Source organism: Microvirga sp. jy35 (assembly GCF_056148915.1).
The window spans coordinates 1-48,097 of sequence record NZ_JBWBEW010000040.1 but is presented as its reverse complement, the minus strand read 5'-3'; the positions used below and the strand labels follow the sequence as shown (position 1 = coordinate 48,097).

General features: G+C 59.2%; 46 protein-coding genes and 3 pseudogenes. 23 read left to right on the top strand and 26 right to left on the bottom strand.

Annotation, left to right across the window (positions count from 1 at the left end):
• Positions 1-354 precede the first annotated feature (354 nt).
• Entirely contained in the window at positions 355-759 is a 405-nt protein-coding gene (locus AC0QTX_RS22260) for a cupin domain-containing protein (RefSeq protein WP_474606008.1), read from the top strand.
• Between the two features lie 125 nt (positions 760-884).
• A complete protein-coding gene (locus AC0QTX_RS22255) occupies positions 885-2,654 on the top strand; it encodes an adenylate/guanylate cyclase domain-containing protein (RefSeq protein ID WP_474606007.1) in 1,770 nt (589 codons plus the stop codon).
• Between the two features lie 124 nt (positions 2,655-2,778).
• On the opposite strand, the gene AC0QTX_RS22250 is transcribed toward AC0QTX_RS22255, so the two are convergent.
• Positions 2,779-3,186, bottom strand: coding sequence for an OsmC family protein (locus AC0QTX_RS22250; protein ID WP_474606006.1), 408 nt, complete (start codon positions 3,184-3,186; stop codon positions 2,779-2,781).
• A gap of 197 nt (positions 3,187-3,383) precedes the next feature.
• Between AC0QTX_RS22250 and AC0QTX_RS22245 the strand changes: the two genes are divergently transcribed.
• The 3 genes and pseudogenes from AC0QTX_RS22245 (at position 3,384) to AC0QTX_RS22235 (ending at position 5,581) form a co-directional block, all read left to right on the top strand.
• Positions 3,384-4,178 (top strand): Crp/Fnr family transcriptional regulator, encoded by a 795-nt coding sequence (locus AC0QTX_RS22245; protein WP_474606005.1) that lies wholly within the window; start codon positions 3,384-3,386, stop codon positions 4,176-4,178.
• 67 nt (positions 4,179-4,245) lie between these two features.
• Positions 4,246-4,719 (top strand): N-acetyltransferase family protein, encoded by a 474-nt coding sequence (locus tag AC0QTX_RS22240; RefSeq protein WP_474606004.1) that lies wholly within the window; start codon positions 4,246-4,248, stop codon positions 4,717-4,719.
• A gap of 160 nt (positions 4,720-4,879) precedes the next feature.
• A pseudogene (locus AC0QTX_RS22235) lies at positions 4,880-5,581 on the top strand (IS6 family transposase).
• 75 nt (positions 5,582-5,656) lie between these two features.
• On the opposite strand, the gene AC0QTX_RS22230 reads toward AC0QTX_RS22235, so the two are convergent.
• Both AC0QTX_RS22230 and AC0QTX_RS22225 read right to left on the bottom strand, forming a co-directional pair.
• A complete protein-coding gene (locus AC0QTX_RS22230; RefSeq protein ID WP_474606003.1) occupies positions 5,657-6,118 on the bottom strand; it encodes a RidA family protein in 462 nt (153 codons plus the stop codon).
• Between the two features lie 47 nt (positions 6,119-6,165).
• The gene (locus AC0QTX_RS22225) at positions 6,166-6,549 is read right to left on the bottom strand and encodes a substrate-binding domain-containing protein (protein ID WP_474606002.1); all 384 of its coding nucleotides are present in this window, start codon (positions 6,547-6,549) and stop codon (positions 6,166-6,168) included.
• On the opposite strand from AC0QTX_RS22225, the pseudogene AC0QTX_RS22220 reads away from it, so the two are divergent.
• From AC0QTX_RS22220 to AC0QTX_RS22205, 4 genes and pseudogenes are all read left to right on the top strand, one after another.
• A pseudogene (locus tag AC0QTX_RS22220) lies at positions 6,494-7,209 on the top strand (IS6 family transposase). The gene AC0QTX_RS22225 and the pseudogene AC0QTX_RS22220 overlap by 56 nt on opposite strands.
• Positions 7,210-7,306: 97 nt before the next feature.
• Positions 7,307-8,374, top strand: a complete 1,068-nt coding sequence (locus AC0QTX_RS22215; protein ID WP_474606001.1) for a spore photoproduct lyase family protein — start codon at positions 7,307-7,309, stop codon at positions 8,372-8,374.
• 251 nt (positions 8,375-8,625) lie between these two features.
• Positions 8,626-8,988: a hypothetical protein gene (locus AC0QTX_RS22210; protein ID WP_474606000.1), complete on the top strand. Its 363-nt coding sequence runs from the start codon at positions 8,626-8,628 to the stop codon at positions 8,986-8,988.
• Between the two features lie 248 nt (positions 8,989-9,236).
• A complete protein-coding gene (locus AC0QTX_RS22205) occupies positions 9,237-9,731 on the top strand; it encodes a catalase family protein (RefSeq protein WP_474605999.1) in 495 nt (164 codons plus the stop codon).
• An 817-nt stretch (positions 9,732-10,548) separates the two neighbouring features.
• On the opposite strand, the gene AC0QTX_RS22200 is transcribed toward AC0QTX_RS22205, so the two are convergent.
• From AC0QTX_RS22200 to AC0QTX_RS22165, 8 genes are all read right to left on the bottom strand, one after another.
• Entirely contained in the window at positions 10,549-11,334 is a 786-nt protein-coding gene (locus AC0QTX_RS22200) for an SDR family oxidoreductase (RefSeq protein ID WP_474605998.1), read from the bottom strand.
• On the bottom strand, positions 11,334-12,260 hold the full coding sequence (locus AC0QTX_RS22195) for a dihydrodipicolinate synthase family protein (RefSeq protein ID WP_474605997.1): 927 nt from the start codon (positions 12,258-12,260) through the stop codon (positions 11,334-11,336). Before AC0QTX_RS22195 ends, AC0QTX_RS22200 begins: the two co-directional genes overlap by 1 nt.
• Before the next feature lie 13 nt (positions 12,261-12,273).
• On the bottom strand, positions 12,274-13,698 hold the full coding sequence (locus tag AC0QTX_RS22190; protein ID WP_474605996.1) for an FAD-binding oxidoreductase: 1,425 nt from the start codon (positions 13,696-13,698) through the stop codon (positions 12,274-12,276).
• Positions 13,695-14,384 (bottom strand): aspartate/glutamate racemase family protein, encoded by a 690-nt coding sequence (locus AC0QTX_RS22185; protein WP_474605995.1) that lies wholly within the window; start codon positions 14,382-14,384, stop codon positions 13,695-13,697. Before AC0QTX_RS22185 ends, AC0QTX_RS22190 begins: the two co-directional genes overlap by 4 nt.
• The gene (locus AC0QTX_RS22180) at positions 14,381-15,052 is read right to left on the bottom strand and encodes a flavin reductase family protein (RefSeq protein WP_474605994.1); all 672 of its coding nucleotides are present in this window, start codon (positions 15,050-15,052) and stop codon (positions 14,381-14,383) included. The genes AC0QTX_RS22185 and AC0QTX_RS22180 overlap by 4 nt, the downstream gene beginning before the upstream one ends.
• Positions 15,053-15,056: 4 nt before the next feature.
• The gene (locus AC0QTX_RS22175) at positions 15,057-16,295 is read right to left on the bottom strand and encodes a hydantoinase/carbamoylase family amidase (RefSeq protein ID WP_474605993.1); all 1,239 of its coding nucleotides are present in this window, start codon (positions 16,293-16,295) and stop codon (positions 15,057-15,059) included.
• 5 nt (positions 16,296-16,300) lie between these two features.
• Positions 16,301-17,650, bottom strand: a complete 1,350-nt coding sequence (locus AC0QTX_RS22170; protein ID WP_474605992.1) for a dihydroorotase — start codon at positions 17,648-17,650, stop codon at positions 16,301-16,303.
• Between the two features lie 112 nt (positions 17,651-17,762).
• The gene (locus AC0QTX_RS22165) at positions 17,763-18,884 is read right to left on the bottom strand and encodes a DUF917 domain-containing protein (protein WP_474605991.1); all 1,122 of its coding nucleotides are present in this window, start codon (positions 18,882-18,884) and stop codon (positions 17,763-17,765) included.
• 119 nt (positions 18,885-19,003) lie between these two features.
• Here AC0QTX_RS22165 and AC0QTX_RS22160 point away from each other — a divergent pair, with 119 nt between their 5' ends.
• The 6 genes from AC0QTX_RS22160 to hydA all read left to right on the top strand — a co-directional run bounded on the left by AC0QTX_RS22160 (position 19,004) and on the right by hydA (position 24,558).
• The gene (locus AC0QTX_RS22160) at positions 19,004-19,930 is read left to right on the top strand and encodes a LysR family transcriptional regulator (protein WP_474605990.1); all 927 of its coding nucleotides are present in this window, start codon (positions 19,004-19,006) and stop codon (positions 19,928-19,930) included.
• Positions 19,931-20,056: 126 nt separating this feature from the next.
• The gene (locus AC0QTX_RS22155) at positions 20,057-20,917 is read left to right on the top strand and encodes a substrate-binding periplasmic protein (RefSeq protein ID WP_474605989.1); all 861 of its coding nucleotides are present in this window, start codon (positions 20,057-20,059) and stop codon (positions 20,915-20,917) included.
• Positions 20,917-21,684 carry an amino acid ABC transporter ATP-binding protein gene (locus tag AC0QTX_RS22150; protein ID WP_474606009.1) on the top strand — a complete coding sequence of 256 codons (768 nt, stop codon included), beginning with the start codon at positions 20,917-20,919 and terminating at the stop codon, positions 21,682-21,684. The genes AC0QTX_RS22155 and AC0QTX_RS22150 overlap by 1 nt, the downstream gene beginning before the upstream one ends.
• Before the next feature lie 9 nt (positions 21,685-21,693).
• On the top strand, positions 21,694-22,368 hold the full coding sequence (locus tag AC0QTX_RS22145; RefSeq protein WP_474605988.1) for an amino acid ABC transporter permease: 675 nt from the start codon (positions 21,694-21,696) through the stop codon (positions 22,366-22,368).
• Positions 22,368-23,042, top strand: a complete 675-nt coding sequence (locus AC0QTX_RS22140; RefSeq protein WP_474605987.1) for an amino acid ABC transporter permease — start codon at positions 22,368-22,370, stop codon at positions 23,040-23,042. The genes AC0QTX_RS22145 and AC0QTX_RS22140 overlap by 1 nt, the downstream gene beginning before the upstream one ends.
• Positions 23,043-23,070: 28 nt before the next feature.
• Entirely contained in the window at positions 23,071-24,558 is a 1,488-nt protein-coding gene (gene hydA, locus AC0QTX_RS22135) for a dihydropyrimidinase (protein WP_474605986.1), read from the top strand.
• Between the two features lie 192 nt (positions 24,559-24,750).
• On the opposite strand, the pseudogene groEL reads toward hydA, so the two are convergent.
• From groEL to AC0QTX_RS22090, 9 genes and pseudogenes are all read right to left on the bottom strand, one after another.
• Positions 24,751-24,918, bottom strand: a pseudogene (groEL, locus tag AC0QTX_RS22130) (chaperonin GroEL); the annotation flags it as partial.
• Between the two features lie 535 nt (positions 24,919-25,453).
• Positions 25,454-27,004 carry an amidase gene (locus AC0QTX_RS22125; protein ID WP_474605985.1) on the bottom strand — a complete coding sequence of 517 codons (1,551 nt, stop codon included), beginning with the start codon at positions 27,002-27,004 and terminating at the stop codon, positions 25,454-25,456.
• A gap of 25 nt (positions 27,005-27,029) precedes the next feature.
• Positions 27,030-27,728 carry an RraA family protein gene (locus tag AC0QTX_RS22120; RefSeq protein ID WP_474605984.1) on the bottom strand — a complete coding sequence of 233 codons (699 nt, stop codon included), beginning with the start codon at positions 27,726-27,728 and terminating at the stop codon, positions 27,030-27,032.
• A gap of 92 nt (positions 27,729-27,820) precedes the next feature.
• The gene (locus tag AC0QTX_RS22115) at positions 27,821-28,654 is read right to left on the bottom strand and encodes an aspartate dehydrogenase (protein WP_474605983.1); all 834 of its coding nucleotides are present in this window, start codon (positions 28,652-28,654) and stop codon (positions 27,821-27,823) included.
• A 12-nt stretch (positions 28,655-28,666) separates the two neighbouring features.
• On the bottom strand, positions 28,667-29,557 hold the full coding sequence (locus AC0QTX_RS22110; RefSeq protein ID WP_474605982.1) for a polysaccharide deacetylase family protein: 891 nt from the start codon (positions 29,555-29,557) through the stop codon (positions 28,667-28,669).
• A gap of 17 nt (positions 29,558-29,574) precedes the next feature.
• Positions 29,575-30,543 carry a TMAO reductase system protein TorT gene (locus AC0QTX_RS22105; RefSeq protein ID WP_474605981.1) on the bottom strand — a complete coding sequence of 323 codons (969 nt, stop codon included), beginning with the start codon at positions 30,541-30,543 and terminating at the stop codon, positions 29,575-29,577.
• Positions 30,540-31,511 (bottom strand): ABC transporter permease, encoded by a 972-nt coding sequence (locus tag AC0QTX_RS22100; protein WP_474605980.1) that lies wholly within the window; start codon positions 31,509-31,511, stop codon positions 30,540-30,542. Before AC0QTX_RS22100 ends, AC0QTX_RS22105 begins: the two co-directional genes overlap by 4 nt.
• On the bottom strand, positions 31,508-32,473 hold the full coding sequence (locus tag AC0QTX_RS22095) for an ABC transporter permease (protein WP_474605979.1): 966 nt from the start codon (positions 32,471-32,473) through the stop codon (positions 31,508-31,510). Before AC0QTX_RS22095 ends, AC0QTX_RS22100 begins: the two co-directional genes overlap by 4 nt.
• 29 nt (positions 32,474-32,502) lie before the next feature.
• Complete coding sequence (locus AC0QTX_RS22090; protein WP_474605978.1) at positions 32,503-34,011, bottom strand: sugar ABC transporter ATP-binding protein; 1,509 nt, start codon at positions 34,009-34,011, stop codon at positions 32,503-32,505.
• Positions 34,012-34,239: 228 nt separating this feature from the next.
• Here AC0QTX_RS22090 and AC0QTX_RS22085 point away from each other — a divergent pair, with 228 nt between their 5' ends.
• Positions 34,240-35,208: a LysR substrate-binding domain-containing protein gene (locus AC0QTX_RS22085; RefSeq protein WP_474605977.1), complete on the top strand. Its 969-nt coding sequence runs from the start codon at positions 34,240-34,242 to the stop codon at positions 35,206-35,208.
• 319 nt (positions 35,209-35,527) lie between these two features.
• Here AC0QTX_RS22085 and AC0QTX_RS22080 read toward each other — a convergent pair whose 3' ends face one another.
• From AC0QTX_RS22080 to AC0QTX_RS22055, 6 genes are all read right to left on the bottom strand, one after another.
• On the bottom strand, positions 35,528-36,139 hold the full coding sequence (locus AC0QTX_RS22080) for an alpha/beta fold hydrolase (protein ID WP_474605976.1): 612 nt from the start codon (positions 36,137-36,139) through the stop codon (positions 35,528-35,530).
• 320 nt (positions 36,140-36,459) lie between these two features.
• Positions 36,460-37,677, bottom strand: a complete 1,218-nt coding sequence (locus AC0QTX_RS22075) for an MFS transporter (protein WP_474605975.1) — start codon at positions 37,675-37,677, stop codon at positions 36,460-36,462.
• 38 nt (positions 37,678-37,715) lie between these two features.
• Positions 37,716-39,026 (bottom strand): D-serine ammonia-lyase, encoded by a 1,311-nt coding sequence (locus AC0QTX_RS22070; RefSeq protein WP_474605974.1) that lies wholly within the window; start codon positions 39,024-39,026, stop codon positions 37,716-37,718.
• A gap of 87 nt (positions 39,027-39,113) precedes the next feature.
• Positions 39,114-39,782, bottom strand: a complete 669-nt coding sequence (locus AC0QTX_RS22065) for an L-2-amino-thiazoline-4-carboxylic acid hydrolase (protein WP_474605973.1) — start codon at positions 39,780-39,782, stop codon at positions 39,114-39,116.
• Complete coding sequence (locus tag AC0QTX_RS22060) at positions 39,775-40,833, bottom strand: D-cysteine desulfhydrase family protein (RefSeq protein ID WP_474605972.1); 1,059 nt, start codon at positions 40,831-40,833, stop codon at positions 39,775-39,777. Before AC0QTX_RS22060 ends, AC0QTX_RS22065 begins: the two co-directional genes overlap by 8 nt.
• Positions 40,830-41,555 (bottom strand): GntR family transcriptional regulator, encoded by a 726-nt coding sequence (locus AC0QTX_RS22055; RefSeq protein WP_474605971.1) that lies wholly within the window; start codon positions 41,553-41,555, stop codon positions 40,830-40,832. The genes AC0QTX_RS22060 and AC0QTX_RS22055 overlap by 4 nt, the downstream gene beginning before the upstream one ends.
• Positions 41,556-41,624: 69 nt before the next feature.
• On the opposite strand from AC0QTX_RS22055, the gene AC0QTX_RS22050 reads away from it, so the two are divergent.
• From AC0QTX_RS22050 to AC0QTX_RS22020, 7 genes are all read left to right on the top strand, one after another.
• On the top strand, positions 41,625-43,133 hold the full coding sequence (locus AC0QTX_RS22050; protein WP_474605970.1) for a M81 family metallopeptidase: 1,509 nt from the start codon (positions 41,625-41,627) through the stop codon (positions 43,131-43,133).
• A gap of 61 nt (positions 43,134-43,194) precedes the next feature.
• The gene (locus tag AC0QTX_RS22045) at positions 43,195-44,256 is read left to right on the top strand and encodes an ABC transporter substrate-binding protein (RefSeq protein ID WP_474605969.1); all 1,062 of its coding nucleotides are present in this window, start codon (positions 43,195-43,197) and stop codon (positions 44,254-44,256) included.
• A 5-nt stretch (positions 44,257-44,261) separates the two neighbouring features.
• Positions 44,262-45,083, top strand: coding sequence for an ABC transporter ATP-binding protein (locus AC0QTX_RS22040; RefSeq protein ID WP_474605968.1), 822 nt, complete (start codon positions 44,262-44,264; stop codon positions 45,081-45,083).
• A complete protein-coding gene (locus AC0QTX_RS22035) occupies positions 45,077-45,883 on the top strand; it encodes an ABC transporter permease (protein ID WP_474605967.1) in 807 nt (268 codons plus the stop codon). Before AC0QTX_RS22040 ends, AC0QTX_RS22035 begins: the two co-directional genes overlap by 7 nt.
• Positions 45,880-46,617, top strand: a complete 738-nt coding sequence (locus AC0QTX_RS22030) for an ABC transporter permease (RefSeq protein WP_474605966.1) — start codon at positions 45,880-45,882, stop codon at positions 46,615-46,617. Before AC0QTX_RS22035 ends, AC0QTX_RS22030 begins: the two co-directional genes overlap by 4 nt.
• A 466-nt stretch (positions 46,618-47,083) precedes the next feature.
• Positions 47,084-47,506, top strand: coding sequence for an HNH endonuclease (locus AC0QTX_RS22025; RefSeq protein ID WP_474605965.1), 423 nt, complete (start codon positions 47,084-47,086; stop codon positions 47,504-47,506).
• A 160-nt stretch (positions 47,507-47,666) separates the two neighbouring features.
• A complete protein-coding gene (locus tag AC0QTX_RS22020; protein ID WP_474605964.1) occupies positions 47,667-48,038 on the top strand; it encodes a hypothetical protein in 372 nt (123 codons plus the stop codon).
• Positions 48,039-48,097 lie beyond the last annotated feature (59 nt).

The following is a 48,097-nucleotide window of genomic DNA, read 5'->3' as shown; positions in this document are numbered from 1 at the left end:
CCTGCCGTTAATGGAGCCGAAGAGCTTTGTAACGAGGACCTCATCAGCTAACGCCAGCTCAATGACCTGGCCGCTGCGCTTCGTCTACATAGAGACAACCAGCCGCCCTCCCCGGATCTCCCGCCATTGATGCGGAAGCTCACAGTTGTACGGGGTGGGAAGACTGTGCCCCTCTGACATCCAGCCTGCTTGCTGTCCCCGAGATCGACCTCCATCCGAGCCAGATACCCTGAAAGCCTTTGGGAACTCCCAAGATTGTCAAAGATCTTAGCGGTCTAGCTGGCTTCGAACTCCAAGCTCAACGAGAACTGGATTGATGCTATAATGCTCATCCCTCACAGGGAGGAGCACGATATGAAGAGCATCGTTCTCGGAATCGCCTGTGCGTGCGTTGCCTTATCTGCCCAGGCGCAACAGAAATCACCACCGCCCTCACCTTTCATTCTCAAGGAGGTCACCACCAATTTCCCGAAAGCTGACCAACTTGAGGCGCGGGTCGAGACTGCAACCCTTGAACCGGGCAAGATCGGGGGATGGCACACCCATCCGACCCCTGTGGTCGTTTACGTGATCGAAGGCACGTTAACGGTCGAGATTAGGGGGAAGGACCCAATTGTTACCAAGGCTGGCGAAGCATACTTGGAGCCGATCAACACGGTCATGCGCGCGACCAATAAGGGCCAGACACCCCTGAAGTTTGTTGCATTTCAGGTGAGCCCACCCGAGGTTCCTGACTCGCAGCCAGCACCTGAGAACTGAGGCTCGCGAGCTTTGAAGACCCGTTCCGGCGGGTCTTCTCCTGATTGTCTCGGCGAAACTCGGAATAGGCTGGACAGGCCATCCTCCCCGCCTCAGAATCTGCCCAGAACTGCACCGGGGGTCTAATGGGTCCGCAGGAGCACAAGGTCGAACGACGGCTGGTAGCCATCTTTGCGGCTGACGTGGCAGGCTATTCACGCCTCATGGAGCAGGACGAGGTCCAGACCCTCAGAACCCTGACTGCCTATCGCGAGATCATGGACCGTCTCATTGCCGAGCACGCCGGCCGCATTGCCAACACCGCAGGTGATAGCGTGCTGGCTGAGTTCCCGAGTGCCGTTGATGCAGTCCGATGTGCTGTCGAGATTCAGAACACGCTTGCGTCCGTCAATGCGAGCAAGCCCGAGTTAGAGGGCCTTCAGTTTAGGATCGGCGTGCATGTCGGTGACGTGATGGTACGCGCAGGCGACCTGCTCGGGGACGGTGTGAACATAGCAGCCCGGCTGGAAAGCATTGCTGAGCCGGGTGGCATTTGCCTATCCGAGACTGCTCATGGGTATGTGCGAAAGGCCCTGCCGTTTGCATTCACAGATCGAGGACCACAGCAGGTCAAGAATATCGAGGAGGCCGTCCGAGCATATACGCTCAATGACACTTCATCTGCTTCAGCCGGAACAGAGCGCTCTAAACCACTTCCACTCCCCGACAAACCCTCCATTGCTGTCCTTCCCTTTATCAACATGAGCGGCGATCCAGCGCATGAGGTCTTCGCGGACGGCATGACCGAAGATCTTATCACAGGTCTCTCGCGTTTGAAGTGGCTGTTCGTGATCGCTCGCAATTCCACATTCACCTACAAAGGTAAGGCGGTGGATCTTCGTCAGGTTGGTCAGGACCTGGGCGTTCGGTATGTGCTCGAAGGCAGCGTGAGGGTGGCAGGCAACCGCATTCGTATCTCCGGCCAGTTGATCGAGGCGGCGAGTGGCAGGCACATCTGGGCCGAACGCTACGACAGGCAGCTTGACGATGTTTTTGCGGTTCAAGACGAGATCACAGCAAGTGTCGTCGCTGCTATCGAGCCACACTTGTATGCCGAGGAAGGTGCTCGGATCGCCAGCCAGTCACCTGAGAACATCAGCACATGGGGTCTCGTTGTCCGCTCAATCGGGTTAATCAGCAAGCTGGGACGCAAGGAAAATGAAGAGGCGCGATCTCTTCTTGAACGGGCCATTGCGATAGAGCCTACCTATGCGAAGGCCCATGCAATATTAAGCTGGGCTGTGTGGTGGGCATACTACAACTTCTGGCTTCCTGATGGCGAAGAAGGGATTGCCGAGGCCCAACGCCATGCGGAACAGGCGCTTGCTCTCGACCCTAGCGAGCCGTGGGCTCGCATGATGTTGGGTCTGTGTGTCAGCGCCGATGGTCAGCACGAACGCGCTTTGCCGGAACTCGAAGCTGCCCTGCGGGTCAACCCGAGTTTTGCGTTGGCCCACACGATCTACGGATGGGCATTGGCTCGGGCCGGAAGGTTCGATGATGCTGTCGCGGAGACGCAGACGGCTCTTCGCCTCAGCCCGGCGGACACATTCCTAAGCTTCTATGAATGGTTCCACGGCTTTACGCTCATGGTCAGTGGTCGTTTTGAGGATGCGCTTCCCTATCTTCGCAGAGGCATTGTCGCATTTCCAAATGTCCCTACTCATTACGCTGCGCTGATTAGCTGCTATGGCAATCTGGGAATCTTAGACCAGACGGAAACGCTTTTAGCACAGCGGAAATCCCTCGCTGCACCGCCGCTCACAGTCAGCTTGGTTCGGAACATGCTGCGGAAATATCCGTATGGCCCGCTTGTTGCGGAAGGACTGAGCAAGGCAGGTATACCTGAGAGTTGATTGGCTCAGGTTCTCTCGTCTGTCTCCTTAACCACTGCCGCCGTTCATAGCCTCAAGGGTCACGTCAGGTACCGTGACCCTAAGAAGAACCTATAGCAAGATGCGAAGTGGCGAGCTCTTTTCGCTACTTGACTGAGACACTGACGGGAACTCCACGAGAGATTGAATTGCTTACGATAGATGTTTGCCTCGCACGCTGAACAAGAGCGTCCAAATCTGAGTCCGCGTCCGCAGCCTCAATGGCAACCTGCATCTCCGCCGAGGTCGCAAGGAGCGGATTGCCGTTAAATGTCACCGTCACATCAACCGCGACCGATGACAGCCGGATGCCCATCTCATGAGCGACATAGTAAAGGTCATTGCAAAAGCACCTGCCGATAGCAAGTCCAAGCAATTGCCCACCATTAAACCCAAGCCCTTGACCACCTGCCCGTCCCTCTGGACGGTCCACGATCACAGAGTGAGCGCCTGCCCAACCAACTGACGCTTCCGTTTCAGGAATGCCACGCAACTTGACGGTCATTGTCGTCATACGGCCCCTCCCCGCTTGGCGTTTCTAATCTTACCGCATAAACTCTAGTCTTCAACTTTGCCAAGGCCGAAGATGCCCTTTCTCTACCACCCGTTGAATAACCCTACAGCATCACCAGTTCTCACCTGTTCGTGATAAGCTTAAGCGTACGGTTCTGCGTTACGCTCATAGACCCATAGGAGCGATGTAGCCGCATCTTGGCAAAGATTCCGCAACGAGATCATCGAGCTAATCGTCTCCTGGCGGTCCTGGAGCCTAACGACTTTGCCGCGCTGGAACCGCACCTTGAGATCGTCGACCTACCAAGGGGCATAGTGCTCTACGAGGCTGGCGAAACCATTCAACACACCTACTTCCCGCATGATGCCGTCGTTTCCCTTGTCGATGTCATGGAGGACGGGCGTGTAGCCGAAGTGGCGCTATTCGGGCGGGAGGGGCTGATTGGCCTCCTGAGTGCCATGATTAGCGGAGAAGCCCTCGGGCGCTATGTGGTGCTGGTCGCAGGCACCGCCTCGCGGATTCCGATCAAGCAAATGCGCGGGGTTCTCGTGTTGCGCTCCCGGCTGCGACGGCTGGTAGCCGCTTTCAACGAGGCGCTCCTCGCCCAAGCGTTTCACACCGTGGCCTGTAATACCCTCCACTCGGTCGAGGCCCGGTGCTGCCGCTGGCTTCTCACCACTCATGACCGGCTGGATCAGGACACCCTGCCCCTGACCCATGAAACACTGGCCGAGATGCTTAGGGTCCAGCGCTCCACGGTCAGCACCGTCCTGCGTGCCCTTCAAACCTCCGGCCTTATCGAGCAGCGCCGAGGCGGCATCGTCGTGACTGACCGCGCGGCTCTCGAACAGGCCACCTGTGAGTGTTACCGCAAAATCCGCATCCGTGTTGAGAAGGTTCTCCCCGGCACCTATGCTCACACAGATCGCGGCGGGCAGACTTCACTCACGGAGACGGTGCTGGCTATTCCTTCAAGCAAGCCCCGCCGCTGAGGTTGCATCAAAACGGCTGGTGCAATTTGGTATCCCGGTGCCAAAGCGATCATGGGATGATGTCGTCATGAGCACATCACATCCACCAGGACTGGACGCCTTCGGTCATCGCCTCATTATTGCGGATCAAACGGACGCGCCTGCCATCCTCAGCTTGGCACGGGCCTTCCATGCAGAAGATGGCCATCCCCTCAGCGACCAGGGCGAGCGTGCCCTCGGGCACCTTCTGGATGACCAGACCTATGGCCTTGTGTTCAAGATCGAAGGTTCTTCCGGCCTGATCGGCTACGCTGTCCTGTGCTTTGGCTATTCGGTCGAGCTAGGTGGGCGCGACGTGTTCCTGGACGACTTCTATATCATCCCCTCTGAACGAGGCCAGGGTCTGGGGCACTTCGTCATGGATGCGCTGATCGGCTTTGCACGGGAGGTGGGCTGTGCTGCCCTTCATCTTGAAGTCGTTGCCGGAAACCGCGCTGAGGGCTTCTACCGACGCCTTGGCTTTCAGGACCGAGGCAGCGCCTTTCTTACACTGCGGTTGTAGCAGCGCCGGTCCAGTTCACATGCGGCATGATCCAGAGTGCAGAACCCATTTATGGACCTTAAGATGACCAGCCGCCCTCCCCGGACTTTTCGCCCGTGATGCGGAAGCTGGCGTTGTCACGTTAACTCAGGTTTAACTACGACCGTGTAGACGGGCCGGCATGAGCAGGTCTGTCAGCTACAAACGTCACCGCTTCCCACCTCAGATCATCGCCCACGCTGTCTGGTTGTACTTTCGCTTTCCTCTAAGCTTGCGGCTGGTTGAGGAGATGCTGCTCGAGCGGGGCGTCCTCGTCTCCTATGAGACAGTCCGCCGGTCGGCGCTGAAGTTCGGCCCAGACTATGCTCGCCGCCTCCGTCGCAAGACGCCGAGCCGCCATGATGTCTGGCATCTCGACGAGGTCGTGGTCACCATCGCCGGTCAGAAGCACTGGTTGTGGAGGGCTGTCGACCAGGATGGCTACGTGCTCGACTAGATCGTGCAGACCCGCCGCAAGACCAAGGCGGCCAAGCGCTTGCTGAGGCGTCTGTTGAAGAAGCAGGGCGTGGCACCCAAGCGCATCATCACCGATAGGCTCCCCTCCTACGGAGCCGCCAAGCGGGAGGTTATGTCACGGGTCGACCACTGGTCGCATAAGGGCGTGAACAACAGGGCTGAGAACTCGCATGTTCCGTTTCGAAAACGAGAGCGGATGATGCAGGGTTTTCGGTCCGCAGGCGGCCTGCAGCGGTTCACCTCGGTCTTTTCTGCCGTCAGAAACTTGTTCGTTCCACCCCATTCCAGCCGCTCTGCCCTCGCCACCCACCTTCACCGCCTCAACGCAATGGTGCAATGGAAAGCCGCGGCGGGCGTGCTCGCCTGAAATCGGCAAAGCAGGGCTTGTTGTGGTCTCCCCAGGTTAACGTGACATCACCAATGGCCAGGCCTTCCCAAAAGCTCAAGGTCTGACCAGAAGGATTGCCTCAATCTCTACTGCCATTCGATTGGGCAGCGACCCCATACCGACGGCGGAACGTGCATGGCGACCAGCATCTCCGAGAACATCGACTAAAAGGTCTGAGCATCCGTTAATCACCTTCGGATGATCAGAGAAGTCTGCTTCGGCGTTTACCATGCCAAGCAACTTGACAACAGCCTCGATCCGATTGAGCTCACCGAGCGCCGATTTTGCAACAGCCAAGAGATTGAGGCCTGTGAGGCGAGCCTCTTCATAGGCCTCTTCGATTGAGATATCTCTTCCAAGGCGCCCTGGACGATATGTCCCGTCAAAACGCTTAGGCCCCTGCCCTGATAGGAATAGCAGATTACCCGCCCAACGATACGGTACGTAGTTGGCAACCGGACTTGGCGCTTCAGGCAGCGTCAGACCAAGGGCAGTTAGCTTCTCTTCAGGTGTCATTGCAAGTTCCTCGCCAAATTCGATGAGAGAATTGTCGGCGCACGACTTTATGTGCTCCCGCGTTTAACGAGCTCTAACGTGACAGTCTCGCTAGACACGTCTGTTGTTTCGCCGCTCAAGCGCGCAAGCAGCATCTCGCCAGCGCGGCAGCCGATCTGACGACAGTCCATTTTAATGATCGTCAAGCCGGGCGGGATTTCGGCCGCCAAGTCGCTGTCCCCAAATCCTGCGATCGCAATATCGCTCGGGACACGGAGACGACGCCTAGAGGCCTCAAGAAGAGCGCCCGTCGCCAGGAGATCATTGGCGCAAAAAACGGTTCTGTTGCAGCTTTGAAGCTTCCCACCACCCAGGCTGGGTTGAGAGGGTCTCAAGGTGACGGCAGGTAAGAAGAACCCGTTCAAGGGTCGGCAGTTCACGGCGGAGATCATCCTATGGGCGGTGCGCTGGTATCTGCAGTTCCCCATCAGCTATCGTGATCTCGAGCGGATGTTTGCGGACCGCGGCGTTAAGGTGGACCACACGACCCTCTTTCGCTGGATTCAGGTTTACGCTCCCGAACTGGACAAGCGCGTCCGTCCGCACCTGCGCATGACCAATGGCTCCTGGCGCGTGGACGAGACATATATTCGTGTAAAGGGCGCGTGGGTTTATCTCTACCGTGCAGTCGATGCGGCCGGACAGACGATTGACTTTCTCCTTTCGGTTAAGCGTGATGCGGCTGCTGCCAAGCGCTTCTTCGGAAAGCCTTGAAGCAGGCACATACAGTCAATCCGCGGACCATCACGGTCGACAAAAATGCAGCCTATCCTTTAGCGACGAAGGCTATGAAACGTGCCGGAGAGCTCTGGCAGTTCGCCAAACTCCGACAGGTGAAGTTCCTGAACAACATCGTCGAGCAGGATCACCGGCGGATCAAGCGGCTGGTCAGGCCTGGGCTGGGGTTCAAGAGCTTCGTGTCTGCCTCACAGACGATTGCCGGCTATGAGGCGATGGCGATGATCCGCAAGGGACAGGTCGTCGGCGTACCACCCAATGACATGGGCGCTCAGCGTGACTTCATTACTACCCTGTTCGGCGCAGCCGCGTAACCAGCGCCCTTGTCCAGCCTTCGCTTGACCTGTGTCAGGAGTTGCAACAGAACCCCTATGCCCTACGCATCGGGAGAGCGGACCGTTGGATCCTTGTATGGCCCTCCCGAAGCAGTTGATCGACATTGAGCGGATCTACCTTGAGCCAGTGGTGGAAACCTACACGCGTGGCCAGGAGATCCTGGCCAAGTACCCGGATGCCGAGCGGCACTACGTCGACTCGCACTGGAAGATCCCGTCCCTGCACGGCAACGAGGGCAATGCCGAGGATTGGCTCAGGATCAAGCGCAGCAGCTTGGTGCTTGGCGTCAAGAAGGGACTTACCATGCGTCCGAACGGCCGCAGCGCCCACTTCATCGCCCCCTCGACGTCGAACGGCTGTGCCATGGCCTGCGCATACTGCTATGTTCCGCGTCGCAAAGGCTATGCCAACCCGATCTCCATCTTCGTCAACATCGAGGAAGCGTGCGCTGCCATCGAGCGGCATGCGGGGCGGCAGGGCATCCTGCCTGCGCCCGACCAGATCGATCCGCAGCACTGGGTCTATGACATCGGCGAGAATGGCGATCTCTCGGTCGATGCCTCCATCTGCGACAATGTTCGTGATCTTGTCGGCCTATTCCGGCGCCTGCCGAACGCCAAGGGCTCGTTTGCGACCAAGTTCGTGAACCGGGATCTGCTATCTTACGATCCCCAGGGCAAGACCCGCATTCGCTTCTCGCTCATGCCGGAGAAGATTGCCAAGGTTGTTGATGTGCGAACCTCACCCATCGCCGAACGCATCGCAGCTGTGAATGACTTCGTGCGCGCCGGCTATGAGGTACACCTGAACTTCTCGCCTGTCGTTGTCCACGAGGGTTGGGAGCAGGATTACCAGCCGCTGTTCGAGCAGATCGATGACGTGCTCTCGCCCCAAGCCAAGGAGCAGCTGCGGGCTGAGATCATCTTTCTCACGCACAATGAACAGCTGCACGAGGTGAACCTGCGCTGGCATCCAAAGGCCGAGGAGTACCTGTGGCGTCCTGACCTGCAGCAGGTCAAGCGCTCCGAGGGCGGCATGTTGAACCTGCGCTACAAGGTGGCCTGGAAGCAGCAATGGCTTACGCGCTTTCAGGATCTGTTGGCGGACAAGCTCCCCTATTGCGGAGTTCGTTACGCATTCTAGCGCATACTGCATCTACATCCGCGTCGGCGGGCGGATGGAAACCCAAGAGCCTGGGCCGACATAGCCGCTGAAGATCAAACGATTGATCCTCTTTATCTGCTCCTTCGGGCTAACCGCCGGCTACAGGGTGCGGCTTCTGGGATTTGGGAACGATGATTATCGGAACCCTCCCATAGCAGATGGGTTGTCGGACATCACTGGCGCGTGGGAGCCTACCGCCCTGCTCCTCCCCACCCTGTCGGGAGCAATCCATGTCAAAATCTGATATCCCTCCGACACACACGATCAATCCCGTTGATCAGCCGCCGGACTCCGACAGCCCCACCGCCGCCATGCTCAAGGCTGACATAGACAGCGGTGCGAGCGGCGACAAAACAGAGGTGTTCGATCCAGGCATGGCCATGCTGGGCACCTGTGAGGAGGCTTCCGGTACTCCCCTGACGCCTTCACAGCTTGCCTGGGCCCGGCGTCAGGAATCCTTCCATCGCTGGAGGAACGGCCTTAAGGCCGGGATCGCCCACAACAAGCGGGATGGCTTTCCCACCATCTTTGTCGGCTTCATTGTCCTTGTGGGTGTCATTCTCATTAGCGGGATCTCCATGATCCGTGTCTGACATCTTAAGGCTACGCATTTCCATCGACACCGCACCCAATCAGGCCCAATAATGTTACCGCCCGGAACTCCCTGCACTATCTACCCTACGACGACGCTGTAGAGACGATTCCACCTGACGAGGACCACACCGTACAGGAGATCATTGCCTCGCTTGCCCGGGTGAGCCAAACCCTCGCCAAGCGATACGAACATGCGGTTCGCCCCTCGCATGGCAAAAGCCATGGCCTGCTGAAGGGGACACTTACGGTGCTTCGCAGACTGCCCGAGCCCTTGGCCCAAGGCCTCTTTGCCGTACCCAATACCTATCCCTTAGTCGCTCGTCTCTCCACCGAGCCCGGAGAGCTTCTGACTGACACCATTCACACACCACGAGGAATTGCCCTCAAGGTGATTGGCGTACCGGGCCCGATGCTCGGCGGGCATGAAGGGGAAATCACACAGGACTTTCTGCTCAGCTCCGGCCGGCGCTTCGCGGTGGCAGACCTGAAGGGCTTCCTCAGAGTGCAGCGTTTCCTTGAAGGGATCTCGGACCTGCCTGAGGGAGCAAAGCTAGCCGGCACGGCGCTCGGGTTTGCTGCAAACAAGGCGCTGCATCTCGTCGGGTCCGACAGCGTGTTGCTGGACTTCTTCGGGCATCCTCACATTCATCCCTTGGGCGAGAGCTATTTCAGCCAAGCGCCCCTGCGGTATGGCCGCTATGTGGCAAAGCTTGGCTTGTTTCCGGTGTCGGAGGAACTGTAGAAGTTCGTTGGCACGACCTTGGATCCGTCCAGTGGCACTGGGGCCCGTGTTTACGAGATCTGCCAGCTCCGCGTTGAAGATATTCTTCAGATCGAAGGCCATTGGTGCATGTGTATGGCGGCAGAAGCTGGCTCTCTCAAGAACATCGGTTCGGAGCGCGTGGTACCACTGCACCCCGCCCTATTCGAATCTGACTTCCTCCGATTTGTGCAATCGGTTGGCTCACGACCTCTATTCAAAAGCCTGACACCAGATCGCTTTGGCAGCCGCGGCGGAAACGGTACGAAAGTTCTCAGTCGTTGGATTCGTGGACTTGGCCTGACTGACCCGCGCCTGTCACCAAACCACAGCTGGCAGCATCGTCTGAAAACCCTTGCACGGAGACATGGGCTCGACACTAGCATCATTGATGCTGTGACGGGACACCGTCGGCGCACGGTTTCGGATACCTACGGCGAATTTCCGGTAGAAGCTCTTGCGCGAGAACTCCATAGAATACCCACGCTTGACCTCATACAACCTGAACAAGGCGCTAAGGGCCGCTAACGGAAAGGCGCCCAGGAGAGGATTGTGCCACAAGTGGCTTAACCCTAGCAAAATCAATAACTTATGTCCGACCCGATCTGCTCGTGTGTACCACCATTGTGTACTCATGTCGAGCCGTTGAACGGTACTGTAGGGATCTGCTGTGGGCCGCTGAAGGCGATTGCTTTGCCTGGCTGTTCGTCAGGGCTGCACACAGGCGTGCCCCTCGCCCGGGCCTTCCACAATTCAGGGAGAGGTCGAGGGCGAAGAGGCGTAAGGCTGGAGCGGCCGATCAGATCGAACGCGTGGCACCGCCGTCGATGCGGATTTTCGAGCCCGTCACGTAAGAAGCGCGCTCACTGGCAAGAAAAGCTACCACATCGGCGAATTCTTGCGAGCGGCCGTAGCGGCCGACCGGAATGCTTGCCATTGAGGCCTTCGCCACAGCCTCGACGGACGAGTTGCTGCGGTCGGCGGCAGCCTTGTCGAGTTGATCGACGCGCTCGGTGTGAATGCGGCCCGGCAGCACCACGTTGACGGTGATTCCCTGTGCCGCCACTTCGGACGCAAGGGTCTTCGACCATCCGATCACTGCGGACCTGATTCCGTTGGACAGCGCCAGGCGCGGGATTGGCTGTTCGACGCCGGAGGAGGCAATGGTGATGATCCGTCCCCAGCCGCGTTGAGCCATGGGCGGCAGCAGGCACTGCGTCAGGTGAAAGAGGTTCGCAGCCATAGCCTCGAAATGGACGAGCCAGTCCTCGCGTTTGGCCTCGCGCGCTTCCGCTGGTGGCGGACCACCGGAGTTCCCGACGAAGATGTCGACCCCACCCGTCTCAAGCAGCCGGCCGCATAGGACATCGACGGATGCGACGTCCGAGAGATCGAGCTGCGCGGCCCTCACGCGACCGCGGATGTCCGCCGGGAGTTCGCCAATCCAACCATCGATCGCCTCCACACGGCGGGCTGCGGCTATGACGGTCGCTCCTTCCGCCGCAAGAGTCTTTGCTATTGCTGCGCCGAGACCGCGGCTCGCGCCGATCACAAGCGCTCGTTTTTCATTCAGTCCTAGGTCCATTAGCCAATCTCCGCAAGGCGACGTGTCTGGCGATCGATCAAACGCTCGATATCGGCAATATCGGAGCTGGAGAGCTTGGGGCCAGGCTTGCGCAGGGCTCCCGAAGCAATGGCTCCGCGCTTGGCCAGCGTATATTTCCGGATCGTCAGGCCAAGGCCCGGCTGCTGCTCGTAGCGGGCAAGCGACAGATAGGCGTCGAAGAGGTCATGAGCACGCTCCACGTCGCCCGCCGCGTAAGCTTTCCCGACATCTACCATCATCTCAGGATAGGCAAATCCCGTCATGGCCCCGTCGGCACCACGTCCCAGCTCCTCCGGAAGGAACATGCCGCCGTTTCCGACCAGGATCGAGATGCGCCTCTCGCCCTTCTCGCTCGCTGCGCGCAGAGCGGAAATCTTGGAAAGACCTGGCCAATCCTCATGCTTCAGCATCACACAGGTCGGCAGAGCCTTCACGATGCGCAGGATCGTCGCCGGCGAGATCTGCACGTTTGTCACCAAGGGAAAATCCTGGAGCACGAAGGGTGTATTTCCGAGAGTTTCGGCGACTGCCTCATAATAATTGTAAATCTGATCGTCGGTCCTGAGGTTGCCGGGCGGCGCCACCATGACGCCGGCAGCGCCTTCGGCCATCACGCTCTCGGACAACTCGCGCATGGGTGCAAAGCCGGGAGCCGACACGCCCACAACCACCGGAACGCGGCCACCGACCCGAGCCAGGACGCGCTTCACAAAGGTGTTCGACTCGGCGCCGGTCAGCTTGGGGGCCTCGCCCATCATGCCCAGCACAGTCAGACCGGTGGCGCCCTTCCCGAGGTAGAAGTCGACCATCCGATCGGTGCTCTCCAAATCGAGAGCACCGTCATCGGCGAAGGGAGTGACAGCAATGACGTAAACGCCCTTGGCGCTTTCATCGAGCAATGCCATGAAATCTCGTTCCTTAATGTTTTTCTGAGAGAGGCAGAAGTTTGCCCGGGTTGAGGAGCTCGGCGGGATCGAACAGTCCCTTCAATGCCGCCATAAGTTCCAGTTCGATGGGAGCCTTGTAGCGCGGCATGTCGCCGACGCGCAGCTGTCCGATTCCGTGTTCGGCACTAATGGAGCCCCGACAGGCCTTGGCCTCGTCATGTACGACCCGAGTGAGCCTCGGCGCTAAAATGGTGAAATCGGCCTCGCTCATGTCGGTGGTCCGCAACAGGTTATAATGCAGGTTGCCGTCGCCGAGATGGCCGAACACCACATGCCGGACGCCGGGAGAGATGGCCGCGACGGCTCTGTCCGCAGCCGCGATGAATTGTGCCATGCGAGCGACGGGAACCGAGATGTCGTGCTTGGCGGATTTTCCCTCGCGCACCAAGGCCTCGGATATCCCCTCACGCAGGCGCCAGAAGACTCTCGCCTGGGCGATGTCCTGGGCGATTGTCGCGTCGAGAGCAAGCTCTGCTTCGGACGCTGCGACGAGCGCATCCTCAAGCCGGGCATTCAGGGCTGCGTCATCATCCGTGTCCGACAGCCCCACCAGCACCAGTGCGGGAGGGACGGCCCCAAAGGGGATGCGAGCATCCGCGACGTGGCGAAGCACGAGGTTTATGCAAGCATCGGTCATGAATTCGAAGGCCGTCAGGCGATCGCCGCACTTGTCGCGCACGACGGCCAGCAACGAGAGTGCCGTTTCGGCATCCCGCACTGCGACGAGAGCAGTCGCCCGAGCCTTGGGTTCCGGGAACAGCTTCAGCACCGCGCCGGTGATGATTCCGAGCGTGCCTTCAGAGCCGATGAAGAGATCGCGCAGGGCATAACCGGTGTTATCCTTGCGCAGGGCTGTGAGACCATCCCAGATGCGACCGTCCGGCAGGGCCACTTCGAGGCCGAGGGTCAGTTCTCGCATCGTGCCGTAGCGCAGCACGGCAACCCCGCCCGCATTCGTCGCGAGATTACCCCCGATCGTGCAGCTTCCTTCGGCCCCGAGGCTCAAGGGGAAGTGGCGACCGACCTCTTTTGCGGCCGAATGAACGTGGGACAGCACGACGCCGGCATCGACGGTGATCGTGTTTCCAATGGGATCAATCTCGCGGATCCGGTTCATCCGCGTCAACGACAGGACGACTGCGCTCCCCGATGCATCGGGAGTTGCGCCGCCCGACATGCTCGTGTTGCCACCCTGCGGAACGATCGGAGTTCCCGTCTCGCGGCAAGCGGCGAGAACGGCCGCCACCTCCGCTGCAGAGCCGGGCCGGACCACCGCTTGGGCCGAGCCGTGGTACTTTCCGAGCCAATCATTGACGTACGGTGTCATCGATGCACCGTCGGTGAGAACGTTCCTCTCGCCGATAATGGCTGCAAGCCTGCTGAGGAGCTCGGTCATCGGGCTGACCCGACGGATGAACGGCCGCCCCAGCCCAGACGCACCTGGCCAACCGCCATGGTGACGGCCGCCTGCGTCGGCTCCACGACAGGGATCCCGAGCTCCCGCTCCAGCGTCTCACGGAAACGGGCCATGCCGGCGCATCCCATGACCAGAACGTCGGCTCCATGCGTGTCCCGGAGTGTCCGACCGACGTCGATCATGCGTCCGAGCGTACGCTGCCCGTCCGACAGTTCAGAGACGCCCAGGCCGATGGAGAGATCGGCGGCGAATCGATCGAGCACGCCCATCGCACCGAAATAACGAAGATGGCGCGGGATAGAGGTTGGCAGGATCGCAACGACGCCGAACCGCTGGCCGAGCGTCAGGGCCGTCAGGACGCCGCACTCGGCAATACCCATGACAGGCCGCGCACTCTGCTCGCGCAGGGCATGCATGCCCGGATCGGAGAAGCAGGCCACGACGAAGGCCTCTGCCTCGCTCTCGAGCGATGCCGCTTGCTTCAGGAGCGGTCCGACGATGCCGTCCACATCGCGCTGGGACTGGATACCCGGAGGGCCTTCATGCAGGGTCACGCAGGCGATGGCGGGACCATCGGCGGAACGGAGCGGCTCAACAGCAGCGTCGATGCCCGCCGTTACGCTTTCGTTGGAATTGGGATTGATGACGTAGATCGTTCCGCTCATAGTTCACCTTCATCCTTGTCAGCTCGCACCCTCTGTTGTTGCGCGCGCCATGCGTCGTAGCTCTGCCGCGGGACCTGAAAACGGTCCCGCGTCGTGACATACCAGTCTGCGCCGTGCAGGCGGCCGACGAGATCCAGCGCGTCGATATCGACATGAAAATTGCCGTCCACGAGGCCATCGCGGACGTGTAGATGGACGATCTCGCCCACGACGAGATTGCGGTGGCGGGTGCCGAATGACAGGGAGACTGTCTCGCGGCACTCAAGCTGCACCGGAGACGCGGCGATCCGCGGCGCGGCGACCTGTCGGCTCGGGGCCGAGGTCAAGCCCGCAGCGGCAAGCTCGTCGATCCCGGACGGCAGATCGATGGCGCAGATCGTCATGGCTTCCACGAGCGCGCGGTCCACCAGATTGACGACGAAGCTCCCCGTCGTACGGATGTTGCGCATCGTATCCTTCAGCGGCGCCTCTACTGGCTCACGGCCCTCGATGCCCAGGACCACGAGCGGCGGAGCATGGCTGAAAATATTGAAGAAGCTGAACGGCGCGGCGTTTACGTTTCCGTTCCCGTCGACGGTGGTTACGAGCGCGATTGGCCGCGGGAGGACAGTGTTCACCAGAAGCTTGTACAGGTTGCGGTCGGTGAGGTCGCTTGCGGCCCAATCCATGGCATCACCCGAGGGTTGCGTCGAGCCGACGCACAGTCTCGAAGAGGACGCGGGCGCCGTCGGCAGCCTGATGCGGTTCGATCGACTCCTCTGGCGCGTGGCTGCGGCCGTCGAGGCAAGGCACGAAGATCATACCAATCGGCCCGGTCAGCGCGACAAAGACGCCGTCGTGCCCTGCGCCGCTCGGCAGGTCCCGGGATGACAATCCAAGAGACGATGCAGCGGCCCTGATTGCATCCCGCACGACAGGAGCGCAGGGGGTCGGCGAAGCATGGCTCACAGGCTCTGCCTGAACTTCAAGCCTCAGTGCCTCCAGCGAAGGGCGAACCTCCTCGATCAATGTCTTGCCGAAGGTGCGGGTCGCGGCTTCGTCGCCGCACCGCACTTCAAGAACCATTTCGACTTCGCCCGGCACCGCGTTGGCCGCGTTCGGAAGAACATCCAGCTTTCCGATGGTAGCGACGAGGGGCTTGTTGCTGTCCGCCAGCGCGCGGGCATATACTGTCCCTACGATGTGAGCGGCACCGACCAATGCATCTGCCCGCAGAGGCATCGGCGTTGCGCCCGCATGATCGGCACGCCCCTTGACCGTGATGCGCTCCCGGTGAATGCCGACGATATCCGTGACGATTCCGATGGCGGTGCCCTCCTGCTCGAGCACACGCCCCTGTTCGATATGCACTTCCACATAGGCGGCCGTGCCGTCGGGAGAACGCTTGACGGAAGCGAGGCTTTCGGGATCTCCGCCGACATAGGCCAAGCCCTCTCTCAATGACATGCCGTCAGGCCGCCTGAGGTCCAGCATGCTGGCAGACAGCATCCCGGCCAAAGCCCTGCTGCCGATGCAAGACAGACCGAACTCGCTCGGCTCCTCGGCCAGGAAATCGTAGATCTCCAGCGGATGGCGCAGACGCTCGCCACATTCGACGAGGCTCTGTGCGACTTCGAGTCCGGCGAGCACGCCGAGGATGCCGTCGTAACGGCCGCCCGAGGGCACCGTGTCGGAGTGGGAACCGATGACGATCGGCTTCAGGTGCGGATCGGATCCGTCGAGCCGGCCGACGAGGTTTCCAGCGGCATCGACCGTCGTCTCGAGCCCGCCAGCGTGGAACTCGCTGACGAGCCATTCCCGCCCCTTTAGGAAGAGTGGCGAGAAGGAGCGGCGCGTCCACGGGCGGTCGGGATCGGTGATCCGCGACAGGGCCTCGATGCGTTCCCAGAGGCGATTGGCGTCGATGGCCACAGCCGTCACGCCGCCGGACGGAGGAAGCGGCCGTCCCCGGCGTTGTTGCGGATCGCCGATCCGTCCCAGGCGAGTGCGCCACGTACATAAGTCGCCGCTACGCGGACGGTGAACTCACGGCCTTCGAATGAGCTCCACTTGACGGCGGAGAGGCTCTTCGACGGATCGAACGGGAAGCGGCCGGGCTCAAGCACGACGATATCCGCATCGGCTCCGGCTTCGAGGCGCCCCTTATCGGCTAGGAGGAAAGCCTTCGCCGGTCCCTCGCAGAGTTGCTTGACCACCATGGTCGGCGAGACGCCGTGTTCCTCACAGCCCGTCCAGAAGGCCGGCAGCAGGGTTTCGATGCCTGGGCCGCCTGAGGTGTTCTTGAAGATGTTCGGATCGCTCTTCTTCTCCAGTCCCCATGAGACGTGGTCGGAGGAGACGAAGTCGCAATGTCCCGCAGCGATATGACTCCAGAGGAGCTCCGTTTCGGCCTTCGGGCGGATCGGCGGGTAGTGCTTTACCTTTGCGCCAAAGCGCCGGACATGCTCCTCTTCGTTCAGCATCAGATATTGCACGCAGCTCTCGATAGAAGCCTTGTAGCCGGCGCGCTTGTACATGTTGGCGATCTCGAAGCCACGCGAGGTCGAAACATGGACTGCGTGGGCGCGCGCGCCTGTCTCCGCGCCGATTTCGTAGATGCGGGCGGTGGCGAGGTTCTCGATCAGCGGCGTGTGCGCGCGGCCAAAGGCATCGGGCCCCGTGTCGCCGGCCTCGACGAGCCGGGCGATGTTGCGCCTCGTCATCTCCTGATCCTGGTTATGGACACCGCAGAGCAGGCCCGTCGGGGCAAGGCGCCTGAAGGCCTCGTGGATCGTGTCGTCGCCAATTCGCGGGAAACGGGTCGGATTAGCCTCGAATGTCGAGAACTTGAACGCGCATGCGCCCGCATCAACCAGACCCGGGATCGCATCAAGGCCATTCTCAACTGTAATCGTGGCATAGAGCGCCACATCGACGTGGGCGTCACGTTGGACCGTGGCGACCTTTTCGTTGAACAGGGTTGAGCTCGTAACCGGCTCCGGCTCGTCGTAGGGCATGTCGACCATGACCGTCACACCGCCTGCTGCCGCGGCGCGCGAGCACATGCCAATGCCTTCGTGGTTGGCTTGGCTGCCGGAATGAACCTGCCCGTCGATAACGCCGGGAATGATCCATTGACCACGGAAATCCTGAGACTCGCGAGCCGAGGGCGGCGTGCCTGTGCCGACGGCTGCCACTTTTCCACCGGAAACGGCGACATAGCCGTCCTCGATGATCCGGTCTGACAGAACTACGTTGCCGCGAAGGACGAGATCAAAATCGCTCATGAGAACCTGCTTGTTCGAGAGTGGCGGACAAAGCCGACGTTTCATGCGGCCAGCATATCGACAGCCGTTCAAAACCGATCATGCTTATTCTGGCATGCTTCATAACAGCGTGTTATTCCTTGCCGTGGGACAACTCGGTGCGGTTCCGGCCCAGAGCATAGCTCGTCAAGTCGAGACCCAAAGCCTCCTCGACGACGGGGTACACGCTGGGATCCGACACGCTGGCGCTGAGCGGGATGTGACTTTTCGCGATGCGCAGGATGGCGAGTTCCATGCCTTCCCGTACATGGCCGACGCTGATCGGCGTGCCGTCGTGGTTGAGCGTGGTGATGACGTCCGGATAGGTTGCGACACGCTGCCCTTCGAGGTCGGTCACAGCCATATATTCATTCATCACGTGCAGAATACGGGCACTCTTCCCCTCACCGATCTGAATGGTACCGACATCGAAGGCCTGCCGGGTATATTCGATGGATTTCCGGATGACTTTGCCTTGGCCGACCACCACGCCCGACGTCTGGTCGCAGATGGCATCGATGACGGCGCGGCCGCCGTTCGGCCTTGCAGCCAAGATACGTTCGCCCAGTGCCAATGCCATCGAGATACCACCCAGGGCCGCGTGCTGTCGCACGTAGGAGGCAGGAACGGGGTTGCGGCAGGAAGCAATGAAGCCTCCAGACATGTCGGAGGCTGTGCGCAGGATCGGCGAGACCTTCGCAGTCGTGCCGCGGACCACAAGCTCGATGTAAGCGTTCTGGGACCGGTTCCCGCCCGCCGCCGTCTGGATCGTCGCTTCAGGGCTGCTGGCGAGTCCGATCGATCCCATGTCGCCCGTAGGATGCGCCCGAATATCGCCCACTGCATCGATGACCTTTGTGCCTAGAACCGCACCGGGCAGCCAAGCATTCAGCGTGCTCGACATACCGTTCTGACCGATCATCAGCCCGTAGACCGCCTTGCCGAGAGCGTCCTGCAGCAGCTCGACGGCACGCACGTAGTCGATCCCGAGCATCTGCCAATCGGTTGTTCCTGCCGGGGCCCCAATGGCAGCCGCTGTTGCGATGATGGCGTCGTCGGGAACTTCGTCCAGGGTGACGAGCTCAGGCTGGCCTGTCATGACCGCGGCCTGGCCCAGCATGCGGCCATGATCCGGCCAGCCGCCTCCGCCCGCCGCAAAGATCGATCCCCCGGCGATCGCCGCCTCAACATCGCCCATGGTCAGAATCCGTCTCATGTCCCCTCCCTCGCCGACGCGGCCTGCAGCGACGTACCGGTCCATAAGAGACCATAGTGGGTGTTATCCCATCAGGAACATGCTATTTCTGCGTCAGGTCATAACCGGATGTTATCTCTATGCGCTTCAATCTACGTCAGATCGAGGTGTTCCGCGCTGTTATGGTGACAGGCTCGATTAGCGGTGCGGCTCGCCTGTTGGCGGTATCGCAACCCGCGATCAGCCGGTTGCTCGCATATACGGAAGATCGTCTCGGCCTGAAGCTCTTTGAGCGCGTAAAAGGCCGCGTCCAGCCAACCCCCGAGGCCAAGCGCCTTTTTGCGGAAGTGGATCAAGTCCACCAGGGCGTGCTGCGGGTCAACAACCTTGCGCAGGAGTTGCGCGAGCGTGGTACGGGCGGCATGCATGTTGTCGCGAGCCCAAGCGTCGGCCAGGCTTTCGTGCCTGAGGCTATCTGCCTCTTCCGGCACCACTTTCCTGATGTGCGGGTCGAGTTCGAGATTCTAACCCTGCCGGAGCTTGTAGCCCGTGTCAGCGCAAACCGGGTGGATTTAGCCCTTTCAGTCCTACCGGTCGATGAGCCAACCATTGTGGATACAACCATCCTTGAGGGAAGCCTCAGGGTCATCGTCCCGCGTGGCCATGAGCTTGCTCAGATGTCCGTGATTACCCCTGCTGATCTAGCGCCTTATTCTCTAATCGGCTATGGCCCGCAAACTCCCTATGGCCTCCATGTCGAGAACGCCCTTGCGGCAAGTGGCGCATCGCTTCGGTTTGACACTGTCGTGCGGTTCACGCCCGTGGCCTGCTCCCTGGTCCAGGCTGGAGCCGGTGTCGGTATCGTTGATGAATTCGTGATCCGCGGTGGTACGTGGCCCAAGATCGAGACGCGACCGTTCCTGCCGCACACACGGATGCACATTCACCTTCTCAAATCGCGCTTGGAACCTCTGTCGCGCGTAGCTCAGGCATTCGCGAAAATCTTGTACGACCTTGCAGGCGAACGTGCATCGAAATCCAATAGTGACTTAAACATTGTTACTTAACATAACGTTATGCCTTGGCCATAAGATAGCATGGGCAAGGAATGGGTCACTGCTGATACGCTGATCTATGGATGGGCTTTTTCCATCAAAAATTATAAGGGAACAGAGGATATGTGGATTTCGTCGATGAAGGGAATGCGCGCTGCAGCCCAAGGCCTAGCTCTCGCCGCTCTGCTCACAACTCCCGCCCTGGCACAGGATGCCGATCACCCGCAGAACGAAAAGCTGAAGATCGCGTGTGACCTCGGTTTCGCTCCGTTCTGCTTCAAGAAGGCCTCAGGCGAGATCACCGGCTTCACCTATGATTTCGCGGATGCCATCGCGAAGAAGCTCGGTCGTCCAGGCATCGATGTAACCGATAGCAACTTTTCGGCAATCTTTGCAGGCCTGTTCTCCAAGCGTTACGAGATGATCCCGGCGCCGACAAACATCACCGCCGAACGTGCGGCCCAGATGTTGTTCAGCGAACCCTACATGCCGACCGGGATGGGCTTCCTGACCAAGAAAGGCGCCAAGATCGCCAACCTTGAAGATTTGAAGGGTAAGGAACTCACTGTCAATAACGGCAGCGTCTCGGACAAGTGGCTCACGGACAATGAGGCAAAATACGGCTATTCAATCCAGCGCTACAATAAGAATGCGGATGCCGTGCAGGCAGTTATGATCGGCCGCGCGTTCGCGAATGTCGCAGATGCTCCCGTCTCGCGCTACGTCTCGACTCAGGTTCCCAATACCGAGGTTCCTTTCGTTCTCGACAGCGGCCGGAACTTCGGCATCGCCTTTCGGAAGGAAGATACGGCTTTCCGTGCCAAGGTCGAAGAAGCTGTCGAGTGCCTGAAGACGGACGGTACCCTCGCCAAAATCCATGAGAAATGGTTCGGTGTGGCGCCGGAGGAAGGGTCCTCCACCGTGAAGGTCTATCCCGGCACGGGAGCGCCCGACTTCGAGGGCTACGATGCTACCGAGCGCAAGACGTCCTGCCAGTGATGATTGCACAAGACAGCATCGGCCCCAACGGTGACGGCGACATCGTCGTCATCGATGGGCTCCGTAAATCGTATGGTGCCGTGGAGGTTCTTCGCGGCATCGACCTCAAAGTCAAGAAGGGCGAGGCCGTCGTTATCGTCGGCTCGTCCGGCTCGGGCAAGAGCACCTGCCTGCGATGCATCAATCGCCTCGAGGAGCCAACCAGTGGACGTATCGTTGTCGGTGGGCACGAGGCTACAGGCAAGAACGTGGATCTTAACGCTCTGCGACGGCGTATCGGCATGGTGTTCCAGAGCATCAATCTCTACCCGCACAAGACGGCACTTGGTAACGTGACGCTAGCTCTGCGCAAGGTCATTGGCCTTTCCAAGGCCGAGGCGGATGCGAAGGCCCTCAAGCACCTTGAACTCGTAGGCCTCGCACATAAAGCGGACTCCTACCCAGCTCAGCTCTCGGGCGGCCAACAGCAACGCGTGGGTATCGCCCGTGCCATGGCGCTCGAACCGCAGGTGATGCTCTTCGACGAGCCAACCTCTGCTCTGGATCCAGAGCTGGTCGGCGAAGTGCTCAACGTAATGGTGCGCACGAAAGAGTTGGGTATGACCATGATCGTGGTCACGCATGAGATGCAGTTTGCCCGGGACGTGGCAGATCGGGTGGTCTTTATGGATCACGGGTCGGTGCTGGCGCAAGGCACGCCGGAGGAGATCCTTGTTTCGCCGCAGAACCCCCGCATTCGCGAATTCGTCACTCGTACCAAGTCCTGACGGCAGCCGATGGATCAAATCGTTCGATACTTCTTCGACTTTCCGCTGATGGCGGACTACTGGCCGGATATTCTCAGGGGGTTTCTCATCACGGTCGAGATGTCAGTGCTGACGGTCGTGATCGGGATTCCGCTCGGGCTCCTGATTGCTATCATCCGGCTCTACGGCATCAAACCACTGAACGCGCTGATCATCTTCTATATCGACTTCTTTCGTTCGATTCCGCAGCTTGTGCTGATCGTGCTCGCCTATTTCGCGCTGCCCCATCTAGGACTCATCTTAGACCCGTTCACCGCCACTGTGGTCGCTCTTGCGATCGTTCTGTCGGCATTTGCGGAAGAGATCTTCTGGGCCGGCATCAACGCAGTCCATAAAGGGCAATGGGAGGCAGGTCGCTCGACAGGCTTAGGATTCACCCAGACGCTTGCCTATATCATCTTGCCTCAAGTGGTGCGGATATCCATTCCGCCCCTCACCAACCGCGCCATCGGCATTAGCAAGGGCACCACGCTCGGCTCAGTCATTGCTGTTCCAGAACTGCTTAGTGTCACATCGAGCATCCAGTCTAACGTTGCAAATCCGACTGCCTTGACGGTTGGCGCGCTTCTCTTTCTCGCTCTGTTCCTGCCCTTCGTGCGCTTCACACGCTGGCTTGAGCAGGCCTACGCCCATCCGAGGTCATAATGAGCGAGCTCGTCACCACCTTCTTCAATCTCGACGTTCTCCGGGAAGTCTGGCCCCTTCTCGTCGAGGGACTGTGGCTGACTCTTGCCTTGGCGGCAGTTGCGGTGCCGCTGTCCATTGTCATCGGTCTTGTCATCGCAGTGGCGCAAGACCTGCGCAGCACCCCACTACGCATGGTGCTCGTTGCCTATGTCGACACGCTGCGGGCGATCCCGCCTCTCGTCCTACTCATTTTCATTTTCTTCGGCCTTCCTTTCCTCGGACTTAGCCTTGGGGAATTCTCGGCAGCCGTTCTCGCTCTGACGCTAAACGGCTCAAGCTATTTCGCCGAAATTTTCCGAGCGGGGCTTGAATCCGTACCGAAGGGCCAGCGGGAAGCCGCCCGATCGACAGGTCTCAGCTGGCTCCAAAGCATTACATATGTTGTCGCACCGCAGGGGACACGCAACGTGCTGCCGGATCTGGTCAGCAACACGGTAGAGCTCGTCAAGCAGACTTCTATTGCGTCTGCGGTGGCGCTGCAGGAGTTGCTGCGCTCGGCACAAATTGCGCAAGGTCTTCTCTACAACCCGACCCCGCTCGTGGCGGCGGCCATCGTGTACTTCCTCATGTTCTGGCCGTTCGTGCGCCTGGTATCCCGGATGCAGAACAAGACCGTTATGCATTCAGCCTGACCTTTTAGCGGCGGAGGCCGAGATCCTTATGAGCACGCAATCCTTCGACAAAGTGATCCGCGGCGGGCGAGCCGTGACTCCAAGGGGTACTGCGGAAACGGATATTGGCATCCGCGACGGCCAGATCGCGGTGCTAGGCTCAGGGCTCTCGGCCACCGCCACGGCCGAGGTGATCGACGCGAGCGGTCTTCTCGTTCTCCCTGGTGGTGTGGATGCCCACTGCCACATCGACCAAATGGTCTCAAGCGGGGCCCGTACCGCGGATGATTTCGAGGGGGCGAGTGTCGCGGCAGCCTTTGGTGGAACCACGACGCTGATCTCCTTCGCAGCCCAGCACAGGGGCCAGAGCCTCCGTCGCGTGGTCGAGGAGTATAAGACCCGTGCACAAGGCAAGTCGGTGCTCGACTATGGCTTCCACCTGATAGTGACGGATGCCTCGCAGCAGACGCTGGACGTTGATCTACCTGCGCTCGTGAAAGAGGGCTTCACGTCGGTGAAGATTTATCTCACCTACGATGCCCTTCGTCTCGACGACCGCGCGGCGCTCGACGTTCTGACAGCAGTCCGACGCGAGGGGGCGATGCCGCTCATCCATGCAGAGAGCCACGACATGATTGCGTGGTTCACCGAAAAGCTCCTGGCATCGGGTTACGACCAGATCCGCCATCTGGCCGATGCGCGACCCAGGCTGGCGGAGCGCGACGCGGTGCACCATGCCGTCTCCTTAGCAGAGCTTGTCAACATTCCAATCGTGCTCGTTCATATGTCCAGCGCGGAAGCGGTTGAACAGGTCCGCTGGGCCAGGAGGCGCGGCTTCCCCATCTATGCTGAAACCTGCCCTCAGTATCTGGTCTTGACACGCGAGGCCCTCGACCGGCCGTCCTTCGAAGCTGCCAAGTTCTGCTGCAGCCCTCCACTGCGCGACAGGGCGAGTCAGGACGCGCTGTGGTCGGCCCTAAATGATGGCACACTGTCGATCCTTTCCTCGGATCACTCTGCCTTCGTGATGGAGGGTCCGGACGGAAAGCTGAGAGATGGTCCTGACACCGCCTTCAACCGGGTCCAATACGGCATGCCCGGCTTGGAGCTTCGGCTTCCCCTCATTTTCTCGGAGGGCGTCGGGACTGGACGTCTATCAATCGAGCGGTTCGTCGAGGTGACGGCCACCGAGCCCGCGCGCCTTTATGGCCTCGCGGGCCGCAAGGGTGTCATCGCCCCAGGCGCTGACGCCGATCTTGTCATCTGGGACCCCAAGAAGCAGATTAGGATCACTCCCGAGGCCTTGCACGACGGCCTTGGCTGGACACCCTATGAGGGACGCCATGTGACAGGCATGCCTGTGATGACGATGGCGCGCGGCACAGTTGTTTGTCGCGAGGGTGAGCGACTCGCTGCAGGTGGGCACGGCCGCCTCCTCGCGCGAGCCCGGCCGGAGGCCTGCGCCATCAACACGCCGCCGGCCACTGGATTTGATGTAGTGAGCGGCCATTTCATTTGTGACGCGCCGGCATCATAGATCGTTCAACACGACGGATCGAACTCTATGGACCACCTCGATGTGATCGTCCTCGGCACAGATGTCGTCGGACTTGTGATCGCGCGGGAACTCGCTCGTCAAGATCTCGGTGCTCGTACGTTCGCTTCTGCACCAGTGAAAAAGGCCCCGGCGTGATCCGATGGCTTTCCGGTGGGATGATAGGAGCAGGACTTAGAAGGCCATGCCACCCATGCCGCTGCCCATACCACCACTTGGCATGGCCGGTCCGGATTCCTTCTTCGGAGCCTCGGCAACCATGGCCTCGGTGGTGACCAGCAGGCCAGCCAAGGACGCTGCATTCTGCAGAGCCGTGCGCACGACCTTGGCAGGATCGACGATACAGAAAGCGCTGTCCGCCTGGTGGCACCCGAGACTGGCATGGGCCGGTAACTGGAGCGGCTCCTGGCTCGAGCAGGACAGTTAGGATCGGCAGCAAGACCAATCCTTGAGATCAACCCGTGCCATGACCTCATTGTCGCCCTGGCAGATCTAGGAGATGTCGAACAAACCCTGCGAGAAGACGAGGCCCATCTCCTGCTGGACGAAGCACGGATCCTGGACGGTGAACTCCCAGCTGATGCAAAGGCATTCTCACAGCGGCTCGCTAGGGTAATGCGGCGGTGCGTGCCGTAAGAGGCAATCGCAAATGATCTTCGCGGGAGTGCGGTCACCAACGACTGCCTCCTGCCATTTCCCAGGGTGTCGGCCGACCAATTGACCTTTAGGTCTCAAAGGCTGGGTTGAGGGCCGCCTGCACTCATGACGCTGGAGGCCAGCGCACAGCAGCGACCCACATCTGTAAACACGCATGAGGCACTTACTGCGCTTAGTCCGGGATCCAGGTTAGGTCAGAACGGATTGAGACTGCCAGGTCCTAGTCGAGGCTCTGACGCATAGTTTCTGCCAGCGCCAGCAGATCGTAATCGGAAAATGGACGGCCGATGACCTGTAAGCCTATTGGGATATTGTTTGCATCAACGCCCACGGGGATTGAAAGCGATGGCAGACCCAAGAAGCTGAAAGGGCGATTCATGCTCAGGAACTCTAGGCTCAAAGCCCCTCCTGCTTCGGCATCGTCAGGAATGTGATCGACCCGAGGAGCGCTGATGCGGATTGTGGGACAGACAAGGATGTCTGCATCGCTGAGCGCTTGGGCAAGAACCTCAGCCAGATACTTACCTCTCAGCCTGAGCACGCTCTGATAATCCTCCCTCCTGACGCAGGCTGCTGTCAACAAGCGCCGTCGAACAGAAGGAGGATAGTATTCAGGGTGGCGGGCGAGGGCGTCGCCGTGAACGGCATCCGCCTCATAGGATGTTATGATTGAGGCGCAGGCATTGAGATCGTCAATCGATGGGAATGGTATTTCGACCAACTCCGCGCCCAAGCTCACCAATGCATCGCACGTTCTACGAAACGCTCCTGTAACAGCATCGTCCATGCCGGCGAGCAGCTCGGCGGTGTTCGTTCCAATCTTAACACCTTCCAGCGTCACTCCAAGGCTATATCGCGGATGGGATTGCCCCTTATCCTCCACCTTCTCGCTGGCGTCTTGCGGCCAATCGGAGATAACGCCCAGAACTCGCCCTATGCGAGCAGGACTTTCGGCAAGGATTCCGATCGTATCGTGAGACGCAGAGAGCGGCACGACCCCGGGATCTTGGATGAGGCCGTGTGTTGGCTTCAATCCATAAACACCGCACAGAGAGGCTGGAATTCGGACTGAGCCACCAGTGTCAGTTCCAAGAGCGAAAGGCACGATCCCTGCGGCAACTGCGGCAGCGGCACCGCTCGACGATCCGCCGACAGCGTAGGCAGGGCCGTGCGGATTTAGAACTCGACCATGATATGAGTTGAAGCCAGTAGCTGTGTAACAATGTGGGTCGAGATTAAGCGCCCCAATCGGAATCGCGCCAGCGTCTACAAGCCGCATCAGCGCCACACTGTGCGATTGGCTTTCCCACTGGTAGCCCTGCCCGACTCCCGCTGTCGGATGCCGGTCCGCCGTAGAAAGCACATCCTTATAAGCGAATGGGATGCCATAGAGTGGGTATTGCGTGCTGTGGTTCTCCTCGTGAAGACGCCTTGCGAGCTGTTCTGCTTTTCTCGGGAAAATCTCAATGAAGCAGTTGAGCTGATGGGCAGTATCAGCGGCTCTTTCTAGGGCACGATCCGTTGCAGGAATCGGTCCATCTCGATTGGCTTCCCACTCCATCCATGCGGAGGAGCTTGAGACTTGAGGCCTAGAGAACGTCTCGAGCATCCGACCGAAAGCGTTCGTATCGTCGCTTGCCTTAAGTGTCGGCTCAAGACGCTCCATCATAGCAGATATGCGGCCAAGGTCAGTGGTAACCGCTTTCACCTCGTCGTTCGTCACCGACAGTCCACGCTCAGCGAGCCGCGCCGAAACTTGATCCTGTGACATGCTTAAGAGTTCTCCCGTCGCACGATCAGACATGACCAAACTTCTTAAGTGCCTCTGCGAGCGTCATCCCCGCGGATAGCTCTGCCCGGATCGAGACCTCTGTACTGGTTAGCCTCTCTGCCTCTTCAAGAACCTGTTCGACAATCGCAGCCGGGATGGTAAGGACGCCATCCTCATCGCCGAGGATGAAATCACCTGGCTCAATCTTTACAAGGCTGGTCGTTGCGCCCTGTAAAAATACGGGAGTCTGCCACGCATTGACCTTCCAACGTCCAATTGACTGAGTCGGCGTTCTGTATCGCGCAAAGACGGGAAATTCATGCTGGCCGATCCAGCGGACATCCCGAATACCTCCGTCGACGAGAGATCCCACGCAGCCACGTTCCTTCATCCCGATGGCGATGAGTTCTCCGAAATAGCAGATACCCTCCCCGTCACCGCTCCAGACAGTAACCTCGCCAGGCGAGATGCCCTGGCAAGCCTTCATCTTTTCTGGATCTCCGCCGAGCGGAAACGGCGTCATCTGACCCCGAATTGTATATGCCCAGCCCGCCAGGCGACCGCTGGTCGCTGGGAAGGGTGAGAACTCTGCTGCCAGTCCTTGATGTGGATAGCCTAGATTGTCGAGAACATCGGCGACATTAGAGGTGTCGACCTTGAGAAAGCGGAGGCGAATCTCCTCTTTCTTCTGATGATCGATTGTGGGGGCGATCGAATCCATCATGGCATTTCCTCTTTGAATAGCTCTGGATGTCGCAGTAGATCAACAATCCGGGATTGAGCCGTCGGTACTGGTGAAAGGGTTTCAGGCGCTGACTATGAGCCTACTCGCAGAGGGGCCCTCATCTTCCGGAGGCATGCGATAACGGAGAGGGCTGTAATCCGCCCTGTCTTCGGGTTATCTGACGGTATATTCTCAATCGACATCGAAAAACTCGCTGAGTCCGAGTCCACCTCGATGCGGTGCGTATTGCGGTAAAGCGACGGATCTGCCCAGATCTCCAGCGTCGTCCGATCAGGGCCGATCCCCGCGAGCGACAGCGCGACAGCCACGTTCAAATTGGCCGGAAAACCAATAGCGGCTTCTCGGGGGGTGCCATTGAATACCCGGACCGGCTCTCTGATATGTTCAATCTCGATATTGTTCTGAACAAGATAGGGTGCTCCAACCAGTCCTTTCACGGGCTTTCGTGTGATCATCCGGACTGAGTGAATGGTGCCCTCAGCCGCAGCCGTAACAGCATCGAGCCCGATTAGGGCACCCGTTGGTACGATGATCTGCCCCCCGTGCTCCCGCGCCACCTCAACTAAGGCTTCGTGAGACAGGATCGCACCAGCACTTAGCACGATCACAGTCTTGCCTGCCTTCAGAAACGGCTCCGCTATAGTGGGCAAGAGCTGCGCAGGTGCACACTCGACAACGACGTCGGCGAGGGGCTCGAGCTCCTCGATGGCAACCACCGGCACCCGCTGCTTGAGATGGGACAACCGCTCCTCGGCTCTCTTGCGATCATTGGCCGAGACCGCCGCGAGCTTGCAACCTGGCAAGCCTTCGTCGAGAACCTGTGCAATCTTTTGGCCCACTGCACCTAGGCCGGCGACTGCCACCCGCAGCGACGGACGTGCCGCTGCGTTCGAAACTGTGCTCATGATCTAAGCCCTCTAGTGATCGCTGCCAGGTGGTGGAAACCGCGATGCGTAGTGATCGGCGATCTGCCCCGACGTTGTGAACCAGACCTCGTCCTTGTGTTGTGCCAAGTGCTCGAGGACACGGCGGAACTGTTTGATTCGGAACGGCTGTCCGATGATGAACGTGTGAATGGTGATGCCATAGACGAGGGACTGGTGCTTTGATTGTTCCAGCAACTCGTCGAAGTTATCGATCGCCATGTCAGCGAATGCTGGGGCAGTACCATCGTGCATGACGATCATCGGGACGTCATTCACCTCATGTGGGTAGGGGACGCTCAGAAGCGGTCCTCCACGGGTCTGCATCCAGACAGGCTGATCATCCATCGGCCAATCAAGCGTATAAGCGTAGCCGGCATCAGCGAGGAGATCCTCGGTGTTGGCGCTGGGATGGGCACCAGGACTCATCCAACCGCGTGGCGGCTTCTCTTCGTGCTTCCTGATCGCGTCTGTCGCCTCTTGAATGAGGCCCGCCTCCGCCTCAGGAGACATTCCATTCTGGTGTTCTGAGTTCGTGCGGCCATGAGCGACGATCTCGTCGCCGCGCTTGCGATGTGCGGCGACGAGTTCCGGACAATGGTCATAGCATTCGGTGTTCAGGAGAACGGTGATCGGCAGCTGGTACTCTTCGAAAAGCTCAATGAGTCGCCAGCCCCCGACGCGATTACCGTACTCGCGCCACGCCCAGTTGTAGGTGTTGGGGTGGATTAAGCCTGGTGAATATGGCAGGCCGAGCCCAGTCCCATAAGAGAAGTGCTCCACACAGATCGCGAAATAGACGGCCAGCCTCTTGTCACCCGGCCATGTGAAGGCCGGGCGGTTGACGATTCCTGAGTATGGGAAACGACCGTGCGAAGGAAGCATTGTTGCCTCGCTATAGATTAGGGACGGTAATCGCTCGGCGCAACGACGTTGCTCAAGTCGACGGAGGACAGGTTGTCCGAAGTGACCAGGAGCGCCGGTAGCACCACTTCCTTTTCGACAGGCTGCTTATTGGCTGCGGCCACGGCCTGCTTCAACGCGGCGCGGCCCTGCGCCACGACTTGCTGGATCGACGTACAGACCAGCTCACTGTCCTTGAGGAGTTGTTGCGCCGTCGGGCTCAGGTTGGAAGCTGAGACCTTAACGCCCTTCAGCTTTCCAGCCGACTTCAGCGCGGAGACCACGCCAGCCGCCATGTCATCCGTTGCGGCATAAACGCCGTTCAGATCAGGAAACCGCTGCGTCCAGTCTTCTGCAGTCGTGAGTGCTGCATTGCGATTATCCGCAAGACGAGACTCGGCCACTATTTTCATGTCCGGCGCCTCCTTGGAGAGGGTATCTTTGAATCCTTTTGCGCGTTGATCTGACCAGGCCTGTCCAGTCGGGCCAGCCATCATCGCGACATTGCCTTTGTTCCCGAGCGCCTTTGAAAGGCACTGAGCCTGGAGCTTGCCCATGTCGTAGTGATCTGCACTGACGGTCGAGGCGAGCTTTGGTGTGTTTGGCGGGGACGAAATTCCAACGACGGAAATTCCTCGCTCAATCGCCTGCTCGACAACTGCTTTCACCGCGTCTCCGTTCGTCGCCCCGACGATGATTGCGTCGGCCTTGCGCTGCATCAGGTCCTGAATCTGGGCGATCTGCTGACTCGAATTGGCGTCGCCACCGGCGTTCAGCTTGAGCACCTTGGTCCCAGATTTCTTTGCTTCGTCCTCGATTCCATACACGGCAGAAATCCAGAAGGACGAGGCAAGATTGGGAACAGCTACACCAATCGTCTTTTCTTGAGCCACGGCTGTGCTTGCCATCATCGCGATCGAGGCAAGAAGGCTGAGGCCTCCGAGAAGCGTCATCGTCGTCTTTCTCATGTTCGACTCCTTGAGTTGACTGGGGCGAAGTACCGGACGGCATATTCGAGGAGGCCTGAGCCAATGATCACCAGGCCAACCGCGATCTGGGCAACGAAGGGCGAGACGCCCTGAAGGTTCAGGCCGGTGAGGAGAACCTGAACGAAAGCTGCTCCGAGCACGACGGAGGACACGCGGGCGACTCCGCCTGACAGCGCGGTTCCGCCAATTACAGCTGCCGCAATGGATTGTAACTCCATGCCCGTTCCCTCGGTTGGGAGACCGGTTCCCGCCCGAACGGTCAGCAGCACACCGGCAAGGCCGGCATAAAAACCGCAGAGTTGGTAGGCTCGGATCTGCGTGCGGGCATAGCTGATGCCAACCAAATGAACCGCGTCAGGGTTCGAGCCCAGCATGAGGATGCGCCGTCCCACTGCGAGGCGGTTCAGAATCCAGGCGGCGAGCCCGACGAAGGCAACTGCTCCCCAATAGGCCGGCGGCAATCCAAGAACCGGATCAAATGCCAGCCGAGCGGCTGTGGCTGTGTCATTGAGCGGCACAACCTGCCCGTCGTCCGTGAGCAGCAGCGAGAGGCCGCGAACCCCGACCAACATTCCCAGGGTGGCAACAATCGGCTGGACGCCGACGAACCCAATGAGAACCCCGTTCAACGTTCCAACGCCAAGACCGGCTAAGGGACCGAGGAAGAGACCTGGTAAGCCGAAGAAATTGGCGCCAAGCGCAGCGATGGTGCTCGATAGTGCAACCGTCGCACCCACTGAAATATCAAAGCCGCGGGACGCGATGGCGAACATCTGACCGACGGCCAAGAGCCCCAGAATCCACATCTGGGCGACAATGCTCTGAAGATTGCCTGTGCTGAGAAACTCGGGTGCGGTGGTCGCAAATGCGACGACCCCAATCCCAAGACATAAGGGTGCCACAAGGAAACGTCCGCCGGAGCGAAGGAACGGGGCATGAACTCTCATTGTGACCCGCCTCTTCTGGCGAGGAGATGCCACATCACTTGGATTGGAGCGGACGCTCTTTGCAAAACAACTGTTCCAAGAATGACAGCTGCCATCATGAGCTGCTGGTAGGCGACAGGGAGGTTCAGCAGAACGACTGCATTGTTCATCATGGCGATGATCAGCACGCCGCAGAGGACCTGTGAGGCACGCCCCTGCCCTCCCGAGAGCGGGATACCTCCGATGGCGCATGCTGCAATAGTTTCGAAGGGCAGATTGGGAGCAAGGCCCGGCTGGCCTGATCCGACACGGCTTGTCAGGATAACGGATGCTAACGCACAGAATCCTGATGCGACGATGTAGCCCGCGAAAATGGTAAGCCTGACCCTGATCCCGGACAATCTCGCAGCTTCGGAATTCGCTCCTACGAGATACCAGAGGCGACCTATGTGGGTGTGGGTAAGGAGGCCATAGAGAGCAATGAGGCTCAGGACCGCGGCGATGATCGGCACAGGCACACCGCCAACGCGACCACGCGCGGGCCAGGTGAAGGCGTCGGTGAGGGGAGCGTCAATCGGAAGCCCGCCGGCTAACGTTGCAGCAAAGCCGGCCACGGCCATAAGCATACCCAGTGTGACTAGAAAGGGTGGGAGATCAAAACGTGCAACGAGCGCTCCATTCAAAGCACCAACGAGCAAAATGACGCCCGCTCCCGCGGCAAAACCTCCAGCAACTCCGAGGTCGGGTAGCATCAGGACCGTCATGATGCTCGCAAGTGCGACGGACGATCCGAAGGAAAATTCGATCCCACCAAGGATGAGCACAATCGCTTGGCCACATGCCACGATGCAGAGAATAGAGGCGATGCGTAAGACGTTCTCTATATTGCCGAAGGTTGCAAAACGGGGGACAGCAAGTGCAAAGAGCACGAAGACGGCAAGCGTGAGCCAAGCAGATGTCGGAGGAATAAACCGGTTTTTCATGCTTTGCTTCATGGGAACTGTAAGAGCTGTCAAGCAGCCGCCCTCCCTGCCAGGGATTGCATGAGAGCGGCTCGGCCGGCTCCCCAAGGAAGTTCACATTCAACGTTTCCATGGCGCACGACCAGGATACGATGAGAGAGAGCCATCACTTCATCGAGGTCGCTTGAAGCCAGCACAACAGCAGCTCCGTTTCGAGCGGCTTCAATGATCGCTTCATGAATCGTCTCTCGGGCCGCAATATCAACGCCGCGGGTTGGCTCAAGAACGATTAAAGCACGGAGCTGCGGCAAAGATAAGCTGCGCGATATGAGGAGCTTTTGCTGGTTGCCGCCACTGAAATTTGCAGCCTGCAGATCTGGTTGAAAGGGATGCAGCTTAAGACGTTGCAGCCATGGCAAGATGCTCTCACTCTCTACCTCTCGGTGAAGAATGCCGTGGGTTGAGAAGCTTTTGATTATGGATGCAGAGGCGTTTTGCAGCGCCGTCAACATCGGAAACAGTCCTTCCGCATGGCGGTCGCTGGGAACATAGCCAATGCCAGCAGCAACGGCTCTTCCACGATCACCCAGAGGGATGGCCCGCTCGCCGACCTTCAACGTGCCTGAGACGGCAGAGCGAGCGCCAGCCAGAGCCGATGCTAGTTCAAGTACCCCCGAGCCAACCAGGCCGGCAAGTCCAACGATTTCACCGGCGCGAACCGCAACGTCAAATGGGGATGAGTTCGCGTGAAGTTGAAGCTTGCTCGCGCGGACCGTGACGTCTCCAGGGGGCGGCAGATCTCGGATCGCGATATCAACGGCCTCTCCGAGCATCGCGCGAACGAGGTCTGTGCGGGTCAGACTTGCGCGTGGCTCCCCATCGATAACCGTCCGACCGTCCCGCAACACTGTAACATCGTCGGCGAGAGCATCGATCTCATCGAATTTGTGGCTAATGAACAGAACGGCAGTTTGTTGGGAGCACAGAGTGCGGACGACGCCAAAGAGGCGCTCAGCCTCCTCTTGGGTCAGTGCAGCGGTCGGCTCATCAAGCACCAGGACCTTGCACTTCTGCCCAAGGCCGCGGGCAATCTCCACAAGCTGCCGTTCGCCGAGTGAGAGAGCTTCAACAGGCGTCTCGGGATCCAGATCGAGCCCGACGGCTTTGAGCCAGGTCTCTGCTTCTTGGCGGCTGATGGTGGCGGACTTCGCCGAAAGGCTTCTCGTGCTGCCATACGAGAAGGCCGAAAGATTTTCGATGATGCTGAGATGGGGAAATAGGCTCAGGTGCTGGTAGATCGGAATGATTCCAGCTGTGATAGCCTCCTGGACTGAGCGGAAGCGTACAGCAGAGCCATCAATCGTGGTTGCGCCTTGTTCGTGCTGAATGGCCCCGACAATGATCTTCACCATCGTACTCTTGCCGGCCCCGTTCTCTCCAAGAAGAGCGTGAACCCGTCCGGGAAAGAGGCGTAGGGACGCATCGCGAAGAGCGCAGGTTGCACCGTAGTGCTTTGCAACTCCCTGGACCTCGAAGACAGGCGCAACGTATGTTGTCACAAGCCCTCCCCTTTGTCGGGTCTGGCTCTGGCTGCAGATGCCTTGCGGCTCTCCTCAGCCAGAGCGTCCCTAGAATAGGATCAAAGCTAGAGGACTTCTCGATGCACCAACAAATGATTAATTGTGCGCCATGGATGACAATAGCTCATGCATGAGCAAGGGGGCGGGGCTGGATCTTCGAACAATATGAGGTAGGCTTGCGATAAGATGGCCTCGGGATCCAGGACCATGCGACGCAAGCTTCCTCCGTTATCCGCTCTGCGAGCTTTCGAGGCTGCTGCACGGACTTTGTCGTTTACCAAGGCTGCAGAGGAATTGCTGGTCACCCAGGGTGCCGTCAGTCGCCAGATTCGGCTTCTGGAGGAGCATCTGGGCGTGGCGCTGTTCACGAGGTCGATCCGCAAGGTTGAGCTCACACCTGAGGGCGAACAGTATTTTATTTCGATAGGAAGGGCCCTCGACGAAGTTGAGAGTGCAACCGGACGCCTGCGATGCGAGGGACGCCGGGAGGTCATAACGATCAGCGTTCTCCCAACGATCTCGTCGTTCTGGCTCATGCCCCGTCTAGCTGCATTCTCGGAAGCACAAGGCAAAGCCGAGGTGCGCATCATCAACTCAATTGAGCCGGTAGACCTTCAGGCAAAAGGCGCGGATCTGGCGATCCGTGTCGGTCGCATTCCGGGAGAGGAATTCGGTTCCGACAACCCGAGAATAGAAATGGACATGGTCACGGATTGGCGTGGCATCCATTCGGACTTGCTGTTCCCCGATGTACTTGCCCCTGTCTGCGCTCAGCAGCTGATCGATGTAAATGGTCCACTTATGTCGATTGACGACCTCGCGCGTTACCGGCTTATTCATGTCACGACGCGCCGATACGCCTGGCATGACTGGCTCAGGGCGAATGGATCCTCGCTAGTTCCCGACCGGGATGCGCTTTATTTCGGACACTTCTTTATGGCCATGGAAGCGGCGCGTTCTGGTAAGGGGGTCGCGATTGTACCAACTGTGCTTCTCAGACATTACGAAGCAGCCCGCGACCTGATCTGTCCGTTCAAGCCCGGGATACGCAGCGCCGGAAACTATCACCTGCTCTTCCATGGAAGCCGTGCGACGGATCGGCACCTAACACTGTTCAGACAATGGCTGGCCGAGGAAGCGTCAGCCGAGCGTGAGGCGGACCTCGACGTCAAGTAACATTGACGGCGCTGTTGTGAACTGCTGCCCAACTCCTGAAAGAAAATAGCTTAAGTTCTTGGTGGGGATCATGAACCGCACGTAAGGCGAGGCCCCTCCGTCGCGCAAAATCCCGGAACTGGCAGGCTAGGAAAACTCTGCTGAATTCTTGGTCTGGCATGCCACTCTTTTGGACCACCGTCGAGCCTATCGTAGCGGCGACCAGATGAGTAGTCCTATATTACATTACCTACGTTGATCGATCACTAAGACCTGCAGCGCTCCGGTTGCTTCGCGGTCTCAATGATCTCAGTGACGCTTGGCGCGGCCTGAGTAGCAGTTACAGCCTATTGTCGAGCCACTTCTCGACTAATTCGGAAAAGCCCTCAGGATCCTGATCGGGCCAGAGGTGCCCAACGCCGGGCACTTCGATGTGACAGCCATTGCTGAGGCAGCGAGCGGCTGCGCGGGATCGGATCTTGAAGACGAGTCTGGTAGCCTCACCCCAGGCAATCGAAACCGACACCTGGATCTTGCCCAGATCTTCGCAACTCAAATGCGGCGGTGCAGCCTGAGACAGCAGCAGTGGCATGGTGTGGGCATTTTCCAGTTCGATTGCGCGGCACTCGGCTGCCCGTCTGTCGAAGAATCCCTCGCCGCCGGACCCGTTGATCAGCAGGCGTACGGCCTCTGTCATGTCGCCCTTGCCAGCAGCCCGGAAAATGGGGCCGAACATGGCCTGCGCATCACGACCGAAGGCGGCGAGGGCCTCACCATCGGCAACATAACTCGGCACGCCTGGTTCATAAATAAAGACGCGGCTGAAGAGATCGGGGCGCTTCGATGCTGCCTGAAGCGCAACATGTCCGGCATAGGACCAAGCGACGAGAGCTACCGGTCCGGCGCCAAGAGCTTCGCAGAACGTCATGAGGTCGTCAGCATACGTGCCCATTCCAAAGGCTGGTCCGTCGGCGCGCCAGGGCGAGGCGCCAAAATATCTTTGCGTATAGGCCGCACCGGTAGCGGACCGATAGCGCAGTACATTGCCGCCGCCACGTTCTCAGGTCTCCGAGGGCGCCATGCAGGAAGACGATGGGAGAACCGGCTCCGGCATCAATGTAGGAGAAAGTGTCCTGCCCAAGAGAGATTTGCCAGATAGGAAGGCCACGCGCGGAAGTTGCTTGAGAGTTCATGGGATCTTCTATTTGTTGAACGAAGCTTGGATACCTTCGACGTGCAAAGCCGCGTTGATCGATATCCATTTGGAAATGGCTAACTTCTCTCTACGGGACGTGGAAGAACTGAGAAGAGAAGAAGACCAACCGCCATGCTCACGGCGATGAACCACAGCACAGCGGAAAACTGCTCTCGGCCGGATGAAATCGCCCAGGCCGCCACTGCGCCCGAAGCTCCTTGAACGGCTGCAATGCCCAGGAAAACCGACATGTTGAAGGTTGCGAGCGCTCGTCCGATCAGAGCCTTAGGGTAAATTGACTTCACATAGGCGTATTGCAGAACCGTCACGGACGAAAGCAGGCCGATGATCACCGTCATTGTGGCGTTGCCGGTTGCATCAAATCCCACGCCGGATGCCATCAGCACAAGGGCAAGGGTTAGCCCCAACGAGACGGCAACGATCGCCTTTCGTCGCGATGCCGAACCAGGATCAAGTGGACCGGCGAGAGCGGGTCCGATGATCATGGCTATCGTCATTGCAAAGGCGATGTAGCCTGCCTCTGTTAGTGAGAAGGTATGCCAACTGACGAAGATCGGTACGATCCAGAGCCCACGGATTGCGATGACGGCTGCGTAGGTGACGAATCCCAGCGCGAAAATTCCTGCCGTGTCGAGTCGCAGTAGCGCTTTCATTCCTTTGACGGCTTGCACGACGGATTCGGTGCAATCTGCCGTGTTCGTGCTCTCGCGTACGTAAGACAGGCATGCCACTAGGCTGAGTGCGGACAGGAGACCAAGGATTCCGAATGCAATGCGCCATGACGTATGCTCGATGCACCAGGCCAGCGGCGTTGTCGTCAACAGCATCCCCAAGCCGCCGACAGCCGCGATGAAACCCGACAATGGGCCAAATCTCTCCGGCGGGTATTCACGGGACACATAGACTAGGGAAGCCATGAGTGCCGGCGAGCAGCCGATCCCGATGAGGGCCTGACCCAGCAGGAGCACGGGAAAGGAAGGAGCGAGCGCGCACAGGCCCGCGCCGGCGATGGCAACGGTGGTAAAGGAGAGCACGACGGCACGAGGACCATAGCGGTCAAGACCTATTCCCACGGGGATCTGCATCAATGCGAATGCAAGGTGGAAGATACCGGCAAAGGTCCCGATCTGCTCCGGGGTCACCTGGAACGCCTGCTCGAGATCCCGAACGATGATCGCCGGGATGGTGCGAAAGGCTTGACTCAGGGCAAAGACCGAGATCAGTGCAGACAGCGCGAAGCCATCCTGCCTATGACCTAAGGCACGAGTGCTCATCGGATGTTCCATTGGGTCGATTGCACCACGCGCCGCTCTTAAGTCCTCGTATGTGCCAGGACTTTTTCGAATTCTTCCGCTGGAAGCAGAGAGCCGCCTGTCGTCCAGGCAATGCAGGTGGAAGGAAGCTGGGCTCCCTGCATCTTCAGCCCTTTGAGATAGGAGGCGACGGATGCAAATCCCGAGGCGGCGGAAGGCTCCAGCTTCATTCCCCCCTCTTCGAACAGGACTCCAGCCCAGGAGAACAGGCTGTCGTCGGAGACGGTTACGACCGCATCGACAAGAGGTTGCATGGCTCTGGCAACCAGCATGGAAGCTTGAGGAACGGCAAGGCCGTCGGCAGCCGTCCTATTGTCCAGGCCGAACTCGTAGACGCTGACCGGGCGCTCGATGCCTGCGGCGAGCTGCACGAGCATGCAGGGCGAAGCGACGGGCTCGACGAAAATGCACTGAACGGCGTCGCCGAAGATCGATTTCAGCCCGAACGCCACTCCACCGGGAGCGCCTCCCACCCCGCAGGGAAGGAAAACTGCGAGCGGGCTCTGCTCGGAAACGTCGATGCCAGCATTCTTGATCTGGGCGGTAAGGTCCAGGGCGGCGGCGGAGTAGCCGAAGAACAGTAGGCGTGAATCCTCATCATCAATGAAATGGCAGAAGCCTCGCTTTGAGGCCGAGTCGCGTGCTCCAGCAACAGCAAACGAATAATCGGCCATGTGCTCGACCACCTGGGCACCGATACTGCGCAGGCGCGCCTTCTTCCATTCCTTCGCATCACTCGACATGTGAACCTCGACATTGAAGCCGAGGGCCCGACCGATCACGCCAACGCTGAAGCCGAGATTGCCCGTGCTGCCGACCAGAAGCGTATGCCGGGCGAAGAGGAACCTGGCCATCTCGTCCGCCAGAACCTCGTAGCCGACTTCATTGCCGATAATGTCCTCCCGGAGCGCTAGCTTTTCCGCATAGACGAGAACTTCATAGACGCCGCCACGCGCCTTGATGGTGCCGGTCAGGGGCAGAGCATGGTCGGCCTTCACAAGAACGGTTTTCGACAGGCCGCCGGTGACGCGCACGGACAATTCGGAAGATAAGGGCAGCAGCGGTGAGTCGATGCGTCCCTCGGTCTCGCGGGCATCCGGAAAGAGGCGGGCCAGTAACGGAGCGAAGCGGCGCCAGCGGTCGGCAGCCTCCTGGACCTCCGACACCTGAAGTTCGACCTTCTTGAAGGCCTGCGATGCCGGGAGCAGAAGGGGATTGAACCACACTGTGGGCTCGCCGGCGCGCACCTGATCCGGGATCCCTCCGGAATGGCCCTGCGCTCGCGATAGATTCGGTGAGGGAAGGCTCATATGCTCGCTCCTCGTCGCATGTCGTCAAAAGATGCAAAATGTATTAAATCGACAGGGAAAGGCTCCAGTGTCCCATGCCTTTCCGCTTTATTTCGTGGATTCGTCCGCCTTAGAGAACTGGAACCGGCACTTGTCCGCGTTCATGGCGAGCGTCGTCGGTCGATCGAAGCTGACACCGTAACGAGGGTGCGTGACGTCCGCCGCCCAAATCGTGTCCATGGCGCAAAACACCGGGATGACCTCGGGGTATCCGATCGACCGGAGCAGATCGTTATATAGGCAGCGTGTGATGTTCACGAAGGAGCGCTTCTCGTCACTGACTTCCTGCTCATAGGCGAAGTGCGAGCCGAACCGCTCCTCGCCACGCTTCTTGAAGTTTTCGCGGATGCTCGTGAAAGCCTGCTCGGGTTCCGCCCGGCTCACGCCGAGGCGGGCGAAGGAATAGGCCTCCGCGTTCTCCAGCACCCATTTGGACATCGCCGCGACAAGGGCGGAAATTGCTTCCTGCGTGTCCAGGTTCCGCTTGCGCAGAGCCTTGTAGAGCGCAACCGTGAACGCGGCATGTTCGACGATGCCGATGGATGCCTCATCGACCTTGAACTTGCCCTGCTGGCTGTCGATGGCAGCAGCGTCCTCATCGACCTCGGCGTCGAACCATCCGCTTCGCACATCGGCGCTCAAGCGCTCGTCTCCGAGCGCCCACTCATAAAGCGCGTCCTTGAGACTTCTGATCCGGGCCTCGTTGTCGCTACGCATAAGCCCTGCTTTCCGTGAGACCGGAGTTCATGCCCATGCCTGCGGCCGTGAACTCGTCCGAATAGGCGAAGAGGCCGGGCAGACCTCCGCTGTGGACGAAAACCACCGTTTCGCCCGGCGCGAACGCTCCCTGCTCGGCCAGTCCCCGAAGTCCGGTAAATGCCTTTCCGGTGTAAACCGGATCGAGGAGCACGCCTTCCGTTCCGGCTAGCATGCGGATCGTATCGAGAACCCGGTCGTAGGGGATGCCGTATCCGGCGCCTACGTAGTGGTCGTCCACCTGCACTGTGGAGGCGTCGAAGGGCTTGTCTCCCATGGCCGCGCAAGCCTCTAAGGCAATAGCGGAGACGATGTCGCACAGCTTCTCGGCGGGATGCAGGACGCTGATACCATGAACCCGGGCATCGGAACCGGCAGCATGAAGACCTGCGAGCAGCCCCGCCTGGGTGCCGCCGCTGCCGCTGGCGACGACCACGTGGTCAGGCTTTGCGTTCTGTTTTTTCAGTTGATCCAAGAACTCGAAGGCGCAATGCGCCATGCCGAGCGCCCCGAGGCAATCCGAGCCGCCGAAGGGAATCACGTAGGGCTTCCGGCCCTGCCGGCGCAGGACTTCCAAGTGTTGCGCGCACCACTCGAGAGGATCGGCCTCAGAAGAGAGAATGTGGATGTTCGCGCCGAACAACTTGGTGAGCAGGAGATTGCCGTTGCTCTCGTACAGCGCCCCGCTGCGGGGCACGCGCTTGGAGAGGACGAGTTCGCACCGCATCTCGAGCTTGGCCGCAACGGCAGCGGTTAGCCGAGCGTGATTCGATTGCAGCGCTCCGAAAGTCACCAGGGTATCTGCGCCCTCTGCCTGCGCCTTACCAACGGCGAACTCAAGTTTTCTCAGCTTATTGCCGCCGGCCCCGATGGTGGCGATATCGTCCCTCTTGATGAAGAGCCGGATGCCGCCGAGGCGCTCACCGAGTCTCTTGTGCTCCACGAGAGGGGAGACTTCGTTGAGCAAGGAAACATGCTTGAACTTGGCCGTCAGATCGTAGGTGCTGGTCATACTCTGGTGTTCCTTACATCCGGTCCAAGACCGAAGCTGATTTCATCCAGAAGCTCCGTCAGGGCATCCATGACGATCCGCTCGGATTGATTGATCTGCCTAAGGGCTATCTGCGCGGCCAACTCGCCCTGACCCGACACCAGTGCCGAGATTAGCTCCTCGTGCCCATGCTGCCAGTTGTGACTCCAATTGACGTAGCGCATGCCAACGCGAAGGATGCGCTCGCTCTCATCATGAAGCTTCTTGATGATCTGCGTGATCCGCTGATTACCTGCGGCTTCGGCGATACTGCAGTGCAGGGCGGCATTAGCGGCGAAGAACTTGGCCTCGCTCTCCGGATCCGCAGGATCGTAGCTCTGGCCCATGATCTCCTCGAACTGCGCAAGTTGCTTCTCGTTGACGCGGCCGGCTGCACGTTGCGCAGCCTCCGGTTCGAGAAGTTTGCGCAGGTCATAGACCTCGCGAACGTCACGCAATGTGATGGGCTTGATGATATAACGGCGCTTTGATTGTGCTACGAGCCAACCCTCGTGGCCAAGCCGCGCCATCGCATGTCTGACGGGAGCGCGCGTCAGTTCAAACTGCTCCATCAAATCCAGTTCGGTGACGGGAGCGCCTGGCTTCAGCTTCCCAGACAATATTCCCAGGTGAATGCTGCGAAACGCTTGCTCCGTCAACTTCTCCTGGGGCTCAGGAAGGCCCTCTAAAATGTTTTCATTCATCTTAATCGCCTCTTGACATGTTAAATCAGCTTATGGGAGCTTTTGTAAATGTCAATCTGGAGTGCTTCCATGCGCATCGCGGTTGCCGGCTTCGCCCACGAGACGAACACCTTTGCTCCCTTCCCAACCAAGTACGGCGACTTTGGCGACTGGACGGGCGGCGGTATTCCCGTCGGGCAAGACATCTTCACGAAGACCCCGAGCAAATTCAGCCTTCATGGTTTCGCAGAAGCGGCACGCCGGGATGGGCATGAACTCTTGCCCCTCATCCATGCCTTCGCGCCTCCCGCAAGCCGTCTTGAGCACGAATGCTTCGAGCGCATCATGTCCCAGATGCTCGACGCTTTGAGCAAGGTTGAGCGTCCCGACGCCGTCTTTCTGGAACTGCATGGCGCTATGGTTGCCGAACATGTGGAGGATGCGGACGCGGAGGTTCTGAGACGCGTGCGAGCCATGATCGGCCCGAATGTGCCGCTCGTCGTCTCATTGGACTCCCACGGCAACGTCACGGCGGAAATGATCCAGATCGCGGACGGCATAGCGGCCTATCGCACCTATCCGCACGTTGACATGCCGGAGACGGGCGCGCGGGCTTACCGGCTGCTCGCTCCCCTGCTTGCGGGTGGTTCGCGCCATGCAAAGACATTCCGATCCATTCCGTTTCTCATGCCGATATATCTGCAGACCACTATGGAGGAGCCCTGCCGTTCCCTCTATGCCTCCTTGGAAAGTTTGGAGAAGGACGCCGGAGAAGGCACCTGCCTGTCCTTCATGACAGGCTTTCCCCTGGCCGATGTGCCCCAGTGCAGGCCCTGCATTTATGGCTACGGCCCGGATCAGGAGCGCCTCGAACAGGCGATTTCCCGCTTGGAAACAGAGATCCTGGCAACGGAAGCGCACTTCTCCGTCAACCTGCCCGATGCTGACGGCGCGGTGAAGAAGGCGCTCTCCCTGTCGTCAGGCAAACCGATCGTGATGGCGGACGTGCAGGACAATGCAGGCGGCGGAGCAACCTCGGACACGATCTGGATCGTCGACGCGCTCTTGCACGCCAATGCCCCCGATGCCGTCGTAGGATTGCTCTACGATCCGGACGCCGCCGGACTCGCCCATGCAGCCGGAGAGGGAGCCGAGATTGTTCTCGACCTTGGCGGCAAGGGGATGCCCGGGCATCAGCCTTTGAGACAGTCCTTTATCGTCGAACGCCTGCATGACGGCCCCTTCGACCTGCATGGCCCCATGCTCGGCGGAACTAAAATGAGCCTTGGCAAGATGGCTCAGCTCCGGTGCCGTGGGGTGCGTGTTGTCGTGACCTCGCTGCGCACTTGGTATGTGGAGCGGGAGAGCTTCCGCGCCGTCGGAGTGAATCCGGAAGAGCACCGCATCGTGGTTGTGAAAAGCACGAACCACTACCGTGCTGATTTTGCTCCCATCACCGAGAACATCATCGAGTTCGCGGCTCCGGCTGCGGTCACGATGAATCCCGCCAAGTTGAATTACAAACGCTTGCAGCCCGGCACTCGGCTGTACGGCAACGGCCCCGTTTTCCTGGGGCATGAACAAGAAGGAAGTGTGTGAAACACTTTCGCTGAAACGCTCAAGCCTCGAGAGTGCGGCAAACCAGAAGGGAAAGGAACACATGAAGACTCTCAAGAATGCGCTTGTCGCCACATTGGCCTGTTTCATCGGCGCAGGATCGGCTTCGGCCGCCGAGAAGATCAAGATCGGCGCTCCCAATCCTTGGCAGCCCTACACATCTGCCCTCATCTACGGCAAGAAACTCGGGTTCTTCGCAGAGGAACAGCTGGATCCCGAATTCGTTGCGGTTCAGGGGACGGCGATTCTGGTGCCCCAGGTCGCCAACAAGACCATCACCTTCGGCCTGCCCAATCCCGATCTGCTGCTGGTGGCCTTGGATAAGAACGAGCGCTTTCCCGTCAAGCTCTTCTACAATGCCTATACGATCTCGCCCTTCGAGTTCGTCGTTCGCGCGGACACCCCGGTCAATTCCATCGCGGACCTGAAAGGCAAGAAGCTCGGCGTCGGCGCCCTGACGTGGGGCAACATCCCGATCCTGAAATCGATCATGAAGGACTCGGGCGTCGAATGGATGAAGGATGTGACGGTCATGCCTGTCGGCCTCGGACCGGCAGCCTGGAGGCAGTTGAGTTCAGGCCAGGCCGACTCCTTGAGCCTCTTCGCCCATCAGCATGAGTCGATGGCGCTGGCCGGAACGAAGATCAAGCGCCTGCCCATTCCGGAGAAGTACAAGGCCCTGTTCTCGAACGGCCTGATCGCTCACGACGACACCATTGCGCAGAATCCGCAGCTGGTCGAAAAAATGGCGCGCGTGATGGCAAAGTCGAACTTTGCCTGCAAGGCCAACCTAGAAGCCTGCGTACGTGCCTTCTGGGACTACGACCCGGCGGCGAAGCCCACGGCCGATAAAGAAGCCGAATACATCTCCAACAATGTCCAGCTCACCAAGCTCGACATGGACATCGTCTTCGGCGCGGCCAAGGAAGGTCGTTTCGGCGACTACGATCCGGCCTCTGTCAAGAACCTCATCGAAGTGATGCACCAGAGCGGCCAGTTGAGCCGGGGTGATCTGAATCCGGATCTCTTCGTCACACGTCAGTTCATCGAAGGGGCTAACCGCTGGGATCGGGCCGACGTTCTGAGGAAGGCAACAACGAAATGAACCGGATGGCACATTCCAAGCTCCGGCCCGTCATGAATGCCGCCGAGCCGGCTTCGGTGCACGAAGCCGGCCTCTCGATCCGCGATGTTTCGCTCACCTATGGAACCAGCCGAGGGCCTCTCAAGGCCCTCGACAATCTCTCGCTCGACGTGAAACCCGGAGAGTTCGTGGCCGTTCTCGGCCCTTCAGGATGCGGCAAGTCCACCTTGCTGAAACTCGTCTCGGGTCTCCTGTCCGCGACGGAGGGTGAGATTCACCTCAAGGGCAAGCCGGTCACCTCACCCCGGTCGGATGTCGGCATTGTTTTTCAGCAGGCCACGCTTCTGCCCTGGAAGACGGTTTTGAACAACGTCCTTGTGCCCGTTCGCGCCATGGGGCTGCCTGTCAAGGATTACCACGACAAAGCGCTCAAACTGCTCAAGCTCGTCGGACTCGAAGCCTTCGCCAACCATTATCCGTCAGAACTTTCCGGCGGCATGCAGCAGCGCGTGGCCGTTGCACGTGGCCTGATTCACGATCCTGCCCTTCTGCTCATGGACGAGCCGTTCGCGGCTCTCGACGCCATGACGCGGGAGCATATGATGATCGAGTTGCAGCGCATCTGGGCTTCGACGCAAAAGTCCGTGCTTTTCATCACGCACTCCATCCAGGAAGCCGTGTTCCTGGCCGATCGTGTGCTGATCATGGGAGGAAGGCCGGGGCGCGTCGTGGATGAGCTGGTTGTCCCCCTCGAGCGCCCACGCACCGTCGAGACCATGACGCGCAAAGACTTCAATGATCTCCTCGGACATCTGCGGCACGTCTTTGGTGAGAAAAGCACATGCTGAAAGTCACCGACAGGCTCGCGTCTCTTGCAGCCCCATTGCTCACGGTCGCCGTGCTTTTCCTTGCCTGGTATGCAGCGGTCGCCATCTTCCAACCGCCGTCACATCTCATCCCGTCCCCCGATCGTGTTATCCTGCGGCTTTGGTCGGGCATCGCTGGCGGGGACATGCTGCCTCACATCGGGGCCACGTTGCTGGCCTCCTCCATCGGGTACTGCATCGGCGTCGCCATTGCTCTCAGCCTGGCGATCATCCTGACGGAGTTCCGGGTCCTAGAGAATGCGCTTTATCCCCTCGTCCTCTGCTTCCAGTCCATTCCGAAGGTTTCGATTGCTCCTCTGGTCTTCGTCTGGGCAGGCTTCGGCATGCAGAGCCAAATCGCCCTGGTTGCGCTGATCTGCTTCTTCCCGCTTTTCACATCCGCCTTCGCCGGATTGAAGAGTGTCGATCCGAATCTGATCAACTTGTTCCGCGTGGCAAAAGCCGGGAGGCTTCATACGCTGCTGCATTTGCGCATTCCGTCGGCCGCTCCCCAACTCTTCGTCGGGCTTGAAATATCGGCCTCCTTCGCTCTCGTGGGCTGCGTGGTAATGGAATTCATCAACGCCACTCAGGGAACGGGCTTCCTGATAGTGAACTCATCCAATACCCTGGATACGGCCACCTCAATCGCCGCCATGTTCGCGCTGGGCATCTTGGGCCTGATTAGCAGCGCGCTCGTGCGCGCAGCTCAGGGGAAAATCGTGTTCTGGCATCGGCCCGCCACCAACACCGTCAGTCTGGCTCAAAGGAGCGCCCTATGAAAAGGCTTCTGGCGCCCCTCGCGGCTCTCGTCCTCCTTCTCGCCGTTTGGCATTATTCCGTCATCCTTTTCTCCGTGGATCCGACCATCCTTCCCGCGCCTGCGGACGTGGGCAGTGCGCTCTACACCGGGCTGATCGGCGGAACGCTCCATGTGCACATCCTGACAACCCTGAGGGCTGCTGTCATGGGGTTCTTTCTCGGGTGCTGCGCGGGAATCGGGTTGGGCATCGTGCTCGGAGAGTTCAGGATTGGAGCGCGGTTCATTTTCCCTGTGGTCGTGGCTCTTCAAGCCATGCCTGTTGTGGCCATTGCGCCGCTGCTGATCGTCTGGCTTGGGATCGGCACCGAGTCGAAGGTGTTTCTGGCAGCGATCGTGTGCTTCTTTCCGACTTTCGTGAACACCTTTTCGGGAATGCATGCCTCGAAGCCGGAGCTTCTCGATCTATACAAGGCAGCTGGGGCCGGCCGCTGGTTGGCTCTGCGTGATGTCAAGCTGCCGTCGGCTGCGCACTTCATCTTCACGGGATTGCAGATCGCGGTTGTCTTGAGCCTCACAGGATGCGTGGTCGGAGAATTCATCGCGGCAACGAGCGGCTTGGGATATGTCATCAAATCCCTTTCGGGCCAGCTCGACGTCACCATGATGTTCGCCGCCATCTTTACCTTGTCCGTATTGGGTACGACATGCGGGCTTCTGGTTCGCGCATTGCATCGAGCAATCGTATTCTGGTGATACGAAAACCTATCCTTGCATGGGCATCGCCAAAGAGGCAGGATCCCGCGCAAGGAATCCAAAAGGTGCCCAGCGGAGGATTGTCACCCTGGCAACAAAATAGACGCAGTTCCAGTTACTTAGGTCGCATTCGCTGACATCCTGTGTAGCACTAATGTGTAGCCGCGTCGAGGTGCGAGTGAAGTGAGTGTGCGCGCACTGTTAGTGGATTCAGTGTAGGAGTTCGGACATTAGGACCAACCCCTTGCCTCATGACCTCGCTCGAGACCTCCAATCTCCTGATCAATTCGTCTCTTATACGCGAATGAAGGCATGGGTTCCCTTTTAACGATTCCGTGTCACCTTAAAGCCTCCTTCGGCCATCTCATCCTGCCCGGCGATACCCAAGCTCAACTTAGCCCCACGAATAAGCTGACCACTGAAGCAATATACATTGATACACTAAGCCGACGGCTAAGAGGGGCGCATGTCAAAAACTGAGGAACGTTTCATCCAATATGGCGTCGCCTCCGATTTGGCAGACAGAGCTACAGGGGCTGGGCTGACTGTGTCTAAGGTCCGAAGCCTGAGCCAGCAGGATATGATCTCCAAGTTCGGCATGACTGTCAAAGAAGCGAAGGAACTCCGCCACTGCGTTCAACGTGCAGCGATAGATAAAGATGTTGCCCAACTACTGCTCGAGTCGAGCAATTTTGTCTGCAGCATATGTAAGGGGCAGAAAGGCCTTTCCTATATTCTCCACCACATTGAGGAATATGAGAAGAGCCAGGATAACAGCTACGATAACTTGGTCGTACTGTGCCCTAACGACCATGATCTTGCTCATCGCGGCGGCCTAACACTCAGCCTAACGCCTGAGCAGCTTCGGAAAACCAAGGCAAACTGGTAGGCTCAAGTCGAAGTGATAAACGCCCAGCGCGCCGCACGCACTTTGACGATCAATGACGACGCTGTTGATTACGTCAACGTGCTTCGGATTGAGGAGCTGTGCGTCAGGTTGTTTGGGGCGGTGCCGCCGACGAGTATCAGCCCCTATGCTATATTGACGCATGATCAAGTTCGGGATGCCATGGAGGCTGTTGCGGCTGGTGATAACTTTGATCGCCGGTGGCATGGGCGCGTGGCTTCTGAAGGACGCCTTCTTTGATAAGGTGACTCAAGAGCTTATGGCTCTTTTCGGGCTGATGATGGCCGCGGTGCTTCCGGCCATGGTTCTGAACGCGACCATGCTACGACCAGCGGGGCTCTCCGTACGCCGCATCCGTCTCTATCAAAAAGCATTGGTCAGGCAAGTTCGTCTGTGGGCTTGGCTTTTCCTAGTATCTTTGGGAGCATGCCTGCTTATTGTCGTGGGTAAATCAATTGATTGGACTATCGCGATTTCGATACCCCCTATTGAGAAACTAGTGGATCGAATCTAACGCTTGGTGCCCACGCCTGACGGCGGCGATGATTTCATCCGGATCAGCCGTCCAGGTGA

What these genes read in the sequence shown, in the direction of transcription:
- AC0QTX_RS22195 (WP_474605997.1), bottom strand. Translation starts at nt 12,260, where the DNA reads ATGGCATTGCTCGATGAAAGCGCCAAGGGCGTTTACGTCATTGCTGTC.
- AC0QTX_RS22060 (WP_474605972.1), bottom strand. Translation starts at nt 40,833, where the DNA reads ATGACCAGCACCTACGATCTGACGGCCAAGTTCAAGCATGTTTCCTTG.
- AC0QTX_RS22170 (WP_474605992.1), bottom strand. Translation starts at nt 17,650, where the DNA reads ATGAGCGATTTTGATCTCGTCCTTCGCGGCAACGTAGTTCTGTCAGAC.
- hydA (WP_474605986.1), top strand. Translation starts at nt 23,071, where the DNA reads ATGAGCACGCAATCCTTCGACAAAGTGATCCGCGGCGGGCGAGCCGTG.
- AC0QTX_RS22165 (WP_474605991.1), bottom strand. Translation starts at nt 18,884, where the DNA reads ATGAGACGGATTCTGACCATGGGCGATGTTGAGGCGGCGATCGCCGGG.
- AC0QTX_RS22225 (WP_474606002.1), bottom strand. Translation starts at nt 6,549, where the DNA reads ATGATCTCCGCCGTGAACTGCCGACCCTTGAACGGGTTCTTCTTACCT.
- AC0QTX_RS22065 (WP_474605973.1), bottom strand. Translation starts at nt 39,782, where the DNA reads ATGCGTAGCGACAACGAGGCCCGGATCAGAAGTCTCAAGGACGCGCTT.
- AC0QTX_RS22140 (WP_474605987.1), top strand. Translation starts at nt 22,368, where the DNA reads ATGAGCGAGCTCGTCACCACCTTCTTCAATCTCGACGTTCTCCGGGAA.
- AC0QTX_RS22050 (WP_474605970.1), top strand. Translation starts at nt 41,625, where the DNA reads ATGCGCATCGCGGTTGCCGGCTTCGCCCACGAGACGAACACCTTTGCT.
- AC0QTX_RS22025 (WP_474605965.1), top strand. Translation starts at nt 47,084, where the DNA reads ATGTCAAAAACTGAGGAACGTTTCATCCAATATGGCGTCGCCTCCGAT.
- AC0QTX_RS22160 (WP_474605990.1), top strand. Translation starts at nt 19,004, where the DNA reads ATGCGCTTCAATCTACGTCAGATCGAGGTGTTCCGCGCTGTTATGGTG.
- AC0QTX_RS22095 (WP_474605979.1), bottom strand. Translation starts at nt 32,473, where the DNA reads ATGAAAAACCGGTTTATTCCTCCGACATCTGCTTGGCTCACGCTTGCC.
- AC0QTX_RS22155 (WP_474605989.1), top strand. Translation starts at nt 20,057, where the DNA reads ATGAAGGGAATGCGCGCTGCAGCCCAAGGCCTAGCTCTCGCCGCTCTG.
- AC0QTX_RS22100 (WP_474605980.1), bottom strand. Translation starts at nt 31,511, where the DNA reads ATGAGAGTTCATGCCCCGTTCCTTCGCTCCGGCGGACGTTTCCTTGTG.
- AC0QTX_RS22125 (WP_474605985.1), bottom strand. Translation starts at nt 27,004, where the DNA reads ATGTCACAGGATCAAGTTTCGGCGCGGCTCGCTGAGCGTGGACTGTCG.
- AC0QTX_RS22110 (WP_474605982.1), bottom strand. Translation starts at nt 29,557, where the DNA reads ATGCTTCCTTCGCACGGTCGTTTCCCATACTCAGGAATCGTCAACCGC.
- AC0QTX_RS22215 (WP_474606001.1), top strand. Translation starts at nt 7,307, where the DNA reads ATGGCCCTCCCGAAGCAGTTGATCGACATTGAGCGGATCTACCTTGAG.
- AC0QTX_RS22055 (WP_474605971.1), bottom strand. Translation starts at nt 41,555, where the DNA reads ATGAATGAAAACATTTTAGAGGGCCTTCCTGAGCCCCAGGAGAAGTTG.
- AC0QTX_RS22200 (WP_474605998.1), bottom strand. Translation starts at nt 11,334, where the DNA reads ATGGACCTAGGACTGAATGAAAAACGAGCGCTTGTGATCGGCGCGAGC.
- AC0QTX_RS22260 (WP_474606008.1), top strand. Translation starts at nt 355, where the DNA reads ATGAAGAGCATCGTTCTCGGAATCGCCTGTGCGTGCGTTGCCTTATCT.
- AC0QTX_RS22030 (WP_474605966.1), top strand. Translation starts at nt 45,880, where the DNA reads ATGAAAAGGCTTCTGGCGCCCCTCGCGGCTCTCGTCCTCCTTCTCGCC.
- AC0QTX_RS22080 (WP_474605976.1), bottom strand. Translation starts at nt 36,139, where the DNA reads ATGGGCACGTATGCTGACGACCTCATGACGTTCTGCGAAGCTCTTGGC.
- AC0QTX_RS22070 (WP_474605974.1), bottom strand. Translation starts at nt 39,026, where the DNA reads ATGAGCCTTCCCTCACCGAATCTATCGCGAGCGCAGGGCCATTCCGGA.
- AC0QTX_RS22120 (WP_474605984.1), bottom strand. Translation starts at nt 27,728, where the DNA reads ATGATGGATTCGATCGCCCCCACAATCGATCATCAGAAGAAAGAGGAG.
- AC0QTX_RS22230 (WP_474606003.1), bottom strand. Translation starts at nt 6,118, where the DNA reads ATGACACCTGAAGAGAAGCTAACTGCCCTTGGTCTGACGCTGCCTGAA.
- AC0QTX_RS22085 (WP_474605977.1), top strand. Translation starts at nt 34,240, where the DNA reads ATGCGACGCAAGCTTCCTCCGTTATCCGCTCTGCGAGCTTTCGAGGCT.
- AC0QTX_RS22115 (WP_474605983.1), bottom strand. Translation starts at nt 28,654, where the DNA reads ATGAGCACAGTTTCGAACGCAGCGGCACGTCCGTCGCTGCGGGTGGCA.
- AC0QTX_RS22040 (WP_474605968.1), top strand. Translation starts at nt 44,262, where the DNA reads ATGGCACATTCCAAGCTCCGGCCCGTCATGAATGCCGCCGAGCCGGCT.
- AC0QTX_RS22190 (WP_474605996.1), bottom strand. Translation starts at nt 13,698, where the DNA reads ATGACCGAGCTCCTCAGCAGGCTTGCAGCCATTATCGGCGAGAGGAAC.
- AC0QTX_RS22105 (WP_474605981.1), bottom strand. Translation starts at nt 30,543, where the DNA reads ATGAGAAAGACGACGATGACGCTTCTCGGAGGCCTCAGCCTTCTTGCC.
- AC0QTX_RS22045 (WP_474605969.1), top strand. Translation starts at nt 43,195, where the DNA reads ATGAAGACTCTCAAGAATGCGCTTGTCGCCACATTGGCCTGTTTCATC.
- AC0QTX_RS22180 (WP_474605994.1), bottom strand. Translation starts at nt 15,052, where the DNA reads ATGGATTGGGCCGCAAGCGACCTCACCGACCGCAACCTGTACAAGCTT.
- AC0QTX_RS22075 (WP_474605975.1), bottom strand. Translation starts at nt 37,677, where the DNA reads ATGAGCACTCGTGCCTTAGGTCATAGGCAGGATGGCTTCGCGCTGTCT.
- AC0QTX_RS22250 (WP_474606006.1), bottom strand. Translation starts at nt 3,186, where the DNA reads ATGACGACAATGACCGTCAAGTTGCGTGGCATTCCTGAAACGGAAGCG.
- AC0QTX_RS22020 (WP_474605964.1), top strand. Translation starts at nt 47,667, where the DNA reads ATGATCAAGTTCGGGATGCCATGGAGGCTGTTGCGGCTGGTGATAACT.
- AC0QTX_RS22150 (WP_474606009.1), top strand. Translation starts at nt 20,917, where the DNA reads ATGATTGCACAAGACAGCATCGGCCCCAACGGTGACGGCGACATCGTC.
- AC0QTX_RS22185 (WP_474605995.1), bottom strand. Translation starts at nt 14,384, where the DNA reads ATGAGCGGAACGATCTACGTCATCAATCCCAATTCCAACGAAAGCGTA.
- AC0QTX_RS22255 (WP_474606007.1), top strand. Translation starts at nt 885, where the DNA reads ATGGGTCCGCAGGAGCACAAGGTCGAACGACGGCTGGTAGCCATCTTT.
- AC0QTX_RS22145 (WP_474605988.1), top strand. Translation starts at nt 21,694, where the DNA reads ATGGATCAAATCGTTCGATACTTCTTCGACTTTCCGCTGATGGCGGAC.
- AC0QTX_RS22035 (WP_474605967.1), top strand. Translation starts at nt 45,077, where the DNA reads ATGCTGAAAGTCACCGACAGGCTCGCGTCTCTTGCAGCCCCATTGCTC.
- AC0QTX_RS22240 (WP_474606004.1), top strand. Translation starts at nt 4,246, where the DNA reads ATGAGCACATCACATCCACCAGGACTGGACGCCTTCGGTCATCGCCTC.
- AC0QTX_RS22210 (WP_474606000.1), top strand. Translation starts at nt 8,626, where the DNA reads ATGTCAAAATCTGATATCCCTCCGACACACACGATCAATCCCGTTGAT.